Genomic DNA, 57,671 nt, shown 5'->3' with positions numbered 1-57,671 from the left:
TTGCCGCGTGCATTCAGATCCGAGCAGGCCTTGGCCCATGCCATTTCCTCGGCAATCCAAATATCGGGATCGCGGGTATCTGACAGCACAAAGAAATGAAACGCATCAAGTTCGCCGGTCGCCGCAAGACTTTCATAACTTGCGCGCAATCCGGCAAAGACGCGGTTGGGGTCTTCATTATAAACCGGGATCACTACCACATTCTTGGATCGCAGACGACCTTTGCGCACAATCGGCTTCAGGCGTTTGAGCGTGATGGCATCAAGTTTCAGACCACGCAAAACCAACCCCACAATGCCGGTAAAGAAGGACAACGAAATCCAGGCAAAGTTGATGGTAAAGAACGCCACAACCACCATTTCCATGATGGTCAACTGATCTGCGCCCAGAACATCGGTCATCAGCCAGGCGGCATAGGCGGTCGCCGCAATTGATGCCCCAAACAGGAAAATCCGCCGCGACCCGACGCCGGGCCCACGCAGTTTGACCGTCGGATCACAAAGACTGTCATCGAGGCCGTCTGCGGGGATAACGGGTGTATTTGCGGATTCTGTCATGTGGCTCTTCTGGGGTTATCTGTTTCTGGCAATTCAAGACTTACGACCCAAACGGGGTCAGAAGGCCCACGGCATTGTCCAGGTTTCGCTCAGGACCTTATCCTGATAGAGGATGAAGGCACGCAGGTTGCTTGACGTGGCATCGACGGTATCGATCAGATCGAAGGTCACGCGCACGCCACCATTTTCCAGATCAGGCAGGATGCGGACATTGCGGACTTCACCCTCGGACGAACTGATATCCGCGCGCAGGTTATTGGCATCCTTGGTGAAATAATCCAGATCACCACCAGCAAAGTTCAGCACAAAACGCGTGCCAGAACGATCTTCATCGCCCTCGGCTGCCAGACGCTGGATACGGGTGTCTGTTGCTTGCGCCATACCATGCAGTCCGGTGCCATCACGAGTCGCGGTGACACTATATTCAACCTGCATTTCGCCACCTGCGGTCGGTTTGGTTTCCGGCACCCAATAGGCAACAATGTTGTCGTTGGTTTCCGACGGGCTTGGAATTTCGACCAGTTCGATATGGCCCTTGCCCCATTTTCCCTTCGGCGTCACCCAATAACCCGGCTGCTGATCAAAGCGTTTTTCCAGATCCTGATAATGATCGAAATTGCGATCCCGCTGCAAAAGGCCAAACCCGATCGGATTTTCATCGAGGAATGAGCTCATCTGCAGGTGCTGCGGGTTATCAAGCGGACGCCACAGCCATTCACCCCGCCCGTTATTGATCAAAAGCCCGTCACTTGAATGGACTTCGCCACGATAATCATCAAAGTATCGGCGGCGCTGTTCACCAAACAGGAACATGCCATTCAGCGGTGCAATGCCGATCTTTTCCACCCCGTCGCGGAAAAACAGATGCGCCTTGATGTCCGCCTGGCTGCGCGTACCGGGGGTAATATCGAACTGATAGGCACCCGTGACCCGCGCGCTATCAAGCAGGGCATAGACCGTAATGGTGTTGGACCCATCCTTGGGCTCAACAATCCAGAATTCACGAAAGACCGGGATTTCCTCGCCGGTTGGTCCGGCAAGATCAACGGCAAGTCCGCGCGCCATCTGACCGATGGATTGACCCTGTCCCTGCAGGCGGAAATAGGACGCGCCAAGGAAACGGGTCAGCTCATCATTGCTGGTCACATCTGAAAGCGGATATTTCAGACCGAAACCGGCATAGTTCAGAGTGGAAAAATCGTTGCCTGACAAGCCGGTTTTTCCGAAATCAAACAATCCTGCAGAAAACGGAATGACCTGAATTTCACCGTTCCGCACCAGATTGATGGTGATCGGCACATCATACATGCTGCCAGGGTGATACAGCTCCAGACTGAAATCCGTCTCGGCCGGGTTAAAGAAGGCGCGCTGCGATTTAAAGCGGATCTCGGCGTAATCTTCTGCGCTCAATGCCGAAAGGGCTTCGGGCAGTTCGCGGTGCGGGTTTTCAAACGGCTGTTTTGCCAGATTGCGCGCAAGATCGGTCACCATCGCCGGATCGAACATAACCGGCTTGGAAACGTTTGGCTGTTTTTGCGCATCAGACACGGCGTTTTCGACCGAATCTTCCGACACTGCTGAAGTATCAGCTGTCTGTTCGGTCGGCGCTGTTTGCGCAGATGCATTATCTGGCGCAGGCGCACTTTCATCGGCCATCTGTGGAACAGGTGCCGGGTCATTTTCCTGTGCATGGATACGCGCGGTTCCGCCGATCATGATCAGTGCGGACGCGGCGGCACCCAAAAGAACACGTCTGAGGGGCAGCTTGCTGTGCTGCTGAAAATGTTGCGTCATGCTCTTATATGCTACCAACCGTTGGATTTTTCCGAATTTATTGGTTGCTGTTGTGCACAGAAAACAGGGCAGGAATGTGTCGTCATCAGGGTAAGAATCCGCAAAGACGCACCTGTATGCGTGCCCGAAAGGATTGCTTTAATCCCGGACATGTCATTGGAAAAGCGTCATTTTTGCATGGGCAGCAACGGAAAAACGCGGTAAAGAACCGCTTGACGGAAACTTAAATCCGTTTGTCAAACTGCAGATTGAAACGCGCAGTTTTCCGCGCTGGAATCGGCGTGCAATTCACGCGGTGAAACCTTGTGGCGCTGTTGAATGGCACGCGCCAGCGCCGTTGTACTGCGATAACCAACCCGGCCTGCCACCACTTGCAGTCTTTTGCCTTCGCGCAGCAAGCCAAACGCAAGGTCAAGGCGAATGCATTGCAAGAAATCACCGGGCGATGTGCCCATCAAATCACGAAAGCGGGCGGCAAAACTCGCACGTGACATGCCTGCTATTTCGGCCTGTCGTTCAACCGACCAATTTTCGCCTGGCTTCTGGTGCAGTTCGCCCACCACGCGCGCAATCCGTGGGTCACGCATCGCGGCCAGAATTCCCGGTCGGACAAGGTTCTTGGCCTGACAATGGCGCATCACCATCAGCAACAGCAAATCAACCAGAAGATTGATCGCGGTCCGCTGCCCGGGCTGGATGTTACGAGATTCGAGGAACAGCTGGCCGGTAATTGCCTCAAGCCCGGGGATCTCGTCAAACGGAAGCACAAGATAGTCCGGCAAGCCCAGTTTTTCCGGGCTCAGGCCAGTATCGGGAAAATCCAGATTGGCACAGATCACTTCCGAACCACCTTCTGGCGTATCGATATCGTGCGGCAAAGGACTTCCGAAAAGGACAATACCCGGCCGATCAAGAATGATCTGTTCGCGCCCGTCAAATAGAACGCGCATCGTGCCCTTTTGCAGAACATGCAGCATTCCCTGGCTTTGCGATGGCAGATCATCTCTTCCCTGATGGTGGGTGCTGCCGCAATGGGTGCCCGCAAAAAATACATCGCCGCGCGGATGATTCCCGGCAAACAGGTCGGACAGGACATCCTTCTCAGACGAATTGCGTGCTTCCTCAGACAACAAGTCACTTCTCCGACGATAGGCTGTTTTCAGATTTCAAGACGCCTCTTGATGAACCAGTTTCGTGATCGCCTGCCAGTAAAGACGTGGTGATCACCCCGTGAAGGAGAAGAAAAAATGACCATACGTTCCAATTTCTTGCGTTCTGCTGCCCTTGCAGCTGTTCTGGGTATGTCTGCTGTTGGCAGCCTTGTTGCCATCACCACGCCGGCAACCGCGGCACAGGAAGTCAACATTGTCGATGGCTATGCCCTGCAGGGTTTTGACCCGGTTGCCTATTTCACCGTCGGCGCGCCGACCCCGGGCAACTCCGCCTTCAAGGCCGAACATGGCGGTGCGACCTATCGCTTTGCCAGCGCTGAAAACCGTGACCTGTTTAATGCCAATCCGGAAAAATATGCGCCGCAATATGGCGGGTTCTGCGCCTTTGGTACGGCAATGGGCCGCAAATTTGGCGCCGACCCGCAGGCATGGCGCATCGTTGACGACAAGCTTTATCTGAACCTGAACAAGGAAATCCAGCAGCGCTGGGTTGCCGATATCCCGGGCTTCATCCGCGGTGCAGACCATAACTGGGACATCATTGAGTCGGTCGAGGACGCCAAACTGGCTGACGAAAAAATGGCCCCCAAAGGCCTAACCATCGGTGCGCAATAATATCGGGTTCTGAATGACCTGATCCGGGTTCCTCCCTGGCTCCCTGTTGCCCGGTATGAAAATGGCCGGCCCAAATTATCGGGTCGGCCATTTATCTTTTGGTCTGCAAAACGCGCGATCAGTATCCGACGGCACAGCCATCTTTGCGCGGGTCCGACCCGGCAACATAGCCGACATCGGTTTTGGCAATCAGCTGTGCGCCGCCAAATCCGAAATTGGTGCTGTCGGGTGTTTCGACCTTGATCACATGCCCCTTGGCCTTAAGCGCGTCGATGACATCTGCCCCGACCGAGGTTTCCACCGCAACAGTAAGCCCCGAAAGGGCCTGCCAACGCGGTGCATCCGCCGCCGTTTGCGGATCCTGCCCCCAAAGCTGGGTACGAAGCGTCATCTGCAGATGACCCTGCGCCTGCATTGGGCCGCCCATGACGCCAAAACTCATTACCGGGTTGCCATCCAGTCCCATAAGGAAGGCCGGAATGATCGTCTGGAACGGGCGCTTACCACCCTTGACCAGATTGGGGTGACCGTCTTTCAGGCTAAAGCCGTGACCACGGTTCTGCAGGCTGATCGAGGTGCCCGGCACCACAACGCCAGAACCAAAGCCCATATAGTTCGACTGAATAAACGACACCATCATGCCGTTTTCATCGGCCGTACTGACATAGACCGTGCCGCCATGCTTGGGTGCACCCGCCTTGAAATCCTGTGCCTTGTTGGCATCAATCAAGGCCGCACGTGATTTCAGATAATCGTCTGACAACAGATGTTCGACCGTGACATCGGTCATGTAATCCAGATCAGCAACATAATCGCGCATGTCGGCAAAGGCCAGTTTCATCGCCTCGATCTCAAGATGAAGCGCCTCGACCGAATCCGGTTCGTAATCTGTGATGTTGGTATGACGGAGAATACCCAGCGCGATCAGGGCCGAGATTCCCTGCCCGTTTGGCGGAATTTCATGCAGCTTCACATTGCCAAAGCCTTGCGAAATCGTGCCGACCCAATCGGCCTTGTGATTGCCAAGGTCTTCCTCAGACAGGGCTGCACCATGTTCCTTGGCAAAGGCGGCGATTTTGCTGGCCAATTTGCCACGATAGAAACTCTCGCCCTTGGTTTCGGCAATATCGATCAGGCTTTCGGCTGCGGCTTTATTGGTAAACAGCTCGCCCGCCTTGGGGGCCTTGCCGCCGGGCAGGAATGCCTCGGCAAAACCTGGCTGTTTGCCCAGCAAATCACCGCCCTTTTCCCAAAGAGTGGCAATGATCGGGGAAACCGCAAAGCCACGCGTGGCGTATTCAATGGCCGGCTCGAACAGTTTTTCAAAGGGCAGTTTGCCAAACTTGTCGGAAATTTCCCGCCATGCAGATACGGCACCCGGCGTGGTCACCGCCTCCCAACCACGCTGCGGCATGGTGGCGGCACCGGCAAAGCGTTCCGGGTTCCATGCAGCAGGTGCGCGGCCCGATGCATTGAGACCATGCAATTCCTTGCCGTCCCAGATAATCGCATAGGCATCCGAACCAAGTCCGTTGCCGGTTGGTTCAACCACGGTCAGCGCAATCGCGGATGCCAGTGCCGCGTCGGCGGCATTGCCACCGGCCAGCAACATCCGCAAACCGGCCTGGGCTGCAAGCGGCTGGGATGTCGAAACCATATTGCGCGCCAGGACCGGGGACCGGCGTGAGGCATAAAGCGCGTCGTGACGAAGTTTCATCGGAGTCTCCTCGGGCTTACGGCTTAATCGCCGTCTTGTTCATCGGTGGCAGGGCGGTCTTTTTTGCGCATTTTCAGGACAGAACGCACACTGAAGATGACCGAAAGCAGGGCAGCCGCCAGCAGTACGGCCGAAATCGGACGGGTAAAGAACACCGTCCAGTCCGCATCACTCATCAGTGCCCGACGCAGGTTGGTTTCGGCAATCGGTCCCAGAATAACGCCCAGCACCAGCGGTGCCAGCGGATAATCAAGAGATTTCAGGCCATAGCCGACCAGCCCGATCGCACCAAGAAGGTAAAGATCGGTTACCCGGTTATTCAGCGCAAAGGCCCCAATTACGCAGCAAATCATCACGGTCGGCACAATGAACTGTTTGGGAATGTCGGTCACGCGCAGGAACAAACGCATCGACAGCACACACACCACCAGCATCATCAACGACGCAACAACCATGGCAACGAACATGCCATAGGCCAGATCGGCATTGTCCATGATCAGACGCGGACCAACCGAAATGCCATGCACCATAAGGGCAGCCATCAGGATGGCATCAACAGCCGACCCCGGGATACCAAGTGCAATCATCGGAATAAGACCACCACCAGCCGTGGCAGAGTTGCCTGCCTCGGATGCAATCACGCCATCGGGCGTGCCTTTGCCAAATTCCTCAGGCTTTTTGGAGCTGCGCTTGGCCTGATCATAGGCCAGAAGGTTGGCAATCGATCCACCGGCCCCCGGAAGCGCACCGATAAAGACGCCGATCAAGGAAGACCGCACCAAATTAACCGGATGCATCAGAACTTCGCGCATCACAGCCCAGGTTTTGAATTCGATCACATCGGGGATCAAGGCGCCCTTGCTGTCACTTTTGCCGTGGTCCTCGACCTCGCCCATCAATTGGCTGATGGCAAAAATACCAATCAAAACAATCAGGAACGGCAGGCCAGGCATCAGGATGTCAGATTCAAAGGTCAAACGCGGACGGCCCATCATGGGGTCCGGACCAATGGTCGCAAGTCCAAGCCCGATCACACCGGCAATCAGGCCGCGCATCAACGAATTCCCGACAAGGCTTGCAACAATCGTCAGGGCAAACACGATCAACGAGAAATATTCCCAAGGACCAAGTTTGACCGCGATCAGCGCCAAGGGTGGGGCCGCGACAATCAGGATGATGGTTGAAATGATCGTGCCAAAAAATGATGACCAAACACCAAGCGAAAGCGCACGCCCTGGTTCCCCGCCACGCGCCATCGGAAAGGCATCAAAGGTGGTGGCAACCGAACTTGGCGTTCCCGGAATCCCCAAAAGGGCGGCACTGATCAGGCCACCGGTATAGCCACCGACATAAACCGACAACATCACTGAAACCCCCTGAAGCGGACCCATCGTAAAGGTCAGCGGCAAGGTCAGAATGATCGCCATGGTAACGGTAAAGCCGGGAATGGCCGCTGCGACGATCCCGGCAACGGAACCGATCAGCATGTATATCAGGGTATCGAATGCGAAAACCTGATGGGCACCGGCAAGAAATGCATCCAACATGATCGTAAACTTTTGTTAGCCCGCAAACAGCATGCCGCGCGGGAGAAACACGTTAAAGACTTCGGCAAACAGCAGATTTAAACCAACCGAGAAAATCAGGGCGGCGATCACAGACTGAATGACGGTCTTTTTCGAAATGCCTGCGATCATCAACTGGGTGATCAGCAAAAACACAAAGGTCGCCAGCGAAAAACCGGCAATCGGCAAGACGCCAAGATAAACAACCAGCAAACCAAACAGCGCAAAGGAGAACCGGCGCATCTTGAGCCAGCCGCAAAGGCCTTCAAGCAGACCATCAAGCCGACCGGCCTTGCGGATATCGATGATGGCGCGAACAGCCGTTATCAGGCACAGAACCGCCAGAACAGCAAAGACCAGTTGCGGGAAGGATCCGGCACCAAGTGGTTCCCAGCGCGATGTCGGCAGTTCGCCAGCACGCAGCGACAGATAAACCGATCCCAAACCGAACACGATATATGAAATCAGCCGTGCGAACTCGGTTCTTGCACGAGAAGCAGCGGGTGCCGGTGCACCCGCTGCTGCTGATTTCTCAGTCCCGTTTGTCATCCTGCGAGCTTGCCAACCAGACGGTCAACGGTTTCAGACAGTTTGCTGAGATAGGCTTTGTATTTTTCCTGGCCAAGGAACATCGCCTCGGAACCAACATTCTTGATCTTGGTGCGGACGTCTTCTTTTTGCATGACCTTTGCAAGGTCTGCTTCAAGGGCATCGGCGATTTCCTGCGGGGTTCCTTTAGGCAGAACGACACCGCGGGTCACAGCCAGATCAAGATCGTGACCAAGTTCACCAAATGTCGGAACATCCGGCGCATCGGCGGTACGTTCGGGCATACCAACAGCCGCAAAGATCAGATCGCCGTTTTCAACAAACTGACCGGCCGAAGACACATCACCGATTGCCACGTCAATGTTACCACCCACCAGCGCACGAATACGCTGACCGGTTCCTTCATAACCGACATAGGAGAACTGAATGCCAAACGCGTCTTCGATCATTGCCATGTGAAGATGCGGCACACCAGCAAGGGTCACACCAGCGCGCACGGCACCCGGGTGTTCCTTGGCAAAGGCAACCATTTCCTCAAAGTTCGAAAAATTGTCGTTCTTCGAAAGCGTCAGATACTGCGGCGACGAGGTCACCAGCGCGATCGGCATGAAGCTGTCCCAGTTCAGTTCGGTGATGCCGGTACCGTTGGCAATCAGAAGACCTTCATGGATCTGCGAAATGGTGTAGCCATCTGCCGGACGCTTGGCAAATTCGGCCAGACCAACATTGCCACCAACGCCAGGCATATTGATGACCGGAACCGCTTCGCCAGTTTCTTCCGCCAGGCCCTGCGCGACAATGCGCATCAGGGTATCACTGCCGCCACCCGGCCCCCAGGGCACGATGAATTCGATCGGTTTTTCGGGATAATCCTGCGCCTGAGCCGGACCTGCGACGGCTGCTGCCAGCAAACCGGCAGCAACTGCAATCTTGCGGAACATATATATTGCCTCCTGATGTCACGCCATTAACCTCTGAACCAATAAACTTTTGGTTCGGTCACATTCTCGACATATTGTTGGCAGCAACAAACCAATTCTGCAAGCGCAAAATAATATCCTTCCACTTATAAGGATTTTATTGAACATTCCTGCTAAAAGAGGATAGTACCAATTATCAGATTTTAACATAATTGGTACGGATTGGTTCGAATGTTTGAAATGGATGGCGCAATGAGCCTTTATCTCGTCTGGGGCGTGGCCATGCTGTTTGCTGGCGTCGTTGGCGGGATCATGGCCGGTCTGCTTGGTGTTGGCGGCGGGATCGTGATTGTCCCGGTGCTGTATCATTTTCTGACCACCATGGGGGTCGACGAATCCTTGCGCATGCAGGTCGCCGTTGCCACGTCGCTGACCACAATCATTGCCACAGCAATTTCATCAACCCGCAGCCACTATAAAAAAGGCTCTGTTGATACTGCCCTTCTCAAACATTGGGGTCCGGCCATAATCGTCGGTGTCATCCTCGGCACAACCATCGGCGGCCTGGCCGATGGCCAGGTTCTGACCATCGTGTTTGCTGTGGTGGCGCTGATCGTTGCTGGCAACATGATCCTCGTAAAGGACCGTGAAACCAACGAGACCAAAAACCCGCCGAAATCCGTTTGGGCTGTGCTTGGCGTTATTGCCGGCAGCCTGTCGGCGATGATGGGGATTGGTGGTGGTACCATCTGTGTGCCAGTGCTGAATTTCCTTGGCTATGACATCCGCCGCGCAGTTGGCACATCAGCCGCCATCGGCCTTATCATCGCCCTTCCCGGTACCATCGGCTATGCGATGTCGGGCATTGGCGTCGATGGTCGCCCGCCATTTTCAATTGGCTATGTCAATGTTCTGGCGGCGGCCCTGCTTATACCGATGACGGTACTGTGCGCCCCGATCGGGGCACGCATAGCCCACACCATTCCGCGCCGGGCATTGCGCATGTGCTTTGGCCTGTTTCTGGCGATCACGTCTGCGCGGATGTTCTATGACCTTCTGAGCTAGACGTCCTTGCAAACATCTGGGAACAAACAGGAATTGTATATGCTTGTTCTTAGATAAACCAATGGCTTACAATGATAGGTGCGCATTGGTTCGCCAATAGAAACGCATTTGGAAACGTCGATAGAAACGCCATAAAAAATGACCAAAAACCATGACTGAATTCGCGACCCAGGCGCTGGCAGAAAAGCTCAAGACCGGCTTTGCACAGGGGGACTTTGTGAAGGACGGGCGTGTGATCGCCGAACGCACCCTTGCCGAACAGCTTGATGTCGGTCGCCGCGCCCTTCGCAAGGCGCTCGATCAACTTGAAACCGAAGGCCTGATCTGGCGTCGTCAGGGTCAGGGTACCTTTGTTGGCACCCCGCCGACCCCGCGCCTGCGCAAGCTTGAAGGACTGGCCACCAAAACCAGCCCGTTTGAAATCATGGAAGTCCGTCAGGAAATCGAACCATCGATGGCCCGGTTCGCTGCCCTTCGCGCCTCACAAGGCGATATCGACGCCATGCGCAGCATGGTCGAAAAGGCCGCCCGTGCGACCACACAGGCCGAATACGAAAAATGGGATGCCGCCTTTCATCAGCGCCTGGCCGAATCGGTCAAGAATACGCTGTTTCTGGCGGTGTTTGAGGCCGTCAATGCGGTCCGCCGCGAAGCGGCATGGGCACGCCTGCGTGAAAGCAGCCATTCAGACACATTAATCGAAGAACTCAGCGCCCAGCATCGCGATATCATCAACGCGATCGAACAGCGCGACCCCAAACGCGCCGAAGACGCCATGCGCCGCCACCTGTCCGAGGTGGAACACGCACTCAAACAAACCTGATCTGATAACGGTCTTCTGCCGGTCAGCCCTGCGGCGCAAAGTCCGCAAACATGCCGTGGTACGCCTTAAGCGGCGGCTTGGCATAGGCACCGACCTTGCTGGTACGAAGCCCCAGAAACGCCATGGCCTCGATCATCTTAACCGCGGCACTGACCCCGTCAATCACCGGCACGCCAAGCTCCTCGGTCAGGCGATCAGCGATATCGGTCATTCCCGCACAGCCCAGAACAATCGCCTCGGCATAATCATCAGCAAGGCAAATCTCCGCCTGCTTTTTAAGCGCAGTATATGCCGCCTTGGCATTGGCCCCTTCGAAATCCAGCGTCCGCACACCGGCAGCCCGGACGACACATTGCGATGATGCCCCGTATTTCGACACCAGATGTTCAAGCGGCCGGACCGAAACCGGCATCGGGGTGACAATCGCAAAGCGCGATGACACGGCGGCCGCCATATGCAATGCCGCCTCGCATAGCCCCAGCACCGGCGCACCGGTCAGGCAGCGCGCGGCATCCACCCCGGTATCATCAAAGCACGCAACCACATAGCCGCCGATTGGATCAGATTCCTGTTCGGGTGCAGCCTCAAGTTCGCGAATAACCGAAAGCAACCCGACACTGGCAAAGGCCTCATCGTAATAGCCCTCAATACTATCCGGCCCGAAAGTCGGGTTGAGCGCTAAAACCTGTGTTGTCGGCCCAACAATCCTTCGCGCCTGTTCACCCACCTTTTTGGTAAAGCCGGTCGACAAGTTGGGGTTAATGACGGCAATGCGGCTCATGCTTTTTGTCCTTTGCGACGGCGCATGATGGCAACAGTGCCCAATGCCAGTGCAATCACCAGGAACGAGAACCCGGTGGTCACCGTGCCCAGTGCATAAAGCACCGGCGTGGTGACGTTGGTTGTCATGCCATAGATCTCAAGCGGCAGGGTATTGAGCGCGCCAGCCGTCATCAAGGTGCGGGCAAATTCGTCGTAGGACAGGGTGAACGAGAACATCGCAACCCCGATCAGGCTTGGCCCCACCATTGGCAAAACAACATATTGAATGGTTTGCCAGTTGCTTGCGCCCAGATCGCGCGCGGCTTCCTCATAAGACGGATCAAACCGGTTAAACACCGCAAACATGATCAGAAGACCGAACGGGAACGTCCATGTCAGATGCGCACCAAGGGCCGAGGTAAACCATTGCGGCTGCCATTCAACGATATTGAACAGCAAACCGATGCCCAGCGAAATCAGGATCGACGGCACAATCAGGCTGGCAATCGCCAGATAAAAAATCACGCTGTCGCCCCGGAACCGCTTGCGGAATGCAAGACCGGCCATGAAGGACACGACAACCGTGACCACCATGACAATCAGGCCAAGTTTAAGCGATCTGCTGAACGATCCACCAAAATCACCCACGGCCTGTTGTTCAAACAGATTGCCAAACCAGTGGAACGAGAACCCGTTCATCGGGAAGGTCAAACCGCCATTCTCCCCCTGGAAGGACAGAATGAAGATCGTCAGCATCGGGCCATAAAGAAACAGCACGAACAGCGCAAAAAATGCCGCAAGGAAATAAAAGCTGGTTGGACGGCGTTCACGGGTTTTGGTGAGTAATGCCATGATCACAGCTCCTTGCGGATATCAACAAGACGCAACAACGCGGTCACGATCAGCAAAACCGTGATCAGCAACACCACCGCACTGGCGGCTGCCGCCGGATACTGCAGAAGTCCGATTTCATTGGAAATCTGCAAACCGACCGAGGCACTCTGTCCGCCACTCATCAAACGGACCGTGATGAAATCGCCCATCACCACCGTGATGACAAAGATCGACCCGATGGCTATGCCCGGTTTGGACAGCGGAACGATGACGGATTTCAACGTCTCGAACCCGCTGGCCCCGGCATCACGCGCCGCCTCGATCAAGGACCGGTCGATGCGCATCATGGAATTGAAGATCGGCACCACCATGAACAGGGTGTAAAGGTGGACATCTGCCAACACGACTGCGAAATCGGAAAACAGAAGGAATTCAAGCGGCTGATCGACAATCCCGAGATTGATCAGGGCAGAGTTCAAAAGCCCGTTACGCCCAAGGAAAGGGATCCACGAAATCATGCGAATGATGTTCGACGTCCAGAACGGAATGGTGCACAGCATGAACAAAACGATCTGCCAGGTCAGACTGCGCACATGAAACGCCAGGAAATAGGCCACCGTAAACCCGATCAGCAGGGTAAAGACCCAGGTCAGAACGGCGTATTTCAGGGTGTTGAGATAGATGCTCCAGGTGACCGCGGAGCCGAGCAGGTACTTGTAGTTCTCTAAAATGAAGTCCGGCAGGATGCGATATTCGTCATAATCCCAGAAACTGACCACAACAATGGTCAGAAGCGGGATGACAAGAAACACCGCAAAGATCAGCGCCATCGGCGAGATCAGGAAATAGGACGATCTTTTTGACGTATCAGAAGCCATGCTCTGTCCTTGAAACCCTGCCAGAAAACCAAAAAGTAAAAACGAATAAATGGGCCCGACATGCTGTCGGAAAATTGAAAACGTAAAATCAGAAAGTCGGGGTGACGGGCGCGGACAAAGCCGCGCCCACCCAAAGTCCGTCGCAGATTATGCTGCGATGAATTCGTTCCACTTGCGGACCATGTGCTTGTTCTCGTCCATGACGGAGTTCCAGCACGCGACCGAGCCCATACGCTCTTCGTAGGAACCGCCATCGCGAACCGCACCAGCTTTTTCCATGACCTTGCCTTCCGGGGAAAGGATGTCGCCCTCGGCGGCTTTGCCTTCCATCCAGAAGCCCCACTCGTCTTCGGACATGAACTTCTTCGCGGTTTCCGGTGCTGCGCTGTAGTAACCCTGACGGTTAAGATACGCACCAACCCAGCCCGACAGGTACCAGTCGATATATTCGTACGCTGCTTCAAGCTCGAGACCCGAAAGGTGCTTGGCAAGACCGATGCCGCCGCCCCATGCACGATACCCTTCCTTAAGCGGCTGGTATTTGCAGGCGATGCCTTTGGAACGGACCGCGGCAACGGCCGGCGACCACATGGACTGAATAACAACTTCGCCAGATGCCATCAGGTTGACCGACTCATCGAAGCTCTTCCAGAAGGCGCGGAACTGACCGGCTTTCTTGGCATCGATCATGACCGCGATGGTCTTGTCGATTTCTTCCTGGGTCATGTTGCCCTTATCGCCATAGGTGACTTCGCCCATGGCTTCGCACACCATCGCCGCATCCATGATACCAATCGACGGAATGTTCAGGATCGATGCCTTGCCCTTGAATGCCGGATCAAGCAGATCGGCCCAGCTGGTGATTTCGCGATCAATCAGGTCGGGGCGAATACCAAGGGTATCTGCGTTATAAATGGTCGGGATCAGGGTCATCCACTGGGTCGGTGCAGATGCAAACTCGACACTGTCGGCACCTTCAACGAAGCCAACCGTATGCGGCGCTGTACCTTGCGCGATTTCTGAATCCGGGGTCAGTTTGCCATCAATGAACAGCTTGGAGATGTACTGATAGTTTTTCAGCTTGGTGGTATCCATCGGCTGCATGGTGCCGGCCGGGAAGACCTTCTTACAGATCCAGTATTCGATATCGGCAATATCAAACGAGTTCGGCTGGGTCACGGCGCGTTGGGCAACCGCATCCGAATCAAGGGCAGTCATCTGCAGGGTAAAGCCAAGATCTTCTTTGACCTTGTCCGCAACGGCGTTGATGTTCGAAACACCAGTACCGAACTGACGCAGGGTAACGTCCTTGATATTCTGCGCCCAGATGGTCGGGAAGCCGGTGAAGGCACCCGAACCGATAGCCGCACCGGTTACAACCGCTGCACCCTTAACGAAGCCACGGCGTGAAACGCCGGTTTCCGTCTCGATTGTTTTCTTCGAAATTTTCTTTTCGATCGTCATGTGAAGCACTCCTGATAGCTTGTTGGTTTATTTCATTCAGGCCAGAACATGGGCATGTTCCGGCTTCCAATAGGCGATGAATTTGTCCAGTCGCCTGACCGGTGCCTGCCGAAATTCGCTTTCGGTCTTCATTAGGGTTATTTCCTTGCCGTCGGCTGTCGTTGCGACAATCCGGACCCACAGGCCGAGATATTCGACCGTGGTAATTTCGACAGGGATCTGACCGTTCTTGCTGTCTTCTGGTGGCGTTTCGTCCAGACCGATCAGGTCGGTACGAATGGTGAATTCGATGTCCTCGCCCGCCTTGCCATCGGCAAATCCGGGCAGGAAGAAACTGTCCGGACCGCGCGCAAGCAACGTGCCTGCCGGACCGGATTCCGAAACGGTGCCTTTGAAGATGTTCTGACCGCCCATGAAGTTTGCGATGAAGCGCGATTTGGGCTGGTTGAAGATTTCGTGCGGGGTGCCTTTCTGGCGAATAATCCCGTCTTCCATCACGACCACCATATCCGAAAGGGCCAATGCCTCATCCTGGGCGTGGGTGACGTGAACGAATGTAATGCCCAGTTCCTGCTGAAGGCGGCGCAATTCATCACGCATGCGCGCCCGCAGGAACGGATCAAGGGCCGAAAGCGGCTCATCAAGCAACAGCACGGATGGCTCGGTAATCAGCGAACGCGCCAATGCAATACGCTGCTGCTGCCCGCCAGAGAGCTGGTCGGGCTTGCGATCTGCAAATTGCTCCATATGGACCCGGGCCAACATCTCTTTGGCCCGATCTTTACGATCCGATGGGGAGACACCTTGCATCTTGAGGCCAAAGGCAACGTTCTCCGCACAGGTCATGTGCGGGAAAAGTGCGTAATTCTGAAACATCATTGCCGTGCCGCGTTTGACCGGCGGCAGTTCGGTCACATTGCGATCCCCGATCAGAAGATCACCCTCGCTGATCACTTCATGACCGGCAATCATGCGCAGCGTGGTTGACTTGCCGCACCCCGACGGACCAATCAAACAGCAATACGCCCCTGCCGGAATTTGCAGATCAATCGATTTCACTGCCTGTGTGCTGCCGTAGAATTTACTGACAGCAATCAATTCAATGGCCCCGTTGCCCGTCATCCGCTCACCCGTCGCTGCATGCAAAATTGTTAACAATCATGTCAGCGATCTAAGGCAAGATGCGTGCCACTTGATTTCATTGGCAGTTTTTCAACGAGTCCCACCAAACTGTCAAAACTGGCGCGTTTGTTATGCTCCTCATTTTGCCCGTTTTATGTCCACTTTATGCATATTTATTAATCACCGTGCTTTATGTGCGAAAATTATAATCATCTTCATCCCTGCACGGGAAATAAAGAACCATTTTATGTTGTTCAAATCGTCAACAATTTTGTAGAAATAAAGAACCACCAAATGAACATGAACGATGGAAAGTATCGTCACGATGGCCAAGGCCGAACAGACCGGCAGCTATAGCAGCTATAAAGGCAGCGAAAAGCTGCGCCCGGAGGAAATGATCTATCATGAGATGCTCGACGCGATCCTGGATCGCCGTCTGGAGCCGGGCATGAAGCTCATCGAGGAAGATCTTGCCAAAACCTTCGGGGTCAGCCGTGCGCGCATCCGTGCAACTTTCCTGCAGCTCGCCCATGACAAGCTGATCAATCTGGTGCCCAATCGCGGCGCCTTTGTCGCTGAACCGACCATTGACGAAGCCATCGAAGTCTTTTCCGCGCGCCGCATGATCGAAGATGGCGTTGCGCGCAAGGTCGCCACCAGCATGACCCCGGAACGCGCCGAACAGATCAAGGCGCATCTGGATCGCGAACATGACGCCCATCATCGCGGGGATCATCGGGCTGCCATCATTTTATCGGGTGAATTCCACCTGTTGCTGGCACGGCTTAGCGGCAATCTGGTGATCGAGGAATTCCTTGAACGCCTGATCCTGCGCACGTCGCTGATTATTGCCATGTATGAAAGCCCGCAACCGGTCGATTGCTCCCACACGGAACATGACCAGCTGCTCAATGCCCTGCTTAGTGGCGATCCCGATGTCGCGGCGGCTGAAATGTCACGCCACCTTGATGCCATCCGCGATCGCCTGCAATTGCAGCGCCCCAAACCGGGCAAAACCGATTTTGCCAGCATCTTTGGCCGCATCCCGACCTCGGAAGCCAGCTAATCCTCCTGACGAGTTCCGGTAACGACCGCCATGCGCTTAGCGCGCATATTCCGTTCAAGCATCACGCGGAACCCCGCTCGGATCCTCGCTACCGCGGTGATATTTGAACGTGCCCGTTGATGTGCCAATCACATTGCCATCCGCGTCAAAGGCAGTTGCCTCGGTAAACACCACCTTGCGTCCGCCGCCCTGCTTGCGGGCAACAACCCGGACCAAACCATCCCTCGCCATCCCAAGGAAATTGGTGGTCAATGACAGGGTCAGGGATTTGCGCACATTACCCGGCACAGGACAGAAACATACAGCATAGCCAGACGCTGTATCCATCAGGGTTGTCAGCACGCCACCATGCAGAATCCCAGCGCGGTTGCAGTGATGGTTTTGCACATCAAGTTGGACCACCGCGTGATCTTCGGCCCATTCGACAAGGCGATAGCCAAGATGATCCTGCAATCCGCTGCCATGGGCCTGTTCATAGGCCAGATTATCGTGCGTGCCGGTCATGTATAAACCATCCCTGTCGTAAAACTCCCCAAGCTATAGCAGAAATCGCTGAGCGCCGAAAACCGCGATGAGTCGCATGCCTTGGCCGGCCCCGAGACAGCTCCCAACACAGCGTAAAACCGGCTGAAAACCGCACCCCTTAATCAATGTTAGGCGATGCAACATGAAATAATGTTTTTATTTCAATGCGATAACCACACCGTTCTCCAACCAAGAACGGGATAGCGGTGAAACGAGAATAGTCGTCCGAACCGGCTGTCGATATATCTGTAGTCACCCCAGACACAAACGGTTCTACAAGGATCAAAGCCATGACGACGATTGCTTACAAAGACACCACCAGCATAGAACGCGAAGTCCGTATCGGTTGGTTCACCAGCTTTGTTCGTGCCCTTCAGGTTGCCGTGATCATGAAAGCATCCCAGGCCAAAAACCACGCAGAACTGACTGCGGATTGGAACAAGGCATGGCGTCAGGTTGAAGGTTAAGGCACCCGCCTTTCCGTATCGTTTGAGGATGGTGCGACGGTCCTTACATCATCGCACCCTCAAACTGCTTGACGCTTCGGGTTGAACCACCGACAACGGTTCCATGCAAAAGTTTGATATCGTGACCATCCGGCTTTTTGTCGCCATCGTGCGCGCCGGAAGCATCAATGAAGCCGCCCGGCGCGAACATATCGCGACTTCGGCAGTTTCGCGCCGCATTGGCGAACTTGAAGCCATGTTGGGCGTCAAGCTTTTGCGCCGTCTGCCACGCGGGGTCGAACCGACCGAAGAAGGCACGATCTTTGCCCGCTATGGCGAAAAGCTTCTGGGCGATCTGAACCATCTTTCCAACGAACTGCGCGATTTCAACGCCGGTGAAAAGGGCAAGATTTATCTTGCTGCGGTCACTTCGGCGATTTTGACCGGCCTGCCATCGTTCTTGGCCGATTTTGAACGCGATTTCCCCCACATCACAGTCGATGTCCGTGAACTGACGTCGCGCGAAAGTGCCGAGGCCGTCCGTGAAGGCCGCGCTGATCTGGCAATTCTGGCCGATAACAGCCCGCTTGGCGATCTGTCCCATGATGTGTTCTGTGATGATCCGATCTGGGTTGTAACCCCCAAGGGGCATCCGTTGATCCCCAATGCCGATAATCCAAAACCGGTGAAATTTTCCGAAGCGGCCAAATACGACATTATCTCACTGCATGAAGGCGGTGTGATTGATGATCTGATTTCCGAGGCCGCATCCAAAATCAAACTCGACATGCATCCGCATATCAAGGTCGTACGATTTGGCTCATTGCGACAAATGATTGCGGCGGGCCTTGGGATTGGGTTCCTGCGCAAAAGCTCGGTCGCGGGCTATATCGGGCATATGAACATCGCTGGCGCGCCGATTGCCGATGACTGGGCCAAACGCCAATTGCTGATTGCCCACGAAGGCAACGCCAATCTGACCAGTGCCGCGCGATTATTCCGCGATTATCTTCTGCGCAAATCGGCGGAAACACAGTTCAAACCGGTTTTGGGCTGATCCCGCTAGTCAGGCAGAACGCTGTGCGCGTTCCGCCCAAAGGTCCTGTCCACTCGGCCCCAAGGGCACTGCCATGCCGCCAAAACGCGCTACATGACGTTCGGCTTCTGCCAGAACAAGACCGGGCAGTTCAGGCCACTGACCGATCGGTGCCAGCACCTCGACACGTTCATCTGATTTAACATCAAGTAGTTCAGGCAGATCTTCGCGCGCATGCGTTCCGCCGCCGGCAAGCATAGGCACAATAATCGCCTGTCTGTGGGCGGCGATGTCGCGCCAATCGCCAAGCGATGGCGATCCTTCGATATTGCCAATGCAGATTTCCGCACCAACGCAAATCCGCCCCAGACGATCCGCAAGCCGGACTGTTTCGGGAAGCGGATCGGTCAGGGTTTTCAAGCCGTGCGGAACAAGAAAGACAGATGTTTCAGAAAGGCTCCAGCCACGATTTCGTACTGATGCATGAACATGCGCAGCGATCATTTCACAAAAACCCGGAAGGTTGATGGCCGGTGGCAGGATGACAGCATCGCCGAGCCCCGCCTCATGCAATTTGGCTGGCAGCTCTTCAAACACCAGATAGCCTTCACTGAAGAATAGCGGGAAAACAATCAGACGATTGGCATCAGCCGTTTGCTTTAGAATTTCTAGCTGGTCGCTGACAGAAGGTCGGCTTCGCATGTAACCGTGGCTGACACGGCCATTCCAGTCAGGTGCAATTGTCCGCGCAAGGTCCCCTGCCGGATCACCGCCATTACCGCTGTTGCCATGGGACACCATCATGAGTGTCGGCATTTCGAAATGTGGCATGCATCTCACCATAGTCTGCATTGTCTAAAGCGTAGTTTGCTATACGCATCATGCAACCATCTGGATCGCCAGACAGGTAAAAACCCCTGTTTTGGCGCGAAAATTTCATTGCACCAGATCCCATCGCGGCTGATCGCCAAAGCGGTCCTGGATGAATTCAACCAGCAACCTGACACGCACAGCAAGCTGACGGCTGGGCGGATACAAAAGATACAAGGACAAAGGACCCGGCGCATAATCGCAAAGGACACTGACCAATCGCCCGGTCTGCAATTCCGGCCCGGCAATAAATGTCGGTAATTCGGCAATACCCAGCCCGGCAAGGGCCGCATCACGCAACACTTCCGCGTTGTTGCAGCAAAACACGCCATTGACCTGTACCGCCACTGGCCCGTCCGGACCGGTCATTTTCCAGCGTGCTCCGGACGGCAGATTGCCGTAATGCAGACAAGGCAACCGCGCCAGATCACGAATGTCGTCCGGTTCCCCATGCGTTCGAGTAAACTCGGGCGACGCACACAGCACGCGACGCATCGGCACGATTTTATGATCGATCAGGGCAAGGGTTTCGGTCGGGCGGCTGATACGCACCGTCATGTCAAACCCGTCTGCCACCGGATCAATAAAGTGATCATCAAGCGACAGTTCGACCCGGATATCGGGATAGGTCCGGGCAAAATCGACCAATGCCGGCCCGAGATGCAATGTGCCAAAAGACATTGGCGCATTGATCCGAATATCCCCGGAAGGATGATCGCGATGTTCGCGGATGGAGTCTTCTGCGTCCCCCAGATCGGACAGAATGGCTTTCGCCCGCTGATAAAAGGCCTGTCCGCTTGGCGTGACCGACACTTTGCGCGTTGTCCGGTTCAGCAACTGAACGCCAAGATCGTCTTCAAGTGCCGCCACCGCGCGGTTGACCTGCGAACGTGATTGTCCGATCGCACGCGCGGCAGAGGCAAAGCTTCCTTCTTCCACCACGCGCACGAAACTCTTGAGGCTGGCCAGCTTGTCCATGGTGCGTCTTCCTGTTTATCGCCCCGGTCGGTTCAGATTGTCGCATAATATGCAACACAATGGCGATAATTACACGAATTGTCTCCTCAGTTGGAAAGGGTATTCTGTCTTCAACAACAGACAACCTCATGGAGGTAGAAGATGCTTATTAAAGTTGATGCAGATACCCGCGGCCGTGCCCAGTTTGGCTGGCTTGATTCCAATCACACATTCTCGTTCGGGCACTACTATGATCCGAACCGCATGGGTTGGGGGCCGCTTCGCGTAATCAACGAAGACCGGGTTATTCCCGGTGCCGGTTTTGACACCCACGGTCACAAGGATATGGAAATCATTTCCTATGTTCTTGATGGTGCCCTTGAACACAAGGACAGCATCGGCACCGGATCAGTTATCCGTCCGGGCCGCCTGCAACGCATGACCGCCGGGACCGGTATCCGCCATTCGGAATACAACCATTCCAAAACCGATCCGGTGCATTTCCTGCAAATCTGGATTATCCCCGAAGCGGCCGGTCTGGAACCAGGTTACGAGGAAAAGGAAATCGCACGCCGCAATACCGGTTCCGGCCTGACCCTGATCGGCAGCCGCGATGGCCGCGAAGACTCGATCACCATTCATCAGAATGTCGATCTTTATGTCGCCCATCTCAGTGATGGCGAAAGTGCCCAGCACAAGATCGACAAAGGCCGCATTGCCTGGGTACAGGTCGCGCGCGGCAGCCTGACGGTAAACGGTAAAACCCTTAATGCCGGTGATGGCGCTGCGATCAAGGATGAAGACGAACTTGTCTTCTCGGACGCGGACAACGCCGAAGCCCTTGTTTTTGACATGGCGGCCTGAAGCGCGAAACCCGCGTGCCCCATGGTTAGGAGAACGACCATGACTTCGTATAACGCAAACACCCGTTCGATCATCCCTGCCCTTGGCAATGTATGGTCATCCCTGCAACCGCCTTCGCCTGTCATCGTCCGTGTGACCACCGGCCTTCTGTTGGTCCCGCACGGTGCCCAGAAACTGTTTGATGCCTTTGGTGGTTATGGCCTCGAAGGAACCGCAGGCTGGCTGGAAAGCATCGGCTTTGTTCCGGGCTTCCTGTTTGCCCTCGCCATCGGCCTTCTGGAATTTGTCGGCGGCCTGTTGCTGACGATTGGCCTTTTGACCCGTCCGGTGGCAGCAGCAGTTCTTGTCTTCATGGCGATCGCTGTTTCAACCCATCTTCCAGCTGGTTATTTCTGGAACGAAGGTGGTTTTGAAATGCCGCTGATGTGGGGACTTCTTGCGCTGTCCGTGCTTATTCAGGGCGGGGGAAAATTCTCTGTCGATCACAAGATCGGCCGTGAATTCTGATCATACCGCCAAATTCGTGCGTATTTTCAACGGGCTGCCATAAGTGCAGCCCGTTTTTCGTTTGCTCCCCAAATGGGGATATTGCGCGCACCGGAAAATGACGAAAATGGCGATCAAGCTACAGATCCAACCATTGCAAAGTGATCCGGAACGAAGCCATGAACATCGCGTCGCCCAGAAACAGTCAGAATGATATCGAAATCGCCGACGGACTGCGCCGGTGCAAAGGGGATAATGCATACCGCAAGCCGAATGCCGAAAAGCGTTTCTTGCTGGTCGATGACAGTATCGAAGTACGCTTCTCCGTTCGCCGTGTCCTGCGCAGTGCCGGTGCTACGCACATAGACGTCGCTGAAAACGGCGAAATCGCGTTGCAGATGTTGGCCCAGGCGGGCCGCAAACAAACGCCTTATGACGTGGTAATTCTTGATTATATGATGCCCGGAATGTCAGGCATCGAATTGCTCTATGAGATCGAGCGCCGTGAGATCAAGAATGCCGAAGGTACACGCAAAATCATGTTGACCGGTTTCTATGACGCCAAGGTCAATGAAGAAGCCAAATCTGTCGGCGCGACCTTCGTTCTGAGCAAACCCTGTGATGCCGCCAGCCTGTCTGCAGCAATCGCTTAGAGAGCCATACAAGCAATGCCGCATAATGCCTCGATCATATTTGTTGATGATGACCTCAACGTTCTCAGAGGTTTACGGCGGCGTATGCTATCAATGCGTCCGAACTGGAAGATGCGCTTTTACGAAGGTGCGGAACAGGCGTTGATCGGACTGGAAGAACAGCCTGCAGACGTCGTCATTTCCGACATGCGCATGCCGTCCATGGACGGGGCGGAGTTCCTTCGAATCGTTGCAACACGCTGGCCGCAGACATCGCGCATTCTGTTGTCCGGCTATGCCGATGAAATCGCCATTCAGAATGGTGCTGCCGCCACCCATCATTTTTTGGCCAAACCCTGCACCGATAGCGACATCATCCACGTTGCCGAGCGCGGCCTGATCATGAACAAATATCTGCGCGACCCGTATCTGGTTGAATTGCTTTCCATCGTTCCGGGCGATCTGATGTGGCCAATAACCTTTCGTCGCCTGCATTCCATACTGCAATTCAGCGGTCCCAGTAGTCATGCCGAACTTACTGATTTCGCGAACGATCACCCGGCGTTAACAAACCTTGTCCATGAGCTTGCCCTGCGTGAGCAACTCATACCCGCGGACAGTCATCCTGACTTCATCAAGCTTCTTAAAATCTTGGGTATTGAGACCATCAAAGCATTGTGCGTGCTGTGGTGCGAACTGGGACAACCCAGCCAGTTTGATGGCGAGCGGATCAGTGTCGACCTTCATCGTCCCCTCGTCCTGGGTCAGATGGCGGCCGAGATCGCACGACTTCGCAACCTTGAACCGGAATCTGTCGATCAGATCCGTGCCGCTGCTCTTCTGTGTCACATCGGCGATATTTTCACTGCTCGCGTTGTACCTGAAAAACATGCAGCCAGCCGCCATCGTGCAGATGTGGATAATTGCGACATCATATCAGCTGAAATCAGTGAAATGGGCTTTGCTCATCCGGCTGTATCAGCGTGCCTGTGTGCCTGCTGGGGTTTTTCCCATCAGATCATTGAAAACATCGCGTTTCATCATCGTCCGGAATCCGCACCAACCGACAGGTCGGAAAGCTTGCTGATTGTCTATGCGGCACAACATTTTGCGCGCAAGGCAGGTGTTGATGGTGTGACACGCGCAGAAAAATATGACCTCGCGCGTGGATTTATCACCCGATGCGGTGCTGCGGCTGATTGGCAGGTTTGGGAACGCGCCTGCATTGGCAAGCACGTCCCGCTCGAATCAACCAAGCCTCAAAATTTCTGAAACACGGCCTTCTGATCAAAAACCTGCCTGATTATCGAAGCAAACTATTAAGGTCACTTGGCCCTTCAAGGAGATCCGCATTGGTGTCAGTGGCGGCGTTTTGATCGGGTTTCGGCAACCGGATCACAAATTCCGCCCCGTCGGTATAATCCGCGGACAAGGTCAGATTCCCGTTGAAATCATCCTGAATAAGTTTGCGACAGATCGGCAATCCCTGACCAGTTCCAACACCCCGTTCCTTGGTGGTGAAGAAGTAATCAAAGATGCGTTCCCGGATATTTTCGGGAACACCCGCGCCATTATCACGCAACCGGATATAGACATTGTCATCATCAGACGTCACCAAAAGATCGATGCGCCCGCGGCGCTGACCTGTTTCACGGATGGCTTGTGACGCATTGACGATCAGGTTGATCAGTGCTTGCGACAAGTGGTTTCTGCGCCCGCTGACTTCGGTGACATCCGACTGCATGACAACTTCCAGGTCGGCGATATGTTTGACCTGGTTGCGCGTCAGGGTAACGGCGGTATCGATTTCCTCGGCAATCGAAATCGGCTCCACGGCATCGGTCGTCGGATGGGCAAATTTGCGAATACCACGGACAATCTCGGCAATCCGGTTCAGGCCCTGAATGCTCTCGTCAATCGCCATCGGGACTTCTTCGATGATGAAGTCGATCTTGTCTTTATCAAGATTAAGCCGTGCCGGTTCATCGGGATTCTTGCGGTCAATCGCGCCAACCAGATCGGCGAAGCTATCGGACAAGAATTCAAGATTGTTCTGGATATATTGTGCCGGCGTGTTGATTTCGTGCGCAACCCCGCCGGCCAAGGTGCCAAGCGCATGCATCTTGGCGTAATCGGCGGCTTCCTCGATCACTTCCTGTTCCTGGCGCGCTTTTTGGGCGGCCATATCGGCGGCAAAGATTTTCTGGCGCTGGCGGATCATGAAAGTACCCAGCACTGCCATGACAACCACACCGACGAAAAACAGATAGGACAGTATCTGAATATCGGTTTTCACGACCGAGATATTGTTGGCGTTGTAAACCGAAACAAAGTTTGTTGTTCGTACCACCGCCTGTTGCAAAGAGTCGTTCATCGGCTCAAGCAAGCGATACAACGCGCTCAGCTTTTCCTCAGGATCGGTGATGGTCGCCAACGCCGCGTCGATCTTGTCGATCTGAAGTTCAAGCTGTTTGATTGTTTCGGCGACTTCCGGCACCGTAAACAGCACCTCGAACCCATCGCCATCACGCAGCAGGTAGACACGGCTGACCAGAATTTCATATTCCAGCAGGACGCGATCGACCACATCCTCAGACAAACCAATCCGGCCGATTGCAGCCTCGATGTCACGCTGCACGACAAGAAACTGACGTTGCACCTGAAACACCGCCCAAACGAAATTTTCGCGGTACTTGAACCGCTCGTCGTCAAGCTGGCGGACAATCTCAGTCGACAGAAATCCGTAAAGCACGACAAACAGGACCAATGCGATAAACATGGCCCTGCCTGACTGCTTGAACAGGAATGACTTAATTTGCTGCATCAACAGACTTTACCTGCCAGACGGAATAAGACCAATAGGTATCAGACTGAAACCGCTCGTCGGCGTCATAGGGGAAGATGACCCAGAATGGTCCCTTTTCGCGCACCGACATTTCGGCATCATTGAGGTGATAGGCCAGAATGGCACCATCATTGCGCAGAACATCCGCAGGCACCATTACGTTATAGTCGTTGAGTGCTGAAACACGCACGGTTTCCGCTGTCAGACCATAGGTGTCAAACAAGGTATCGAAGGCAACACCACGGAACTTCTGTACTCCGTCAGTCCACTGGGTCGAGGTATTGATCTCGGTGGCCTGCAGCTCCATCAGTTCCTCAAGCGAAACATGGACAGTTTCGCCATCAACCCTGGTCATCGACAATGTGCCACCCGCCAAAGACGGGGCGACATGAAATCCAATCAGTGCGATCACCATCGCAAACAGTTTAAGGGCGCTTTTCATCATTCTTTTCATGCTCCATCACACGATTATAAACAGTGGTTGCCAGCAATTGTTTTTCAATGCCTGTACCGGGAATTTTGACGCGATATCAATCAGCCAGATGCCTGAAGGGGTGTGATTGCGGTTTCTTCCCACTCTTCGAGTGACACCGGTACACCAAGGTGGAAACCTTGCAGTTCTGTAATCCCGTATACCCGCAGCCTTTCGACCACACCGGGGTTTTCGATACCCTTGGCGGAAATCGAAAGACCCATTTTCGAGCAGACCTGTGCAATCCATTCAACAAAGGCATCATCGAGAAAATCTGTCATGGTGCCACGCACCAGATCGCGATCAAGCTTGATGCCGGCAAAGACTTCCTGACGCAACAGATCAAGCGAATTGTTCCCCGATCCGAAATCATCAATCAGAAGCGCGATACCGCGTTCGCGCAAACGCGTGGCATTTGCCAGCATCTCAAGATCGTTGGACAGCAATTGGCGTTCGGGAATTTCATAGGACACGGTCACCCCGCGCATCCGCATCTTTTCATAGAAGCGAATGAGCAGCTCAAAGAATTGCGGTGTCTTCAGAGAAAACAATGACAGATTGACCGCAAGGTTGGCCTGATCGCCCATAAGCGCACGATAGCGCGGTGCCTGATCAATCATGATGGCCATCAACTGACTGCCAAGACGGTTGATCACCGGATTGTCCTGAGAGGCTTCGATGATCTCGTCGATGCCAAATTCCTTTTCAAGAGATGGCATGCGACACAGGACCTCTGCCCCGCACAAGCCAAGGTCGCTTGCACGAAAACGCGGCTGCAGGACGGTGTGGAAATCTGCCCGATCAATGGCGTTGTTGACCATCAGGGCCGTTGGGCCCGAAGAAACCTTTTTAACCACCACGCCGGTATTGAGAATACGGTCAATCGCTTCCTTAAGGACGGCGACCGATACCGGCTTGGCCAGAACGCGTGTCACCATGGCCTGATTGATCGCCTCACGCAGCGACAGGCTGGAGACGTTACCAGACAACAACATCCGGTTGATGCCGGGTGCCATGCGCGCTGACTGTTTGAGAAAGGAAATGCCGTCAATGTTCGGCATCACCAGATCGGCAATGATCAGGTCGGTCCGGTCGCGGTTTTGCGCCAGCCAATCCAGTGCAGCCTGCCCGTCTGTATGGGTGACGAATTCAAAGCAGCCCGACAGGGTACGACGTACCGCAGCCAGCAACTTTTCATCATCATCGACCATCAGAATGACGGGCCGTTGTTTATCAACCTGATCCATAAATGGACATCTCCGGAACGCGATCACCGCGGTAATCTTCTCAAGACAGCCCCGCCTGAATGCGTGCTATACAAATAGCGGAGCTTTGAACGTTCGCAGATTAGTGTCAGACTACCTTTCTCCAATATCCCCATTTGTGGAGGGCGCTTTTGATGACGGCCAAAAAGACGGTCCGGATTGCCTTTGTCGATGATGACGAAAATCTTCTGTCGTCTCATCGCCGCAATTTTGCCCGCCTGCGCCCGGACTGGGAGGGGGTCTTTGTCAATGACCCGATTGCCGCGCGTGATGCCATCATCGCCGATCCGGATGTTTCGGCAGTCATCCTTGATATCCACATGCCGGGCATGACCGGCCTTGAACTTGCCGCCGAACTGCGCAAAGCCCGCAAGGAATTGATCATTGTGATGCTGACGGGATATGCCGATCTGCAATCAGCACTGCTGGCGGTCAATGAAATCGGCGTCTTTCGCTTTTATCCCAAACCAACCATGCTTGAAACGATGCTTGATGACATCGAAACCGAGATCAAAAGCCGTCTTGGCCAAATTGAAGATACCCTGCCGACCGAGTTTCTCGATCTGTTTGAGCTGGGCGTGATTGCGGTTGACGAGACCCTGACCATCTTGCATCTCAATTCACAGGGTGCCGAGGTTCTCAGGCGGTCTTCACTGGTGCGGTCCGGCCCGCAGGGACGCCTGATCATTGACCCAAGCCCGGAAGGTCTGACGAAATTTCTTGTGCCGCCGGGCAAAACCGTTCCACGCAGCCATCAGAGCTTCTCGCTTGAACGTGACGGTGAAAAGCTGTCGCTTCTTATTCGCCGGGTCCCCAAAAAAGCCGATGGCAAACAAAGCTTCATGATCATTCTGGTCGACCCGGCCCAGCAGCGCCCGCCAGCGGTTGACGATCTGATGGATCTGTTTGGCCTGACCCGATCCGAAGCCAAACTGACCCAAAAACTGGCCGAGGGGCTGGCCCTTGATCAGGCCGCAGAACTGGTCGGAATCTCGCATTCTTCGGCACGGACGTATCTTAAGACCATCTTCTCGAAAACCGGTGTGAACCGACAGCCGCAACTGATGAAAACGGTGCTTTCAAGTATTCCGTCCTTGCGCTAACGCACTGTAAATTAGTGCTTAAACAACGTCATCCGACCAAAGACCCACACCATAAAAACTTGAAAACGCCGCCAATACATCTACCCTGAGTTAATAAGCACAGGGTCTTGAATGCTGGGGTGGGGCACAGGAGTTGACTGGACATAGCGACACATCAGAACCGTCGTCAAAACCGTCCTGGGCCTGTCATCGGTCGATGTCCGACCATAACCGATCTGTCAAACGGACATGCGATATTCTGTTTGCCGGGATCGGGTTGCTGGTGCTTTTCCCTGTTCTGATGATCATTGCGGTCTTGCTGTTCGGATCTGGCTTTCACAATCCGCTGTTTTTGCAAAAACGGGTAGGCCTTGAGGGTCGGATCTTTGTCATTTTCAAGTTCCGGACTTTACGCGATCGCACCTGCCGCCCACTTTCTGCATGCGGCTTGCGATTTGCAGAAACGCTCAGTTCCATTTTGCGTATCACCGGACTTGATGAATTGCCGCAATTCATCAATGTGCTGCGTGGCGATATGTCGCTGGTCGGGCCGCGGCCGCACAGTCTTGCCGATCACCATCGATTTGCCCAACGCATTCCCGATTATGCCGCCCGGCTTGCGATAAAGCCGGGCATGACCGGTTGGGCGCAAATTCAGGGCTGGCGCGGCCCGGTCTTCAGCGATGATCACTTGCAGGCGCGCATTGCCTGCGATCTTGAATATATCCGCCGCCAAACCCCTTTGTTTGATTGCGCCATTCTGATCCGCACGATTGCCCTGCCCTTCAGAACGCAGGCGCGATATCGGGCGCAACGCCAGCCCCACCGCGCGCTCAAACCCTGTCTTGATCGTGACCGGCGGCTGGTGTAATGCGTAAATTCGTGATGTCCGCCGCACTGCTCTGTGCAAATGTCGTGGCCCCCGCCGCCGCAATGGAAAACCCCGATGACGCTGGTGGCATTCGTCTTGGCCGAATTTTGGCAACCCCGTCGGTTGAATTCGGCACGCGATATGACAGCAACATATTTCAAAGCGATGCCAATCCGACCGCAGATGTCATCACAACCTTGACCCCGCGCCTGACCCTGCAGGGCGATTGGCGGGTTTTTCGCCTGCATCTCGCCGCCGGTGGCGAGCTTGGCTTTTTTGCCAACTCATCTAGTGATGACTATCAGGACATTGAGCTCAGCACTGCGGGCAGCCTCGATCTCGGTGCGACATCCGTTGAAGGCGGGGTTCAGCTTAAACGCGCCCATGACCCACGCGGCAGTAACGATGTCCCGACCAGTGCCACAGAGCCCGTGATTTACCGTGATGTCAGCGCCCAGATTGGCGGTCGCCATATGACCAACGGCCTTCATTACGAATCACAGTTTGCACTTCGCCGTCTTGATTTTGACGACAGCACCGCGCGCAACGGATCACTCATCCGCAATGATGATCGTGATCGCCTTGAACTGCGCGAGACGCTCCGCATTCTGTGGCCGCTTGATCTTGGGCGTGAGGCGTACGGCGAAGTCACGTTTAACCAGCGACAATATGACCGCACCCCCGATGATGGTGGTCGCATCCGCGATTCAGCCGGCTATCAAGTGCTGGGCGGCATTCGCCTTGATCTGACCGATCTGATTACGGCCGATCTGGCGGCAGGCTGGATGAACCAAACCTATGCCGACCCGGCCTTTGGCGATATCGGGGATTATACCTTGCGCGGCGATTTCGACTGGTCGGTCACCCGCCTGACCAATATCGCGTTCAATGCCGCGCGCACTGTGCGCGAAACGACGCAGACCGGCGCCAGTGGCATTCTGGCCTTTGAGGCAGGAGCAGGTATTTCCCATGAACTGCGCCGGCGACTGACCGTTTCACTCAGTGCTGACTATAGCGCAGAAACCTTCCAACAGACCACGCGGCGTGACAACACCAGTCGGTTTGGAGTTGGCATTCGCTATGAACTTAATCGCCTTGCCCGGATCGAGGGTGGCCTCGCCTACGACCAGCGAAACTCAAACAGCGCGGGTGAAGATTATGAACGCCTGCAAAGCCACATCCGCCTCAAGCTGGAGATGTAAATGACCACACCAAAGCCACGCTTGTTCAATGGCTTGCGCACCGTACTGATCACTATGCTCGCCTTGATCGCAATGATGGTAACGGCAAAGGCACAGACCATCTATGTCATGGACAGCGGCGATACGGTGCGGGTCACGGTGTTTGGCGAACCGGACCTGTCGGGCGAATTCAAGGTTGATGCCATGGGCCGGCTCAACCTAGCACTGATCGGGCCGGTAAGCGTGCGCAACCTCACCACAGATCAGGCGCGCCAGAAAATCCATGACGCCTATCTGGATGGCTATTTGCGTCATCCCGATATTGCTGTCGAAATCATCGCCTTTCGCCCGTTTTTCATCATGGGGGAAGTCAATCAACCGGGATCCTATGATTATGTGCCCGGCATGAATGTGCTCAATGCCATCGCGGTCGGTGGCGGGCTGACCTATCGCGGGGATGAGGATGACATCGAAATCCTGCGTGGTCATGACGCGTCGCGCGTCGTTATCCCGGCAACGCTCGCCACCATCGTCATGCCCGGCGACATCGTGCGCGTGGCCGAAAGGTACTTCTAAATCACTGCAAAATAGCGGCTTTCCAGCACAATCCACTGTGCATTTTCGTTCAGAACGCAGGGGTTTTAGAACTGCTCCATATATCGTCGGATTTTCCGCTATTTTCTGGATCAACCATCTTTACCTGCGCCTGTTTTCCATGATGAAATCGCGCTCACGCCATCAAGAGATGGCAAACAGATAAAAACTAAAACGATTTTGCCCCACGCAACGGAGTTCACGAAACATGTCCGGGAAAACAGAAACGCGCCATGGCGGACGCATTCTGGTCGATCAACTGGCCCTGCACGGGGCCGAACGCGTCTTTCTTGTTCCGGGCGAAAGTTACCTCGCAGTGCTCGATGGGCTTGTCGATCATCCCGACATCGATCCGATCATCTGCCGTCAGGAAGGCGGGGCCGCCATCATGGCAGAGGCCTATGGCAAGCTGACCAATAAACCCGGCATTTGCATGGTCACCCGTGGCCCCGGTGCAACCAACGCATCAGCCGGCGTGCATGTCGCCCATCAGGACAGCACGCCGATGATCCTGCTGGTCGGGCAGATTGGGCGTGACATGGTTGATCGCGAAGCGTTTCAGGAAGTCGATTACCGCAAAATGTTTGAACCGCTTGCCAAGTGGGTCGGACAGATCGATGACATCAACCGCATCCCGGAATATATCAGCCACGCCTATCACATCGCGACATCCGGTCGCCCCGGCCCGGTGGTGTTGGCGCTTCCTGAAGACATGCTGTCTTCAAGCGCCGAAGTACCTGATGCCAAGCCCTACGTCCCGATTGAAGCCAAAACAGCACCTGAAGATGTCTCTCGTTTCCGTGACGCTCTTGCGAAATCCGAAAAGCCGGTCATGATCGTTGGTGGTGGTGGCTGGACCCGTGAAGCGACTGAAAACCTTAAATCGTTTGCAGTTCGTAACAATGTACCGGTGGCGACCAGTTTCCGCTGTCAGGACTATATCCCCAACACCCATAGCCACTTCATTGGTGATGTCGGCATTGGCATCAACCCGAAGCTGGCCGAGCTCATCAAGGACAGTGATCTTGTGATCCTCGTCGGATCGCGCATGGGGGAAATGACCAGCAGCGGCTATAGCCTGCTGGAAATCCCCTGCCCGAAACAGAAACTGGTCCATGTTTATAGCGGCCCGGATGAACTGGGCCGGGTCTATCGCCCGGATGTCGCGATCAATGCATCGCAGCGATCCTTCCTGCGCGCCATCGCCATGATGGAGCCGGTGGATGGTAGCGCCCGCGACGAGATGATCGAAACAGCACACGCCAACTACATCGCCTTTTCCACCCCGGTCGAAACACCGGGCGATGTCAAAATGGCGCATGTGGTGGCGGAACTGCGTGAAAAACTTCCCGATAATGCGATTGTCACCAATGGGGCGGGCAACTACGCCGCCTTTTTGCATCGTTTCTTCCGCTATCGCGAATATCGCACCGAACTGGCGCCAACATCAGGGTCGATGGGTTATGGGCTTCCGGCTTCGGTCTCAGCCAAGCTCGCCCATCCGGATCGCCCGGTGGTCTGTCTTGCCGGTGATGGGTGTTTCTTGATGCACGGGCAGGAATTTGCCACCGCCGTGCAATATGGCGCCAATATCATCACGCTGGTGGTCAATAATGGCATGTTTGGCACCATCCGCATGCATCAGGAACGCAACTATCCCGGCCGCGTTTCAGGCACCGAACTGCACAACCCGGATTTTGCCGCCTACGCCAAGACGTTTGGCGGATACGGTGAAACCGTCACAAAGACCGAGGATTTCGGCCCCGCCTTCGACCGCGCAGTCGCCTCAGGAAAACCGGCCATCCTTGAAATCCAGGTTGATCCACAGGCGCTTACCCCGATCAAAACCCTTGATCAGATCCGCACGGGCACCTAAGACCGCATAATTGTTTGGAAAATGCAATAAGCGAGATCAGCGTCCGGGAATGCCGATCTCGCCGCTTTCCAGTCCTGCTTTCAGGGCATCGACCGCAACGGCCAATTTCTGGTCAATCACATGCAGATAGGCCGTCCAGTCCGAGAGCTTGGAAAGCTCTTCCTTGCCATCGGAAATCCCGCGCAAACCAATCAGCGGCACATCAAACTTGTGGCACGCCCGCAGGATGGCAAAACTCTCCATATCGACCATGTCGGCATCAATCACGTCATAGGCCGCACCCGACACCACATTGGCCCCGGTCGACAACCGCGCTTCGGGGATACCGGGAATGCGTAACGCCATCTCGATCTCGGCGGGCAAATCGACAAACGGCGTGCAGCCCTTCTCAAAACCCAGAACCGATGCATCCATATCGCGATACGATACCGAAACGGCCTGATAAACCTCGGCCTGTTCAAGCGTGCGCGATCCGGCTGATCCCAATGTCACCACAAGATCGGGCAAATCATCCGACAGCTTCAATTCGGTCAGTGCCGCGGTCAGATTGATCGCAGCCTCCACCGGCCCAACCCCGATCATCAAGGGCGTAAACCGCTCCTTGAGGTGATCGCCATATTCCGCCGGTGCCGCCATACAAAACAGCACGTTATGACCAGAAAGATTGTGAAGGTAGCCGCGCATTACTCAGAACCATTTAGATAAATTTATTACGTTAGCTATATAAGATATTTCTCTTTGCATAAGCCAATATCGAATTTTACGATCCACCAAATACGGCGGCATGCATTTTTTCGATAAGAGAAGTATTTAGCTCGATACCCTCTTTTGAACCCTGTTTAGTTAACCAGACGCCATCTCCTCTTTTCGCCTCATCACTAATGCAATACGGAGCGATGAATGATCTACCCAATTCATCAACAACATTAAAAAAGACACAAATATACTTTGAATGAAATTTTGGTTTCTTTGGTTTCGGGATTTCTGGGACCTCCCAGACAGGCGGTATAATTGTCGGCTCCAACCCAGACATCGAGAAGGAAAGGTTTGCATTTTGTTTATCCGACCACCGCACAGCACTGAATTCCGCAAACTGACCAAATGACTTGTAAATCAACACAGGTTGAGCGAAATTAAGCCTTCCACTTTTTGACTTTGTATCAAATGAAAAATCAATATTTAACTGAGTATAGCTTGGAATGTTTTTAAAACGATATTTATCCCAAACGACGATATCGTAACAAAAACCGAAGCCCTGCTGCAAAGGAATTCCATGCCTTGCTTCTATGGTTAACAACTTCGATATAGTGGCAAGTGAAGAGACATATGCCTCTTCAACTTGGGAAAATCCATCACCACTTGCTGTCGTCCCTCTATTATTTAAAAAACCTAAAAAACCCTCGGCGCCACTCCCCTCAGTTTCTTCCTCATCAAAGAAAACCTCTTTCCCGTAACTAGACCACCAAAAAGGCCGTGGGCTTTCTTCTACAATCCATCCCAAGACACGAAGTTCTTTACCCACATTCTCCCGAAACACGTAGTTTTTAAAAAAATCAATCAGGTTCTGGTTTTTGACCCCTTTTCTCCTAATAAATCTTTTTAAATCAGGTAGTAATTGTTCAGCACGAAATTTGCTGCCAGCCCAAGCCACAACTAACTTGTTATCCAATATATGAACTTTCCGGCAAAAGCCCGAAATAGCCTGCTTTAATGGCGGCAGTTTTTCTGCCGTGGGCACTGGTTTTGAAACCACACCTGGCTCAGAGGTAGTGATAAGGCTGTCACCGACTATTACCGGAACTCCGCCCACGTTGAACGCTGATATAACTGTCACGACCGTTGTCCTCGAAGATACCTACACAACCTTCAAACTATCGTGACCGCTATGATCGGTGAGGATCAACTCTTAATGAGCTAAAGTAAAGGTGGGGTCGTCCATTGAAAATTGGCGCACCCGACAGGATTCGAACCTGTGGCCTTCGCCTTCGGAGGGCGACGCTCTATCCAGCTGAGCTACGGGTGCGCAATATGTGGGGCCATGACTGAAATATGTGGCCCGAGTGCGATGGGTGATACAGGTTTTGGCCTGAACGGGCAAGGGTTTTCGAACCCGTTTGTGGCCTCAATCATCACCGACACCGGTTAAGGTAACCTTGGCGCGGCATAGCCGCAATCAGCTTTCGACATCGCGGCGTTCATACGGGTCACGCACCACCCAGGTGCCATCCCATTCGCGGTCCTGTTCGCGCCGCTCAAGGCGCTCCATCCGGTTCATCATCAGCTGTGCGGCAAAGTCGCTGTCATCAAACGCGATGACTTCTTCATAAAGCGGCCGGGCCGCATCGAAATTGCCGTCACGGTAATGCGCCATGGCGGTTTCGTACTTGCTGCGCCATTCACGCCGTTCTTCGGAAAGCTGCCCGCCCTGCGCCAGTACTTCGTACAGGAAAACGACTTTTTCGGTACCGAGTAGCACCACATGATCAAGGTCGCGCATCTCGACCTCACCCGACGCCATGCTGGCCGTTTCGTGCGAAGCCAGAATTTGCGTGCCATAGACCCGGTTGGCCTTTTCAAGGCGGTTGGCATAGTTCACGCAATCGCCGACCACGGTATAGGCACGTGATTTGTCTGTGCCGATGGACCCCACCACGACCTCGCCGGTTGCAATGCCAACACGGATTTCAAGGCCGTGATCGCCGATCAGTTCGGCATATTTGGTCTTAAGCGCGTTAAAGCGTGCGACCTGTTCAAGGGCGGCCTGACAGGCATGTTTGGCATGGGCCCCTTCGCCGCAGAAGGGCGGACCCCAGAAGCCGATCACGCGGTCGCCGACAAAGTTGTCGATAATCCCACTTTGATTGGCAATCGGTTCGGTCATCGCCGTCAGATAGTCATTGAGGAAATCAACAAGCTTTTCCGGCGGCGTATGTTCGGCCAGCCAGTCAAACCCCGTCAGATTGACAACACTGACCGTCATCACGCGCTTTTCGGAATTCTCGAGTGCTGTTTCCTGATTGATCAGGTTGTTGATGACCTTGGGGTCGACATATTTGCCAAAGCGTTCGCGCATCCTGAACCGCACGCGGAGTTCGCGCGTCATGCGGTTAAAGGCATCAGCCAACCGGCCAAAATCACCCTTGGAGCTGAATTCAAGCTTGGTATCAAGCTTGCCCGACTGAATGGAATTCAACGCACTCGTGGTTTTGCGCACGGCAACCACCACCGCATGCGCCATGTAATAGGCCAACGAAATCCCGATAATGACGGCCGCCAGCATCATGATGAATTCGGCCTGGATCAGGAAGTCTTCGCGCTTGGAAACGTTCTCAACCGTTTGCGCGGCGTAGTCTTCGAGAAGCCGGATTTCATTGCGCAGGTTGAGCACAATAATCCGATGCAGGCCGCGCACGGTGTTTTCCTGTGACCGGGCATCGGCAAGATTACCTGCCCGCACCTGATCAAGCAGGCGTTCAACGCCCAACGAAAACTGTGCCGATACATCGGCGAATTCCCGCATGCGCACATCAAGATCAAACAGCACACCCTCGTCAAAGTGACCGGATGCCTGCGCCCGACCAAGGGCAGCAAAGGTAAAGGATTTGCGGAAGGCCTGTTCGATCTGGGTTTGTTTGGCTTCGATTTCGATCTCGATGCCATTCAAAAGCGATGTCTGCGGTCCGTCACTTTCGACCACCCGCATGTAACGATCAATCAGCGAAATCTGTTCAAGCTGGCGCGCACGCACATCGGAAAGGGAATCCTTGACCGGCGTGACGTAACGCGACACCGCCTCAAGATCGCCATTGATGCCAAGGGACTGGATCACGGAGAAACCGGTGGCCACAACGAGCCACACGACAAAAAAGGCCGCGACACCCAGGAACTTCGCCCGAATGGTCCTTAGCATGCCGGTCCTGATCCTCCGGTTAAGTGATGGTGCATCATCAATTGCTGCTTGGCATATCGGAACGAAACAGCGGTTCGACAACCTGCATAATGCCTTGCAACTCTTTAAAAAAGGCTACCTGATCATTGATTGAGGGTCAAAAAGCAATCAGTTGCTGGTGCAGGAATAATTTTTCCGATCCTCGCTATCGACAACCCAGCGCCGAATATCCTCGATCACCACCGGCCCGTTCAGATCCCGCAACAACATGTGATACCCTGTCGAATAAAGGCAGCGATGATAGACAGGCAGACCAAGGCTGGACAGTTCATCATCAAGCGCCGCAACGGCCTCAGGCGGGATCACTTGATCCTGCATGCCCGACAGCAAAAGCGTCGGCAAAGATATATCCCCGGCCCGAACGCGCGCCAGATCCATGATATCGGCAACACCGGCAAGCAGATCGACCCGGACTGAAGACATCATGTGCGGGTCACGCGACAGCCGACGCAACATTTCGATATTGTCCGACGGCCAGATATCAAGCCCCCGCCCGGTCAGCGGCAACCATGGCAGGCTGTGCGACAGGATCGAAAGTGGCGCGGTCTGATACCATGGCATCATGTCGCGGTTCCAAACTGCCGGTGCCACCAAAACCAGGCCATCCATCAGATGCCCGCGGGTTGCGGCGGTAATGATCGCCACCGCGCCGCCCATCGAATTCCCCAGAAGGTAAATCGGTGTGTCAGGATATCGGGCGCGTAACAGCGTCAATGCATCGCTGGCATCATTGACCAGGCTCGCCGTGCCCGCCCAGAACGGACGGGCAGACGTACGACCAAAGCCCCGCTGATCATAAGCAAAGATCGCGATGCCCTTCGGGCCGACCTGTTCACCCAGCTCCATAAAGGCATTGGCATAATCTCCCATCCCGTGCAGCGCCAGGATCACCGCATCGGGATCTTCAAGATTGCCCCAGCTTTGCAACGGCAACTCCATCCCATCAGCCGCAACAAAAACGTCTGGCCCAAGCACGGTCTGGGCAATCGGTGGTCCCGCCGGGCGAACGGTTGGCGCACAGGCACTTACCATCCCGGCAAACAACAACATCGCACAGAGGCGGACAACGGGGCGCAAAAAACACGGTGACAAAGTGGTGACCAACCCTACGCAGGAAACACAGACACTCAATGAAGATTATAATGCGTTCGCCCGCAAGGTATTGTCACACATTACAGATTCCAATCAGGCACACGGGTTATTGAGGAAATTCTGGTTTAAGGTTTAACCAATCGGCCCAATCTAGTAGAACTACAGCAGGTTCAGCGGGTTTTTTAATCCAATGACAGACGCAGACATTGGGTATTTTGCCTTGTTGCCATATCGATCGTTCCACACGTTTTCCAACGAAAGGATACGACCATGAGCATGAAAGAAGCTTACGAGAAAAAACTGGAAGCCCAACTCAATGAGTGGAGTGCCCAGATTGACAAGCTTAAGGCGCAGGCTGATGCGGCAGAAGCTGATGCACAACTGCAATATCATAAACAAGTCAAAGAGCTCCGCGCCATGCAAGACGAGGCCGAGCAGAAGCTGCGAGAATTGCAAAAATCAAGCGATACCGCCTGGCAGGACCTGAAAGCTGGCATGGATAACGCTTGGGACTCGATTGAAGCCGCGATGAAGATGGCCTCTAGCAGGTTCAAGTAGTCGAGCGGGTCAAGATCAAGCCCGTAATCAAAGAAAACCCCGCAAGTATTTCTGCGGGGTTTTGCATAATATCACTGGTACGCGCTTTTTCAGGCAGCTTTGCCTGCGCGTTGCTTGTTATTGTCACGCGTCAGCATCAGGAAGATGTCTTCAAGATCGCCTTCCTCGGTCGACAGATCCTTGATCGCAAGGCCACAGCCATGGATCGCCTCGAGGATTTCCGCCATCTGGGTGTTGCTTGGGCGGTAATGAAGCGCGATCTGGTTTTCCGATTTAAGCTCTGCCCCCCAAGGCGACAGGGCGTCTGGTACAGCGTTCAGTTCGTTGTTCACGGTCAGAACCAGCGTCTTGTGATCAATCCGGCGCAGCAGGCTGCGCTTGTCTTCATGGGCAATGACATTGCCCTGATTGATGATCGCAATCTCGTCACAGAGTTCTTCGGCTTCTTCAAGGTAATGCGTGGTCAGAACAATCGTGACGCCCGCTTTGTTCAACTCCTTGACGTAAGCCCAAAGCTGCTGACGCAGTTCGATATCCACACCGGCCGTCGGTTCATCAAGAACCAGAACGGGCGGCGTATGGACCATCGCCTTGCCGACCAGAAGACGGCGACGCATCCCGCCCGAAAGCGACCTTGCGTACGAGTCTGCCTTGTCGGCGAGTCCGATGGCGGCAAGAATCTCGTCCGTGCGGCGTTCGGATTTCGGCACGCCATAGAGGCCGGCCTGCAATTCCATCACCTGACGCGGGGTGAAAAATGCATCCAGATTAAGTTCCTGCGGCACGATCCCGATGGAGCAACGGGCAGCGCGCATCTGGGTCTCGATATCATTGCCCCAGATTTTCGCCGTACCACTGGTCTTGGTGACAAGACCGGCCAAAATGTTGATAAATGTAGACTTTCCGGCACCGTTAGGGCCCAGCAGGGCAAAAAACGAGCCGCGCGGGATCTTGAGCGAAACGTTATCAAGGGCGAGTTTTTCGCCGTTTGACCCCTTATAGACCTTTGTCAGCCCCTCGACTTCGATGGCATAGTCGGGCATTGCAGTCATATGTCTGTGATCTCCACTCTTTTCCGCGTCGCCTGTTTGCGCTAAGACCATGAGGCGCCATGCGCACGCGGAAGTATTGATTGAATATGCCCAATCGGTATCATTCCCGGGAAACCGGGGTCAATGCTGTCCACGCTGCGCGGCCAATCCCGATGGTCATACAAGCCAGAAACTGGCAAACTTGGAACTGGATATATGAAGATCACCGAAGAAATCAAAGTCGGCACGCTAAATATTGCCTGTGACGGCGGAAAAGGTCACCTTGGGCACCCGACCGTTTACCTTAATCTTGAGGAAAAAGGCGAGGTGGTCTGCCCGTATTGCTCGAAAAAATATATCTTCGACAAATCCTTGGCCGAGCACGCAGCCCACTAATCCAATACGCACATTTTTAGGTACAGTATGGGCCAGACCCTGCCGGTCCTTGCGAGCAGGTGGTCTGGCAGACCATATAGTGGCACCTAATTTGTACCTGCCTATGCTGTCGTGAACGCCATCACGGCCAATCCACGGGGAACTTCCATGACGTCTTCTGCACCTAACAGCTTTCGCGCTCTGCCCGATCCGGACGGGCATTTCGGCAATTTTGGTGGACGCTTTGTCGCCGAAACCCTGATGCCGCTGATCCTTGAGCTGGAACAGGCCTACAAGGACGCCAAAGCAGACCCCGCGTTTAAAAAAGAGATGGATTACTATCTCCGTCACTATGTTGGCCGTGAAAACCCGCTTTATTTCGCCGAACGCCTGACCGAGGAACTCGGCGGTGCAAAGATCTATTTCAAGCGCGAGGACCTTAACCATACCGGCGCGCACAAGATCAATAACTGCATCGGCCAGATCCTGTTGGCCAAGCGCATGGGCAAAACCCGTATCATCGCCGAAACCGGTGCCGGTCAGCATGGCGTTGCGACCGCGACTGTCTGTGCACGCTTTGGCCTGCCCTGCACGGTCTATATGGGTTCGAAGGATATCGAACGTCAGTCGCCCAACGTTTTCCGCATGCGCCTTCTGGGCGCTGAGGTCAAACCGGTCGTTTCCGGTTCGAACTCGCTCAAGGATGCGATGAACGAGGCGCTGCGTGACTGGGTCACCAATGTCGAAGATACCTTCTACATCATCGGGACGGCTGCTGGCCCGCACCCGTATCCGGAAATGGTTCGTGATTTCCAGTCGGTGATTGGCAATGAATCGCGCAAACAGATCATGGAAGCCGAAGGCCGCCTGCCTGATCAGGTGATTGCATCGGTTGGCGGCGGTTCGAACGCCATTGGCCTGTTCCACCCGTTCCTTGATGACAAGGGTGTCGAGGTTGTCGGCGTCGAGGCGGCTGGCCACGGTGTTCATACCGGCAAACATGCCGCAAGCCTTTCGGCTGGCAAGCCGGGCGTTCTGCATGGCAACCGCACCTATTTGCTGATGGATGATGATGGTCAGATCAAGGAAGCCGATTCGATTTCGGCCGGTCTCGATTATCCCGGCATCGGGCCGGAGCATAGCTGGCTCAAGGATATCGGTCGTGCGCGTTACGAGCCGATCACGGACAAGGAGGCGCTTGAAGCCTTCAAACTCTGTTCGGAACTCGAAGGCATCATTCCGGCCCTGGAATGCAGCCACGCGATCGCGCAGATCATGAAAGAAGCCCCGAAAATGGGCAAAGACAAGATCATCCTCATGTGTCTGAGCGGCCGGGGTGACAAGGACATCTTTACCGTGGCCGAAGCACTGGGAGTAGAATTGTGAGCGACGCTATCATCGGCGGCAAAGACCGCATCGAAAAACGTTTTGCCAAGCTCAAGGAAGAAGGCCGTGCCGGTCTGGTAACCTTTATCACCGCAGGCGATCCAGATCCTGAAACCTCGTTTGAAATCCTCAAACAGCTGCCGGAAGCCGGTGCAGATATCATCGAACTGGGCATGCCGTTTACCGATCCGATGGCCGATGGCCCAGCGATTCAGGAAGCATCACTGCGCGCGCTTGCCGCAGGCATGCATATGCGCAAGACCCTGTCGATTGTGCGTGGCTTCCGCGATCAGGATCACGAAACGCCGATCATTCTGATGGGCTATTACAACCCGATCTATATCTATGGCGTTGCCGAATTCCTTGAAGATGCGCGCAATGCCGGGGTTGATGGCCTGATTGTTGTTGACCTGCCGCCTGAAGAAGATGCAGAGCTTTGCATTCCAACCGTGGAAAAGGGCCTGTCCTTTATCCGCCTGACAACGCCGACCTCTGATGACAAGCGTCTTCCGAAACTTGTTCAGAATACCTCGGGCTTTGTTTACTATGTCTCGGTTGCCGGTGTGACCGGTGCCGGATCGGCCAGCAATGACCAGATTGTGGAGGCCATGGGCCGCCTGCGTCGTCATACCGATCTTCCGATTGCGGTCGGGTTTGGTATCAAGACCGCAGCCCAGGCAGCCGACGTGGCAAAACAGGCCGATGCCGCAGTCGTCGGTTCGGCAATCGTATCAAAAATTGCCGAAAGTCTTGACGAAAACGGCAAGGCCACCGATAAGACCGCCTCTATGGTTACCGGCCTTGTAAGTGAACTTGCAAACGGGGTCCGAAACGCGCGCAAATAGATGGCGCTGCGTTTGAAAGAACCGATATAGACAGAACCAAGGATCAGTATCCGATATGTCGTGGCTGACTGAATTCGTCCGTCCAAAGATTCAGAAACTTGTTCGCCGCACTGATGTGCCCGAAAATCTCTGGCACAAATGCAAATCCTGCGAACAGATGATCTTCCATCGCGATCTGGCAAAGAACAATCATGTTTGCCAGCATTGCGGTCATCACATGCGGATTTCCGCCAAGGAACGGCTCGAAACCCTGTTTGATGGTGGCAAGTACCAGACCATCGAACTGCCCAATGTTCCGGTCGATCCGCTGAAATTCCGCGATCAGAAAAAATATACCGAACGCCTCAAGGCCGCCCAGGCCAAAGCAACCTTCAAGGATGCGCTGGCTGTGGCCCATGGCGAAGTCGGTGGTCATCCGACCGTGATTGCCGTTTTCGATTTCTCCTTTATGGGTGGATCGATGGGCATCGCCGTTGGCGAAGGCATCGTTGCAGCGGCTGAACTTGCCTGTGTGCAGGATGCGGCCCTGATCGTTGTTCCGGCATCGGGTGGCGCGCGTATGCAGGAAGGCATTCTCAGCCTGATGCAGATGGCACGCACCACGGCTGCGATTGAAAAGGTCAAGGAAAAGGGTCTGCCCTATTTCGTGCTCCTGACCGATCCGACCACCGGCGGTGTTTCGGCATCCTTTGCCATGCTGGGTGATATCCAGATCGCAGAACCGGGCGCACAGATCGGCTTTGCCGGGCGCCGCGTGATCGAAAGCACCATCCGCGAAAAGCTGCCCGATGACTTCCAGACGGCCGAATACCTTCTGGAACATGGCATGGTAGATATGGTGGTACCGCGTTCGGAACTGAACGCGACCTTTGGCCGCCTGATCGATATGATCCGTCGCACCAAACCGGGTGCGGCTGTGGTGCCGATCAAGGACGCCAAGTCCAAATCGACCAAATCCAAAACTCCGAGTGCGGATAAATAACTTGGCGGGCAGCGACGCAATCCTTGCTCGCCTTGGCAAGCTGCACCCGAAAGTCATCGATCTTTCGTTAGGGCGGATTACCCGGCTGCTTGAAAAGCTGGGCAATCCGCACCTTTCACTCCCCCCCGTCATTCATATCGCCGGCACGAATGGCAAGGGATCGACCCTTGCCTATTTGCGGGCAATCTATGAGGCGGCGGGACTTCGGGTGCATTGCTCCACATCCCCGCATCTGGTGCGTTTTCATGAACGCATCACCCTTGCCGGCCAGATGATTTCCGAAGAAGCCCTTTGTGATCTTCTGGAAGAAGTTGAGGCGGTCAATGCCGGGGAATCGATTACTTTCTTTGAAATTACCCAGGCCGCGGCGTTCCTGGCGTTTTCGCGGGTTCCGGCCGATGTCCTGTTGCTTGAAACCGGGCTGGGTGGCCGTGTTGATGCATCCAACGTCATCGATAAACCCGCCGCGACCGTGATCACGCCAATCTCGCTTGATCATCAGGGCTTCCTTGGTGACACGATTGCCAAAATCGCGTTCGAGAAGGCCGGGATCATGAAAACCGGCGTCCCCTGCATCACAGCCCCACAAAGCCTTGAGGCGTTTAATACGCTGGCCTGTCACGCCAACCGCATTTCGGCCCCGATCTTCAATGATTTCGAGGTCACCCAGGAACGCGAAGACGGCTTTACCATCCGCATCCGGACCGAGCAGATCGATCTGCCGCACCCTGCCCTGCCAGGACGCCATCAATATACCAATGCCGCCACCGCGATCGCCACCGTGCGCAAGGCCGGAATTCGTGGCTGTGACGGCAAGGATACCAATATCCTTGCCCGTGGTCTTGAAACCGCAAGCTGGCCCGCACGGCTACAGAAACTTACCAAAGGCCCGCTGTGTGACGCATTGCCCGATGGCTGCGATCTGATTTTGGATGGTGGCCACAACATTGCCGCGGCCGAGGCGATTGCCGACTGGCTATCGCGCCAGCCCGCTGGCGATACCGTTGTCATCATGGGCATGCTTGATAACCGCGATGCGGAAGCCTTCCTGAAGCCGCTTGCAACGCATATCACCGCCTTGGCCGGCGTCCCGATCCCTGGCGAACATCAGGCACATCTGCCAGAAACCCTGCGCGATGCGGCAATTGCCAGTGGCATTTCCCCGGCATTTTCCTGTGACGGGTTCGAAGCAGCCATTACCCCGCTTCTTGATGCCTGCCGCACCACGAAACGGGTGCTGATTTTGGGCTCGCTCTATCTTGCGGGCCTGGTTCTGGAAAAACACGCCTGATCAAGCGTATATGCGAACTTTCTCAATCAGTGCTATAATATCGCCGTCTGACAAGGCATGCCCGGCATCATTCAACGCTATCTGATCTGCCTGCGGGAAGTGCTGTAAATAGGTTTCGCAATGCGCAAACCCGACAATCTTGTCGTCTTTGCTGTGACAGAAATGCATTGGTCTACACCCGGCGAGCACAGCTTGCTCATCCTCCGTCAGCGAAAAATCCGTTACTTCCCAGTCTTCCAGTCCCCAAAACGGGGCAGCGATGCTAAAGACCGCCGCAAAGCGATTGCTATCGCGCCAGATTTCCGGATTTCGCGCCAGATATTGCAAGATGGACGACCCGCCAAGTGAATGGCCCATCAATACGGCCCCTGATCGTGCCTGTGAAACCGTCTTTGCGATCTCGGCCAACCACCCATCTATGTCCGGGCGTTCCGGGTCGGGCATCAAAGGGGCGATGATGTGAAACTTGTCGCCAAGTGCTTCTTCCAGCCGCGAAATCAGTCCGGTGCTGCCGTTGTTGCCGCCTTGCGGACCGGCACTGTGGATAAAAACCAGATCACGTAACACAGCCATGATGCCCTCCGTCGTTTAGAAATCGGTCATCAGAACACATGCAATCAGACGTCGGGCAATCAAACGTCAGGCAGTTCAATCTTGCGCCGTGCTGAGCCCCTTGCCGGACCATCACCGCCATCTGTACGACGCAAACGCAGATTGCCCGCCGTATTCTGTCGGCGACGATCGCCCTGGACAAGTGGTGGCAAACCTCTGTCACCCGCAGCATCGCCATCATTTGCAACTTGGGCCGGATCACCGTGTTTGGCAGCTTCGCGTTTGACCTTGCGCCCGGTAATCCAGGTGTAGCCCAGAATATAAAGCAAAAATCCACCCACCCCGACGGTCAGGGTCAGGAACTGCAACACCGGCAGGAAACTGCCAAAAATCATCCCGCCGCCATAGATCATGAAGATACAAAGGGCAGCCACCGGCGCCAAAGCCAGAAAGAAGATGCCACGCACCTTGTGGCGGATCGGGCCGTAATGCATCAGCATCGCATAGAATAGATACATCAACGCGACAAACACCACGAGTTTGATCAACAAGACGAAGTGATCAAAGTTGGCAAGGCGTTGATTGCGTTCATAAATGCCAAAGACAACGAACAGGCCATGGACGATCAGGCCAAAAGTGCCAAAGGTCAGGATAAAGCGCAGCCATGCAGTGACGCTAAAAAAGCTGCGCCATCCACCACCGTTCGCATTGCGACGGTCTTTCTGCTTTTTGCCTTTCCGGGTGGCGAGCTTCATGTCATCTGAAAGCTCACGCGCCGGACCTGCAGTTTCGACGCCGATGCCTTTTGGCAAAAATTCCGGCTTGCTCGTTTTCCGGGCCACGAACCCGCTCTCCCATGTCCCTTGGGATGAAGTAATCCGCTACCATAGCAATCCCGGGGCAAGCTGATAAGCACAAAGAAGAATGATGCCAAAAAACCCGGAAAATGAGGGTTTTAGCAATATTGTTATGGTTTCGAAATGATATCTGGGCCGCGCAAGCTTACCCTTGGCATTCGCAAGCGCAAAACTGTCAGCAGCCTTGGTTGTTTTTGCCTGTTTACGGCAGGCGGCACTCGACTTACAGGCCGGGATCGGGCATTCTTCCGGCCAATCTTTTAACGAGTATAAGAGCACGAGACGCATGACAGATTCCGCCCCGTCCAGCACCGGTTCGTCCGCCGACAAATCCCCGCGTCGCGTCGTTCTGGTTGACGGTTCCGGCTTTATTTTCCGCGCCTTCCACGCCCTGCCACCGATGACGAGCCCCGATGGCACGCCGGTGAATGCGGTCTATGGCTTCTGCACCATGTTGATGAAGCTGCGCGAAGATACCAAACCAGACCATATGGCGGTGATCTTTGACACCAAGGGCAAGTCGTTCCGCAACGACTTCTATCCCGACTACAAGGCCCATCGTCCGCCGCCCCCCGAAGAACTGGTACCGCAGTTTGGCCTGATCCGTGATGCGACCCGTGCATTTAATCTGCCCTCCATCGAGCTTGAAGGTTTTGAGGCCGACGATCTGATCGCGACCTATGCCCGCCAGGCCGAGGCAGAAGGTTCTGACGTGATTATCGTGTCTTCGGACAAGGACCTCATGCAGTTGGTCACCGATCGGGTGCAAATGTTTGATGCGATGAAGAATCGCACCATCGGCGCTGCCGAAGTTCTGGAAAAATTCGGCGTTTCCCCGGACAAGGTCATTGACATTCAAGCACTTGCAGGCGATTCCGTCGATAACGTCCCAGGTGTGCCCGGTATTGGCATTAAAACCGCCGCCCAACTTATTGATGAATATGGTGATCTTGATTCTCTACTGGAACGCGCAGGCGAAATCAAACAGCCCAAGCGCCGCGAGAAACTCATCGAAAATGCCGAGCTTGCCCGTATTTCGCGCAATCTGGTGACGCTGAAAACCGATGTCCCGGTAGTCGAACCACTCGGTGACTTCGAATTGCGTGAACCCGATCCGGAAGTTCTTTTAAGCTTCATCGCAAGTCACGGCTTTAAATCATTGATTTCTAAAGTAAAGTCGAAATTCGGCGGCGATGTTGAATTTGACAGCCCGACGGCGGCCGGTGTTGGCGTCAATGATATCAAGGTCGAAAAGGCTGAATATGAACTGGTGCAGGATGAAGACCGCCTAAAGCACTGGATTTCCGAGGCCGAATATCTGGGTACCGTCGCGGTCGATACCGAAACCACGTCACTTGATGCCCATACGGCCAAACTGGTCGGTGTTTCACTTTCGACCGAGCCGGGCAATGGCTGCTATATCCCGCTTGGTCATGTCAGTGGCGAAGCACAGGGCGGCTTTGATTTTGGCGACAATCCCGCCGACAGCCCAAGCAACAGCAAGGACGCGCCGAAGCAAATCAAGCTTGAGCGCGCGATTGAGCTGCTCAAACCGCTGCTTGAAGACCCCGGTGTGCTGAAGGTCGGTCAGAACCTGAAATACGATATGATCGTTCTGGCCCGCCATGGCATCAAGGTCGCGCCCATGGACGATACCATGGTGCTTTCCTATGTGCTTGATGGCACCAGCCACGGGCACGGCATGGATGAACTGGCTGAGCTGCATCTGGATTACAAACCGATTTCCTTCAAGGATGTCTGCGGCAGTGGCAAGACCCAGATCACCTTCGATCAGGTCCCGCTCGACAAGGCGCTTGATTACGCGGCCGAGGATGCCGATATCACGCTGCGCCTGCATCGGTTGCTCAAACCCCGCATCGCGCAGGAACATATGGCCAGCGTCTATGAGACGCTTGATCGTCCGCTGGTGCCGGTTCTGGCCGAAATGGAAGGCCTCGGTGTTAAAGTCGATGCCGAGATCCTTAAAAACCTGTCCGAAGACTTCGCCAAACGCATGGCCGCCCTTGAGGAAACCATTCACGAAATGGCGGGCGAGCCGTTTAACCTTGGCAGCCCCAAGCAGCTTGGCGAAATCCTGTTTGACAAGATGAGCCTGCCCGGCGGCAAAAAGACCAAAACCGGCGCATGGCAAACCGGGGCAGATGTGCTTGAAGCCCTTGCCGCCCAAGGCCATGACCTGCCAGCCAAGCTTCTGGAATGGCGTCAGCTTTCCAAGCTCAAAAGCACTTATACCGACGCGCTGGCGCACCATATCAACCCCAATACGGGCCGCGTGCACACCAGTTACGGGCAAACCAACGTCAATACCGGGCGTTTGTCATCGAATGACCCGAACCTGCAAAACATCCCGATCCGAAGCGAGGAAGGCCGGAAGATCCGCACAGCCTTTATCGCCGAGCCCGGTCACAAACTGATTTCTGCCGACTATTCGCAGATTGAATTGCGCCTTCTGGCCCACGTGGCCGAGATCGACGCCCTGCGCGAGGCGTTTAAAAACGGCGAGGACATCCACGCCGCAACCGCATCGAAGGTGTTTGGCGTCCCGATCAAGGGCATGGACCCGATGGTCCGTCGCAAGGCCAAGGCGATCAACTTCGGCATCATTTACGGCATCTCGGCCTTTGGTCTAGCCAACCAGCTCGGCATCGCCCAGAAGGAAGCCAAGGAATTCATCGAAGCCTATTTCGAGATTTATCCCGGCATCCGCGATTACATGGACGAGGCCAAGGAATTCGCCAAAAAGCACGGCTTTGTCCGCACCCTGTTTGGTCGCCATATCCATATCAACGGCATCAACGACAAAAACGGCATGCGCCGAAGCTTTGGCGAACGTGCCGCGATCAACGCGCCGATTCAGGGCGGGGCGGCTGACATCATCAAACGCGCGATGATTGCAGTCCCGAACGCGTTGCTGGATGCCGGGCTTAAAACCCGCATGCTGCTTCAGGTCCACGATGAATTGATCTTTGAGGCCCCGGAAGACGAAGCCGAAAAAGCGATCAAGACCATCCGCGAAGTCATGGAAAACGCCGCCCACCTGTCGGTGCCGCTGATTGCCGATGCCGGCATCGGGGATAGCTGGGCCGACGCGCACTAGTACTTAGGCGTATATCAAACGCAAAAGCCCCCGCTGCAACACTCTGCAGCGGGGGCTTTTTTTTAACGGATCAGCTTTGACGTTCTGGGCGCTTAAAGTCCCAAAACTTCACGCATGGAATAAAGCCCCGGCGCCTTGCCTTCGGCCCATTTAGCGGCGCGAACCGCGCCCTTGGCAAAGACTTCGCGTGACGATGCCTTATGGGTGATCTCGATCCGCTCGCCCTCGCAGGCAAAAATAACCGTGTGATCACCAACCACGTCACCGCCGCGTAGTGTTGCAAAGCCGATGGTGCCGTCTTCACGCGCACCTGTGTGGCCATCGCGGGAACGGACCGCAACATCATCCAGATTAACCCCACGCCCCTTGGCTGCGGCTTCACCCAAGCCAAGCGCGGTACCCGACGGCGCATCGACCTTGTGTTTGTGGTGCATCTCAACGATTTCGATGTCGGCGACATCCTTATCAAGGATACTTGCCACCTTCTCGACCAATGCGAAGGCAAGGTTCACACCGACACTCATATTGGGCGCAAAGATGATCGGGGCCTTCTTGCCAGCAACTTTCAACTCGTCCTTCTGATCGTTCGAAAGCCCGGTGGTGCCGATCACAAGGATGGTGCCGGTTTCTGCCGCCAGTTTCGCGTGTTTCATGGTCGCTGCCGGGGCGGTGAAATCGATCACCGCATCGACCGCTTCAAACAGTGCTTTGGGATCATCGCCGACGACAACGCCGCTTTCTTCCAGACCGGCGATCAGGGTGACGTCCTTGCCGATGAACGGGCTCCCGGGCAGGTCGGTACCACCCCCGACTTCACAGCCCTTGGTCTTGGCCGTTTCATTGACCAACATCCGCCCCATACGGCCAGCACATCCAACAATCCCGATCTTCATTTCCGGTCTCCTCCGGGCAAGCAAATTCAAACTCGTAATTGCTTTAACACACGGCTCCGACAGCGCAAAACAAAACCCCCGGCAAAGCGGCCGGGGGTTTGAGATATTGATCTTTTAAGCGCAAGCCGATCAGTCGGTCAGGTCTTTCCAGATTTCCTTCATCTTGGAAAAGAACCCTTCGCTTTCCGGGCTCGACCCCTGTTCGCGCGAAATCTCGTCGAATTCCTCAAGCAGTTCTTTCTGACGGTCTGTCAGATTGACCGGAGTTTCGACGCTGACTTCGACAAACATGTCCCCGCGCGCCTGCGAGCGCAGGATGCTCATGCCCTTGCCACGCAGACGAAGCTGCTGACCGGACTGGGTACCTGCCGGGATGTTGATCCGGGTGCGGGTGCCTTCGATGGTCGGCACCTCGATGGTGCCACCAAGGGCGGCTTTGCCCATCGGGATCGGAATCCGGCAATACAGGTTGGCCCCTTCGCGCTGGAAGAAGCGGTGATGCCCGATATCGAGGAAGATATACAAATCCCCCGGAGGCGCACCATTGGTGCCTGCCTCGCCCTCGCCCGCCAGGCGAATGCGCGTGCCGTCCTCGACACCGGCCGGAATGGTGACCTGAAGGGTCTTTTCCTTTTCGACGCGACCAACACCGTGGCAGGATTTGCACGGGTTCTTGATTATCTTGCCTTTGCCATGGCAGCTTGGGCAGGTGCGTTCAATGGTAAAGAAGCCCTGCTGCGCGCGGACCTTGCCGTGACCATTACAGGTCGGACAATTGACCGGCTGCGAACCGGCTTCGGCACCGGTACCGTCACAGCTGTCGCACGATACGGACCCCGGAATGGTAATCTCGGCCTTTTTGCCTTCGAACGCTTCTTCAAGCGTGATCGCCATGTTGTAGCGCAGATCCGCCCCACGGGACGATCCGCCACCACCGCGGCGTCCGCCGCCCATGGCACCAAAGATCTCGTCAAAGACGTCGGCAAAACCGCCGCCGCCAAATCCACCGCCGAAGCCACCACCAAAGCCGCCGCCACCGGGGCCGCCCTGTTCAAAGGCAGCATGGCCAAAACGGTCATAGGCCGCGCGCTTGTCCTGATCCTTCAGGACCTCGTAAGCTTCGCTGACCTGTTTGAATTTGACTTCAGCTTCGGTATCGCCCGGATTTTTGTCCGGGTGGTATTTCATCGCTTGCTTGCGATAGGCGCTTTTCAGCTCGGCTGCACTGGCATCCTTACTGACACCCAACAGCTCGTAATAATCTTCTTTCGCCATCTGTAACTCCGAAATACGGTCGGGCCGTTCCAGCAAATTCTTGCGTCCGGAACGGCCCGATTTTTCTTTACAGGGCGTCGTTCAAGACGACCTCTGCGGTCGCCTTACTTGTCTTTTTTGTTGTCATCGACTTCTTCGAAGTCGGCGTCAACAACACCGTCGTCGGCCTGTGCAGAGGCATCAGCGTCCGCCGCGTCACCTGCGCCAGCTTCTTCCTGCTGGGCCTGATACATGGCTTCGCCAAGTTTCATCGAGGCCTGCTGCAGTTCGTTCAGCTTGGTGGTGATGGCTTCGGCATCTTCACCATCCTTGGCTTCTTTCAAAGCCGACAGGGCGTTTTCGATTTCCGACTTGGTCGCATCGTCAACCTTGTCACCATGTTCCGAAAGGTTCTTTTCGGTGGCATGGATGATGGCTTCTGCCTGGTTGCGGGCTTCGACAAGGGCCTTGCGCTTTTTATCAGCTTCGGCGTTGCTTTCCGCATCCTTGACCATGTTTTCGATCTCGTCATCGGAAAGACCACCAGATGCCTGAATACGGATCTGCTGTTCCTTGTTGGTCGCCTTGTCTTTGGCAGACACGTTGACGATACCGTTGGCGTCGATGTCAAAGGTCACTTCAATCTGCGGAACACCGCGCGGTGCCGGCGGAATACCAACCAGATCGAACTGGCCAAGCATCTTGTTGTCAGCCGCCATTTCACGTTCACCCTGGAAGACGCGGATGGTCACGGCCGTCTGATTGTCTTCAGCGGTCGAGAAGGTCTGCGACTTGCGGGTCGGGATCGTGGTGTTACGGTCGATCAAGCGGGTGAAGACACCACCAAGCGTCTCGATACCAAGCGACAGCGGGGTCACGTCAAGCAGAAGAACGTCTTTGACGTCACCCTGCAGAACACCACCCTGAATCGCCGCACCAAGGGCAACAACCTCATCCGGGTTCACACCTTTGTGCGGGTCACGGCCAAAGAACTCTTTAACGCGTTCCTGAACCTTCGGCATACGGGTCATGCCGCCGACCAGAATGACGTCGTCGATTTCACCTGCGGTGATACCGGCGTCTTTCAGGGCCGCTTTACACGGGGTCATGGTGCGTTCGATCAGATCGCCAACCAGACCTTCAAGCTTCGCACGCGACAGCTTGATGTTGAGGTGTTTCGGGCCGGATGCGTCTGCGGTGATGAATGGCAGGTTGACATCGGTCTGCATCGACGAGGAAAGCTCGATTTTGGCTTTCTCAGCAGCTTCTTTCAAACGCTGCAGGGCCAGACGGTCCTTGCGCAGGTCGATCTGCTGTTCTTTTTTGAACTCGTCAGCAAGGTAGTCGATGATCTGTTTGTCGAAGTCTTCACCACCAAGGAAGGTATCACCGTTGGTCGATTTAACTTCGAAAACGCCATCGCCGATTTCCAGAACCGACACGTCAAAGGTACCACCACCAAGGTCATAAACGACCACGGTGCCACCGTCTTTCTTGTCCAGACCATAAGCAAGTGCTGCTGCGGTCGGCTCGTTGATGATACGTTTGACTTCAAGACCCGCAATCTTGCCGGCGTCTTTGGTTGCCTGGCGCTGGGAGTCGTTGAAGTATGCCGGAACGGTAATCACGGCTTCGGTTACCGGCTCACCCAGATGGGCTTCTGCGGTTTCCTTCATTTTCTGAAGCACCATGGCTGCGATCTGGCTCGGCGCCATTTTCTCGCCATTGACTTCAACCCATGCATCGCCGTTTTCGCCCGATACGATTTTGTACGGAACGAGATCCTTGTCCTTTTCGACTTCCGGATCGCCGTAACGACGACCGATCAGACGTTTAATGGCAAACAGGGTGTTTTCCGGGTTGGTGACTGCCTGGCGTTTCGCCGGCTGACCGACAAGGCGTTCACCATCATCGGTGAAAGCGACCATTGACGGAGTGGTACGAGCACCTTCGCTGTTTTCAATCACACGGCCTTCTTTGCCGTCCATGACTGCTACGCAGGAGTTGGTGGTGCCAAGGTCGATACCAATAATCTTACCCATAGTAAGTTCCTCTTTTAGCGGCCGGTCCGTCCCGCAGCCTCCGAAATGAAGCGCCGCGCAGGACCTCCTGGGACCAATGGTTGTAATACACGTAATTTTTCTGGGGGTTCTTCGTTACCCCGCGAACCTATATATGAAAGTCGCCACAAAGTCGCAAGCGGTCAAAGTGGGGAATCTTGGCTGTTTTTTGCCTTCAAACCGCATTTTTGATCCGATCAACCGCATTTCAGGCCCGATAAACCGGCGCAATGGGCAAGAAAAGCCGGTTTTTGAGGCACAAAACCCTGCTTTCCAATTGCGTCATAACCGGGTTGCAAAACACTCAGATCACGGGCGTCAGATCGGAATATCGGCAGGATTACAGCGGGTTTGGCGCAAGACGGCCTCAAGCTTGTTTGCCAGATTTTCCTTTTCATCTGCGCCCAGAAAACGCGCAATTTCCAGACTTTTGCCGTGCGTGCGCAAAAACAGCGCGGCTTGTTCATCCTCACCACGTTCCAACACCACGCGCAGCCAATAAGGCTGAAAATCAAATTCCTCCCGTTCGCCACGTACCGAAATCCGTGTCACCCGAAGGTTGCCGTGCGCAAGTTCTATCCGTTCTTCCTGACGGGCGGAACGAAAACTGAAATAGAACGCCAGGGACAGCAAGATAACATCAAGCCCCAAAAACCCGATCACCGGCCACGCACCGACCGACCAGAAGATAAACCCGATGGTCGTGGTGAGCGCAGCCAGAAACAGCACAATATTGCGGGCAGCGCGGCGCGACAGCGATCGCGGCGGAAACAGATCCACCCGAAAGATCGGTTTTGCGGAACGCGGCACGTTTGGCATTTGAATTACCTGTTGCTTGATATCCGATTGTGCGCCGGGGCACAGGACAGCTGCAATCAAAATTCGATTTTTCACCCCTCACAGTTTATATAGTTTGCAACGCGTAAATCGGATCAGGGGATGTGCATCAACGCCACCCCTCGCCCCAAACATCGATACATAAAAAGAGATCGCAGCCCATGGCCCGCCCGATGAACAAAGCCGCCATCGAAGAGTTTTTCCAGCGTCTGTCCGATGCAGATCCGGAACCGAAAGGGGAACTGGATTACACCAACCCCTATACCCTTCTGGTCGCGGTTGCCCTGTCGGCACAGGCGACAGATGTCGGGGTGAACAAGGCGACCAAAAAACTGTTTCAGATCGTCTCAACCCCGCAAGACATGCTTGATCTTGGCGAAGAAGCATTGATCGAGCACATCAAGACCATCGGGCTTTATCGTGGCAAGGCCAAGAACGTGATGGCAGCGGCCAAAATCCTTGTCGAAAAGCATGGCGGCATTGTCCCCAACGATCAGGAAGCGCTTGAAGAACTGCCCGGGGTCGGCCGCAAGACCGCCAATGTGGTACGCAACATCGCCTGGGGTGAACATACCATGGCGGTCGATACCCATATTTTCCGGCTCGGCAATCGCACCGGCATGGCAAATGGCAAGACGGTTCTGGCGGTTGAAAAGGCGCTGCTGAAAAAGGTCCCGGCCCGTTTCATGACCCATGCCCATCACTGGCTGATCCTACATGGGCGTTATATCTGCAAGGCGCGCAAGCCGCGCTGTGGCGACTGCATCGTCAATGATCTGTGCAATTACAAAGACAAAACGCCTGCCGGGGCTTGATCCGACAGGCGTTTAAAAGTTTCAGCAGTTAACAAGATCCAGATCAGAATACCTGATCGAAGCTTGCCGGGGCGGGTGCAATTACCTTTGCGCCATCGGGCTGGACTTGCATGATGGCATAGCCACGTTCGGACTGACCATCCGGCGTCAGACGGAAGATACCGTCCACACCGACAAATCCGCTTGGGTTGGTCAGGGTCTGCTGGCTCATATTGTTTTCATCACGCGCCATAAGGGCCGCCAAAGCCGTGCTGTCATAGGCAAGGCTTGAAATGCGGGGCGGCTGACTGCCAAAGGTGCGCTCAAAGCGGGCCGCAAACAGCTCCCAGTTTTCCGGGTTAGGGGCGGCAAAGATCCCGCCCTTAAGCGCCGGTTCGGCAAACAGGCCCGGATCGTTCCAGCCAAACGTCCCGATAAACTGCACCACCGATGGATCAACATCGAAATAGGCCAGAAGCGAGGAAACCTGACGCAATTCACCACCAGTGGCCGGCAGAATCAGGGCATCAAAATCAAGCTCGCCAAAGGTATCGACACCTTCAAGACGCCTTAGCGCGCGTTTGGACCCGGCACTGCCATCGGCTTCAAGCTGTGCCTTGTGTGTGCGCAGGTTCGCACGCCGCGCGTCATAATTGGCAAAGTCCCGAATGGTTTGCTGCAAATCTTCCGAACCGGGTTGATAGAACGCGACCCGGCCAAGGGTCCCGCCGACGCGCGAGACAACGGTATTCAATCCGCTTGCGATCTGGCGGCCATAGTCGTTTTGCGGCAGAAGGGCTGCGAAACGGTAACGCCCTTGCGTCGTGGCATAGCCAGCCGCCCGGGCGATCTGGTCTTCGGGGATCAGACCATTGACCCAAACCCCGCTTTCCGCCACCCGACGATTGTTGGAAAAGGCCACCACCGGCACATTCGCCGATTTGGCAACTTCGCTCGCCCCACTGACCGATTCGGCAAATAGCGGACCAAGGATCATCTTGGCACCGGCATCGACAGCCTCGCGCGCGGCATTCTGCCCGCCCTGATAGGTGCCAGCAGTATCGATCGGCATCAGGATGAAGTCATCACCTGCAATGTCAAACATGGCAAGTTCAGCCGCATGGCGCATCGCCCGGCCAAGCTCGCCGTGCTGACCAGACAGCGGCAACAACAACGCGACCCGCTTTTCATAGATAGCGGCATCGTCGTTATAAAGCATCGGCAGTTCGGCCCCCTCGCCCTCGGGCAGGGCGGCATCGCTTGGCCATGGGCTGGCATCGGGGATCAGGCCCTGATTGGGGGCACTGTTCGGATCAACGGTATTGCCGCCTGGCTGATTGGCACTTTCAACCGGCGCCCCATCACGTTGCATGCCGAAAAGGTCCGTGATACTCGTGGTCGCATTACAAGCGGTCAGCCCGAGAGAGAGGACAACCACAGATGCCGTCCGGCGCGCAATCCGGCCCCAAGCCGGAAATAGATCCGAAAACCGATCCCGATCTGACAACGCCTGACACGGCAGCGCCTCTTTCTGCATCCGATTCTGTGACGGATGACGTTTCGGACAACCCACTCTCACCTCCAGATAAGTCGTTTCGTCCGCAGGGTAATGCGGGCGAGGGTGCAAGTAAACATGATGAAAGCCATTTGCCGCTTTCAGCTGGTCTTTATCTTGTCGCTACTCCAATCGGAAATTTGGGCGATATTACGTTCAGGGCACTTGAAATCCTCAAACGTGCCGATGTCATCCTGTGTGAAGACACCAGAACGTCGGGGAAATTGCTTTCGCGATATGGCGTGAAAACCAAGCGAATCGCCTATCACGAACATAACGCAGCCAAAATGCGCCCCGAAATCATGGACCGTCTGGGCAAGGGGCAGGGCCTTGCCCTTATTTCCGATGCCGGAACACCTTTGATCAATGATCCCGGCTACAAACTTGTACGCGACTGCAAGGCAGAAGGGTTCACTGTCACCGCCGCCCCGGGTGCGGCGTCACCGATTGTTGCCCTGATCCTGTCTGGCCTGCCGAGCGATCATTTCTTTTATGCCGGCTTCCTGCCGCCCAAATCGATGGCGCGCAAAAAGGAACTGGCGCGCTTTGCCCCGATCCCGGGCAGCCTGATCTTTCTGGAAAGTCCCAAGCGACTGGCCGCAAGCCTGACCGATATGGCCGAAATGCTGGGCGGCACACGCGAAGTCGCCGTGACCCGCGAATTGACCAAAATGTTCGAAGAAGTCCGCAATGGTACACTTGCCGATCTGGCGGCGCATTATAATGAGGCCGGTGCGCCGAAAGGCGAGATCGTGGTGATTGTCGGTCCGGCCGATGCCAGCGAAAACGAACCAAGTGCCGAAGACATCGACGCGCGCTTGAGCGAGCTGATCAAAACCCACCGCACCAAGGATGCCGCCGATATCCTGGCCCGTGAAACCGGTCTTAAGAAGCGCGACCTTTATAACCGTGCCCTTGAACTGGCCAAGTCGGACCCGGATTGACCATGGCCAGATCCCACCCCTTGCCGGATGACACATCAAGCCGCAAGCGGGCGGAAAAGGCCGGACGCCGGGCGGAAAAACTTTGTGAATTCTGGTTACGCCTGAAGGGCTATCGCATTCTGGCCATCCGCCACAAAAGCCCGGTCGGTGAAATCGACATCATTGCCAGACGCGGAAATATCATGGTCGCGGTCGAGGTCAAAAACCGCACCGACCGCGCAACCGCCCTGCATGCCATTACCCCAAGGCAACAAAGCCGCATCGCCCGTGCCCTTGAAGCCTACGCGGGCAAGATCGGCCATACGGGTGATCTGCGCCTTGATCTGATGATTGTTCGAAATTGGGGCAGGATCGAGCATCTCAGGAATGCCTGGCAGGTTTCCTGACAGGCAT

The 57,671-nt window shown here is 54.9% G+C and carries 56 protein-coding genes and 1 tRNA gene (1 of these 57 only partly in view); 25 read left to right on the top strand and 32 right to left on the bottom strand.

The genetic code is table 11. The features are described from left to right. The 3 genes from mdoH to DY252_RS02190 all read right to left on the bottom strand — a co-directional run. Positions 1-557, bottom strand: partial view of a glucans biosynthesis glucosyltransferase MdoH gene (mdoH, locus tag DY252_RS02200; protein ID WP_064787831.1) — the beginning only. It extends 1,552 nt beyond the left edge of the window; only the first 557 of its 2,109 coding nucleotides appear in the window; the start codon lies at positions 555-557; its stop codon lies off the left edge, out of view. Between the two features lie 57 nt (positions 558-614). After that, the gene (locus tag DY252_RS02195; RefSeq protein ID WP_064787832.1) at positions 615-2,351 is read right to left on the bottom strand and encodes an OpgD/OpgG family glucan biosynthesis protein; all 1,737 of its coding nucleotides are present in this window, start codon (positions 2,349-2,351) and stop codon (positions 615-617) included. A gap of 236 nt (positions 2,352-2,587) precedes the next feature. Continuing rightward, positions 2,588-3,481, bottom strand: coding sequence for a cupin domain-containing protein (locus DY252_RS02190; RefSeq protein ID WP_064788279.1), 894 nt, complete (start codon positions 3,479-3,481; stop codon positions 2,588-2,590). 117 nt (positions 3,482-3,598) lie between these two features. On the opposite strand from DY252_RS02190, the gene DY252_RS02185 reads away from it, so the two are divergent. Further along, a complete protein-coding gene (locus DY252_RS02185; protein ID WP_064787833.1) occupies positions 3,599-4,138 on the top strand; it encodes a YHS domain-containing (seleno)protein in 540 nt (179 codons plus the stop codon). Positions 4,139-4,256: 118 nt separating this feature from the next. Here DY252_RS02185 and DY252_RS02180 read toward each other — a convergent pair whose 3' ends face one another. From DY252_RS02180 to DY252_RS02165, 4 genes are read right to left on the bottom strand one after another with little or no spacing between them, the layout of a single operon-like run. Further along, positions 4,257-5,855 carry a gamma-glutamyltransferase family protein gene (locus DY252_RS02180; protein WP_064787834.1) on the bottom strand — a complete coding sequence of 533 codons (1,599 nt, stop codon included), beginning with the start codon at positions 5,853-5,855 and terminating at the stop codon, positions 4,257-4,259. Positions 5,856-5,878: 23 nt separating this feature from the next. Continuing rightward, on the bottom strand, positions 5,879-7,402 hold the full coding sequence (locus DY252_RS02175; protein WP_064787835.1) for a tripartite tricarboxylate transporter permease: 1,524 nt from the start codon (positions 7,400-7,402) through the stop codon (positions 5,879-5,881). Positions 7,403-7,417: 15 nt separating this feature from the next. Then, complete coding sequence (locus tag DY252_RS02170) at positions 7,418-7,969, bottom strand: tripartite tricarboxylate transporter TctB family protein (RefSeq protein WP_064787836.1); 552 nt, start codon at positions 7,967-7,969, stop codon at positions 7,418-7,420. Next, the gene (locus DY252_RS02165; protein ID WP_064787837.1) at positions 7,966-8,910 is read right to left on the bottom strand and encodes a tripartite tricarboxylate transporter substrate binding protein; all 945 of its coding nucleotides are present in this window, start codon (positions 8,908-8,910) and stop codon (positions 7,966-7,968) included. The genes DY252_RS02170 and DY252_RS02165 overlap by 4 nt, the downstream gene beginning before the upstream one ends. Before the next feature lie 210 nt (positions 8,911-9,120). Between DY252_RS02165 and DY252_RS02160 the strand changes: the two genes are divergently transcribed. Both DY252_RS02160 and DY252_RS02155 read left to right on the top strand, forming a co-directional pair. Continuing rightward, positions 9,121-9,954 carry a sulfite exporter TauE/SafE family protein gene (locus tag DY252_RS02160; protein WP_064787838.1) on the top strand — a complete coding sequence of 278 codons (834 nt, stop codon included), beginning with the start codon at positions 9,121-9,123 and terminating at the stop codon, positions 9,952-9,954. Between the two features lie 151 nt (positions 9,955-10,105). Beyond that, complete coding sequence (locus tag DY252_RS02155) at positions 10,106-10,777, top strand: FadR/GntR family transcriptional regulator (protein ID WP_064787839.1); 672 nt, start codon at positions 10,106-10,108, stop codon at positions 10,775-10,777. Positions 10,778-10,799: 22 nt separating this feature from the next. On the opposite strand, the gene DY252_RS02150 is transcribed toward DY252_RS02155, so the two are convergent. The 5 genes from DY252_RS02150 to DY252_RS02130 form a co-directional block, all read right to left on the bottom strand. After that, a complete protein-coding gene (locus DY252_RS02150) occupies positions 10,800-11,558 on the bottom strand; it encodes an aspartate/glutamate racemase family protein (protein WP_064787840.1) in 759 nt (252 codons plus the stop codon). Next, complete coding sequence (locus tag DY252_RS02145) at positions 11,555-12,391, bottom strand: ABC transporter permease (protein ID WP_008888642.1); 837 nt, start codon at positions 12,389-12,391, stop codon at positions 11,555-11,557. Before DY252_RS02145 ends, DY252_RS02150 begins: the two co-directional genes overlap by 4 nt. A 2-nt stretch (positions 12,392-12,393) precedes the next feature. Further along, the gene (locus DY252_RS02140) at positions 12,394-13,251 is read right to left on the bottom strand and encodes an ABC transporter permease (RefSeq protein ID WP_064787841.1); all 858 of its coding nucleotides are present in this window, start codon (positions 13,249-13,251) and stop codon (positions 12,394-12,396) included. Between the two features lie 147 nt (positions 13,252-13,398). Further along, positions 13,399-14,715: an ABC transporter substrate-binding protein gene (locus tag DY252_RS02135; RefSeq protein ID WP_064787842.1), complete on the bottom strand. Its 1,317-nt coding sequence runs from the start codon at positions 14,713-14,715 to the stop codon at positions 13,399-13,401. 36 nt (positions 14,716-14,751) lie between these two features. Further along, a complete protein-coding gene (locus DY252_RS02130) occupies positions 14,752-15,837 on the bottom strand; it encodes an ABC transporter ATP-binding protein (RefSeq protein WP_008888645.1) in 1,086 nt (361 codons plus the stop codon). Between the two features lie 307 nt (positions 15,838-16,144). On the opposite strand from DY252_RS02130, the gene DY252_RS02125 reads away from it, so the two are divergent. Then, the gene (locus tag DY252_RS02125; protein ID WP_064787843.1) at positions 16,145-16,903 is read left to right on the top strand and encodes a GntR family transcriptional regulator; all 759 of its coding nucleotides are present in this window, start codon (positions 16,145-16,147) and stop codon (positions 16,901-16,903) included. A gap of 54 nt (positions 16,904-16,957) precedes the next feature. On the opposite strand, the gene DY252_RS02120 is transcribed toward DY252_RS02125, so the two are convergent. Next, positions 16,958-17,407, bottom strand: a complete 450-nt coding sequence (locus tag DY252_RS02120) for a PaaI family thioesterase (RefSeq protein ID WP_082923360.1) — start codon at positions 17,405-17,407, stop codon at positions 16,958-16,960. 311 nt (positions 17,408-17,718) lie between these two features. Between DY252_RS02120 and DY252_RS21975 the strand changes: the two genes are divergently transcribed. After that, complete coding sequence (locus DY252_RS21975) at positions 17,719-17,895, top strand: hypothetical protein (RefSeq protein ID WP_156518938.1); 177 nt, start codon at positions 17,719-17,721, stop codon at positions 17,893-17,895. Positions 17,896-17,998: 103 nt separating this feature from the next. Then, on the top strand, positions 17,999-18,931 hold the full coding sequence (locus DY252_RS02115; RefSeq protein ID WP_064780154.1) for a LysR family transcriptional regulator: 933 nt from the start codon (positions 17,999-18,001) through the stop codon (positions 18,929-18,931). A gap of 9 nt (positions 18,932-18,940) precedes the next feature. Here DY252_RS02115 and DY252_RS02110 read toward each other — a convergent pair whose 3' ends face one another. Further along, a complete protein-coding gene (locus tag DY252_RS02110) occupies positions 18,941-19,741 on the bottom strand; it encodes a CbiX/SirB N-terminal domain-containing protein (protein WP_064787844.1) in 801 nt (266 codons plus the stop codon). Between the two features lie 105 nt (positions 19,742-19,846). After that, the gene (locus DY252_RS02105; RefSeq protein ID WP_064787845.1) at positions 19,847-20,758 is read right to left on the bottom strand and encodes a LysR family transcriptional regulator; all 912 of its coding nucleotides are present in this window, start codon (positions 20,756-20,758) and stop codon (positions 19,847-19,849) included. Between the two features lie 141 nt (positions 20,759-20,899). Between DY252_RS02105 and DY252_RS02100 the strand changes: the two genes are divergently transcribed. From DY252_RS02100 to DY252_RS02085, 4 genes are all read left to right on the top strand, one after another. Next, positions 20,900-21,601, top strand: coding sequence for a pirin family protein (locus DY252_RS02100; RefSeq protein ID WP_064787846.1), 702 nt, complete (start codon positions 20,900-20,902; stop codon positions 21,599-21,601). A gap of 39 nt (positions 21,602-21,640) precedes the next feature. After that, positions 21,641-22,108 carry a DoxX family protein gene (locus DY252_RS02095; protein ID WP_064787847.1) on the top strand — a complete coding sequence of 156 codons (468 nt, stop codon included), beginning with the start codon at positions 21,641-21,643 and terminating at the stop codon, positions 22,106-22,108. 158 nt (positions 22,109-22,266) lie between these two features. Further along, positions 22,267-22,740: a response regulator gene (locus tag DY252_RS02090; RefSeq protein ID WP_008888653.1), complete on the top strand. Its 474-nt coding sequence runs from the start codon at positions 22,267-22,269 to the stop codon at positions 22,738-22,740. A 15-nt stretch (positions 22,741-22,755) separates the two neighbouring features. Continuing rightward, positions 22,756-23,991 carry a response regulator gene (locus DY252_RS02085; RefSeq protein ID WP_082923361.1) on the top strand — a complete coding sequence of 412 codons (1,236 nt, stop codon included), beginning with the start codon at positions 22,756-22,758 and terminating at the stop codon, positions 23,989-23,991. Between the two features lie 31 nt (positions 23,992-24,022). On the opposite strand, the gene DY252_RS02080 is transcribed toward DY252_RS02085, so the two are convergent. The 3 genes from DY252_RS02080 to DY252_RS02070 form a co-directional block, all read right to left on the bottom strand. Further along, positions 24,023-25,543 (bottom strand): sensor histidine kinase, encoded by a 1,521-nt coding sequence (locus tag DY252_RS02080; protein WP_231959641.1) that lies wholly within the window; start codon positions 25,541-25,543, stop codon positions 24,023-24,025. Next, entirely contained in the window at positions 25,530-26,009 is a 480-nt protein-coding gene (locus DY252_RS02075; RefSeq protein ID WP_231959642.1) for a putative pterin-binding protein, read from the bottom strand. Before DY252_RS02075 ends, DY252_RS02080 begins: the two co-directional genes overlap by 14 nt. A gap of 89 nt (positions 26,010-26,098) precedes the next feature. Continuing rightward, positions 26,099-27,283 carry an EAL domain-containing response regulator gene (locus DY252_RS02070; protein WP_064787850.1) on the bottom strand — a complete coding sequence of 395 codons (1,185 nt, stop codon included), beginning with the start codon at positions 27,281-27,283 and terminating at the stop codon, positions 26,099-26,101. A 152-nt stretch (positions 27,284-27,435) separates the two neighbouring features. On the opposite strand from DY252_RS02070, the gene DY252_RS02065 reads away from it, so the two are divergent. From DY252_RS02065 to DY252_RS02045, 5 genes are all read left to right on the top strand, one after another. Then, a complete protein-coding gene (locus DY252_RS02065; RefSeq protein ID WP_064787851.1) occupies positions 27,436-28,404 on the top strand; it encodes a DNA-binding response regulator in 969 nt (322 codons plus the stop codon). Between the two features lie 196 nt (positions 28,405-28,600). Continuing rightward, the gene (locus tag DY252_RS02060) at positions 28,601-29,254 is read left to right on the top strand and encodes a sugar transferase (RefSeq protein ID WP_064787852.1); all 654 of its coding nucleotides are present in this window, start codon (positions 28,601-28,603) and stop codon (positions 29,252-29,254) included. Further along, positions 29,254-30,456, top strand: a complete 1,203-nt coding sequence (locus DY252_RS02055) for an outer membrane beta-barrel protein (protein ID WP_064787853.1) — start codon at positions 29,254-29,256, stop codon at positions 30,454-30,456. Before DY252_RS02060 ends, DY252_RS02055 begins: the two co-directional genes overlap by 1 nt. After that, positions 30,457-31,011, top strand: coding sequence for a polysaccharide biosynthesis/export family protein (locus DY252_RS02050; protein WP_064787854.1), 555 nt, complete (start codon positions 30,457-30,459; stop codon positions 31,009-31,011). Positions 31,012-31,237: 226 nt separating this feature from the next. After that, the gene (locus DY252_RS02045; protein WP_064787855.1) at positions 31,238-32,905 is read left to right on the top strand and encodes a thiamine pyrophosphate-binding protein; all 1,668 of its coding nucleotides are present in this window, start codon (positions 31,238-31,240) and stop codon (positions 32,903-32,905) included. Positions 32,906-32,941: 36 nt separating this feature from the next. Here the strand turns inward: DY252_RS02045 and DY252_RS02040 are convergent, their stop codons facing one another. The 5 genes from DY252_RS02040 to DY252_RS02020 all read right to left on the bottom strand — a co-directional run bounded on the left by DY252_RS02040 (position 32,942) and on the right by DY252_RS02020 (position 37,904). Then, positions 32,942-33,589, bottom strand: a complete 648-nt coding sequence (locus tag DY252_RS02040) for a 5'-methylthioadenosine/S-adenosylhomocysteine nucleosidase (RefSeq protein ID WP_064787856.1) — start codon at positions 33,587-33,589, stop codon at positions 32,942-32,944. A 76-nt stretch (positions 33,590-33,665) separates the two neighbouring features. Beyond that, positions 33,666-34,739, bottom strand: a complete 1,074-nt coding sequence (locus tag DY252_RS02035; protein ID WP_129542663.1) for a hypothetical protein — start codon at positions 34,737-34,739, stop codon at positions 33,666-33,668. Between the two features lie 112 nt (positions 34,740-34,851). Next, a tRNA-Arg gene (locus DY252_RS02030) sits at positions 34,852-34,928 on the bottom strand. 150 nt (positions 34,929-35,078) lie between these two features. After that, positions 35,079-36,815, bottom strand: coding sequence for an adenylate/guanylate cyclase domain-containing protein (locus DY252_RS02025; protein ID WP_008888665.1), 1,737 nt, complete (start codon positions 36,813-36,815; stop codon positions 35,079-35,081). 147 nt (positions 36,816-36,962) lie between these two features. Further along, complete coding sequence (locus DY252_RS02020) at positions 36,963-37,904, bottom strand: alpha/beta hydrolase (RefSeq protein WP_064787858.1); 942 nt, start codon at positions 37,902-37,904, stop codon at positions 36,963-36,965. 312 nt (positions 37,905-38,216) lie between these two features. On the opposite strand from DY252_RS02020, the gene DY252_RS02015 reads away from it, so the two are divergent. Next, positions 38,217-38,504: a sll1863 family stress response protein gene (locus DY252_RS02015; protein WP_064787859.1), complete on the top strand. Its 288-nt coding sequence runs from the start codon at positions 38,217-38,219 to the stop codon at positions 38,502-38,504. 89 nt (positions 38,505-38,593) lie between these two features. Here DY252_RS02015 and DY252_RS02010 read toward each other — a convergent pair whose 3' ends face one another. Beyond that, positions 38,594-39,556, bottom strand: coding sequence for an ABC transporter ATP-binding protein (locus DY252_RS02010; RefSeq protein ID WP_064787860.1), 963 nt, complete (start codon positions 39,554-39,556; stop codon positions 38,594-38,596). Positions 39,557-39,751: 195 nt separating this feature from the next. Here DY252_RS02010 and DY252_RS02005 point away from each other — a divergent pair, with 195 nt between their 5' ends. The 5 genes from DY252_RS02005 (at position 39,752) to DY252_RS01985 (ending at position 44,414) form a co-directional block, all read left to right on the top strand. Next, on the top strand, positions 39,752-39,931 hold the full coding sequence (locus DY252_RS02005; RefSeq protein WP_064788282.1) for a zinc-finger domain-containing protein: 180 nt from the start codon (positions 39,752-39,754) through the stop codon (positions 39,929-39,931). A 147-nt stretch (positions 39,932-40,078) separates the two neighbouring features. Then, positions 40,079-41,296, top strand: a complete 1,218-nt coding sequence (trpB, locus tag DY252_RS02000) for a tryptophan synthase subunit beta (RefSeq protein WP_064787861.1) — start codon at positions 40,079-40,081, stop codon at positions 41,294-41,296. Next, positions 41,293-42,141, top strand: coding sequence for a tryptophan synthase subunit alpha (gene trpA, locus DY252_RS01995; RefSeq protein WP_064787862.1), 849 nt, complete (start codon positions 41,293-41,295; stop codon positions 42,139-42,141). Before trpB ends, trpA begins: the two co-directional genes overlap by 4 nt. Positions 42,142-42,196: 55 nt before the next feature. Further along, entirely contained in the window at positions 42,197-43,123 is a 927-nt protein-coding gene (accD, locus tag DY252_RS01990) for an acetyl-CoA carboxylase, carboxyltransferase subunit beta (protein WP_064787863.1), read from the top strand. Between the two features lies 1 nt (position 43,124). Further along, a complete protein-coding gene (locus DY252_RS01985) occupies positions 43,125-44,414 on the top strand; it encodes a bifunctional folylpolyglutamate synthase/dihydrofolate synthase (protein ID WP_082923362.1) in 1,290 nt (429 codons plus the stop codon). Here DY252_RS01985 and DY252_RS01980 read toward each other — a convergent pair whose 3' ends face one another. The 3 genes from DY252_RS01980 to DY252_RS01970 are packed head-to-tail and all read right to left on the bottom strand — an operon-like array spanning position 44,415 to position 46,111. Then, the gene (locus tag DY252_RS01980) at positions 44,415-44,987 is read right to left on the bottom strand and encodes an alpha/beta hydrolase (protein ID WP_064787865.1); all 573 of its coding nucleotides are present in this window, start codon (positions 44,985-44,987) and stop codon (positions 44,415-44,417) included. It lies immediately after the preceding gene. Positions 44,988-45,046: 59 nt separating this feature from the next. Continuing rightward, a complete protein-coding gene (locus tag DY252_RS01975) occupies positions 45,047-45,808 on the bottom strand; it encodes a hypothetical protein (protein WP_129542662.1) in 762 nt (253 codons plus the stop codon). A gap of 39 nt (positions 45,809-45,847) precedes the next feature. Then, complete coding sequence (locus DY252_RS01970) at positions 45,848-46,111, bottom strand: hypothetical protein (protein ID WP_129542661.1); 264 nt, start codon at positions 46,109-46,111, stop codon at positions 45,848-45,850. On the opposite strand from DY252_RS01970, the gene polA reads away from it, so the two are divergent. Next, positions 46,110-48,941, top strand: a complete 2,832-nt coding sequence (gene polA / locus DY252_RS01965) for a DNA polymerase I (RefSeq protein WP_064787867.1) — start codon at positions 46,110-46,112, stop codon at positions 48,939-48,941. The genes DY252_RS01970 and polA overlap by 2 nt on opposite strands. A 92-nt stretch (positions 48,942-49,033) precedes the next feature. On the opposite strand, the gene dapB is transcribed toward polA, so the two are convergent. From dapB to DY252_RS01945, 4 genes are all read right to left on the bottom strand, one after another. Continuing rightward, entirely contained in the window at positions 49,034-49,834 is an 801-nt protein-coding gene (gene dapB, locus DY252_RS01960) for a 4-hydroxy-tetrahydrodipicolinate reductase (protein WP_064787868.1), read from the bottom strand. A gap of 129 nt (positions 49,835-49,963) precedes the next feature. Further along, the gene (gene dnaJ / locus DY252_RS01955; protein WP_064787869.1) at positions 49,964-51,109 is read right to left on the bottom strand and encodes a molecular chaperone DnaJ; all 1,146 of its coding nucleotides are present in this window, start codon (positions 51,107-51,109) and stop codon (positions 49,964-49,966) included. A gap of 104 nt (positions 51,110-51,213) precedes the next feature. Next, positions 51,214-53,130, bottom strand: coding sequence for a molecular chaperone DnaK (gene dnaK, locus DY252_RS01950; RefSeq protein WP_008888681.1), 1,917 nt, complete (start codon positions 53,128-53,130; stop codon positions 51,214-51,216). Positions 53,131-53,466: 336 nt separating this feature from the next. After that, positions 53,467-53,967, bottom strand: coding sequence for a DUF2244 domain-containing protein (locus DY252_RS01945; protein ID WP_064788283.1), 501 nt, complete (start codon positions 53,965-53,967; stop codon positions 53,467-53,469). Positions 53,968-54,158: 191 nt separating this feature from the next. Here DY252_RS01945 and nth point away from each other — a divergent pair, with 191 nt between their 5' ends. Beyond that, the gene (gene nth, locus DY252_RS01940) at positions 54,159-54,800 is read left to right on the top strand and encodes an endonuclease III (protein ID WP_063086839.1); all 642 of its coding nucleotides are present in this window, start codon (positions 54,159-54,161) and stop codon (positions 54,798-54,800) included. A 43-nt stretch (positions 54,801-54,843) separates the two neighbouring features. On the opposite strand, the gene DY252_RS01935 is transcribed toward nth, so the two are convergent. Beyond that, complete coding sequence (locus tag DY252_RS01935; RefSeq protein ID WP_064787870.1) at positions 54,844-56,151, bottom strand: penicillin-binding protein activator; 1,308 nt, start codon at positions 56,149-56,151, stop codon at positions 54,844-54,846. Between the two features lie 68 nt (positions 56,152-56,219). Between DY252_RS01935 and rsmI the strand changes: the two genes are divergently transcribed. Continuing rightward, the gene (gene rsmI, locus DY252_RS01930) at positions 56,220-57,278 is read left to right on the top strand and encodes a 16S rRNA (cytidine(1402)-2'-O)-methyltransferase (RefSeq protein ID WP_082923363.1); all 1,059 of its coding nucleotides are present in this window, start codon (positions 56,220-56,222) and stop codon (positions 57,276-57,278) included. A gap of 2 nt (positions 57,279-57,280) precedes the next feature. Continuing rightward, positions 57,281-57,664 carry a YraN family protein gene (locus tag DY252_RS01925; protein WP_064787871.1) on the top strand — a complete coding sequence of 128 codons (384 nt, stop codon included), beginning with the start codon at positions 57,281-57,283 and terminating at the stop codon, positions 57,662-57,664. Positions 57,665-57,671 lie beyond the last annotated feature (7 nt).

Source organism: Thalassospira indica (genome assembly GCF_003403095.1).
Lineage (GTDB): Bacteria > Pseudomonadota > Alphaproteobacteria > Rhodospirillales > Thalassospiraceae > Thalassospira > Thalassospira indica.
Note: the sequence above shows the minus strand (reverse complement) of the source record. Positions and strands in the feature narration are given on the sequence as shown.

Bases quoted from the DNA above. Each gene is read 5' to 3' on its own strand.
- DY252_RS02195 (WP_064787832.1), bottom strand. From the start codon at position 2,351: ATGACGCAACATTTTCAGCAGCACAGCAAGCTGCCCCTCAGACGTGTT.
- DY252_RS02185 (WP_064787833.1), top strand. From the start codon at position 3,599: ATGACCATACGTTCCAATTTCTTGCGTTCTGCTGCCCTTGCAGCTGTT.
- DY252_RS02180 (WP_064787834.1), bottom strand. From the start codon at position 5,855: ATGAAACTTCGTCACGACGCGCTTTATGCCTCACGCCGGTCCCCGGTC.
- DY252_RS02175 (WP_064787835.1), bottom strand. From the start codon at position 7,402: ATGTTGGATGCATTTCTTGCCGGTGCCCATCAGGTTTTCGCATTCGAT.
- DY252_RS02170 (WP_064787836.1), bottom strand. From the start codon at position 7,969: ATGACAAACGGGACTGAGAAATCAGCAGCAGCGGGTGCACCGGCACCC.
- DY252_RS02165 (WP_064787837.1), bottom strand. From the start codon at position 8,910: ATGTTCCGCAAGATTGCAGTTGCTGCCGGTTTGCTGGCAGCAGCCGTC.
- DY252_RS02160 (WP_064787838.1), top strand. From the start codon at position 9,121: ATGTTTGAAATGGATGGCGCAATGAGCCTTTATCTCGTCTGGGGCGTG.
- DY252_RS02155 (WP_064787839.1), top strand. From the start codon at position 10,106: ATGACTGAATTCGCGACCCAGGCGCTGGCAGAAAAGCTCAAGACCGGC.
- DY252_RS02150 (WP_064787840.1), bottom strand. From the start codon at position 11,558: ATGAGCCGCATTGCCGTCATTAACCCCAACTTGTCGACCGGCTTTACC.
- DY252_RS02145 (WP_008888642.1), bottom strand. From the start codon at position 12,391: ATGGCATTACTCACCAAAACCCGTGAACGCCGTCCAACCAGCTTTTAT.
- DY252_RS02140 (WP_064787841.1), bottom strand. From the start codon at position 13,251: ATGGCTTCTGATACGTCAAAAAGATCGTCCTATTTCCTGATCTCGCCG.
- DY252_RS02135 (WP_064787842.1), bottom strand. From the start codon at position 14,715: ATGACGATCGAAAAGAAAATTTCGAAGAAAACAATCGAGACGGAAACC.
- DY252_RS02130 (WP_008888645.1), bottom strand. From the start codon at position 15,837: ATGACGGGCAACGGGGCCATTGAATTGATTGCTGTCAGTAAATTCTAC.
- DY252_RS02125 (WP_064787843.1), top strand. From the start codon at position 16,145: ATGGAAAGTATCGTCACGATGGCCAAGGCCGAACAGACCGGCAGCTAT.
- DY252_RS02120 (WP_082923360.1), bottom strand. From the start codon at position 17,407: ATGACCGGCACGCACGATAATCTGGCCTATGAACAGGCCCATGGCAGC.
- DY252_RS21975 (WP_156518938.1), top strand. From the start codon at position 17,719: ATGACGACGATTGCTTACAAAGACACCACCAGCATAGAACGCGAAGTC.
- DY252_RS02115 (WP_064780154.1), top strand. From the start codon at position 17,999: ATGCAAAAGTTTGATATCGTGACCATCCGGCTTTTTGTCGCCATCGTG.
- DY252_RS02110 (WP_064787844.1), bottom strand. From the start codon at position 19,741: ATGCCACATTTCGAAATGCCGACACTCATGATGGTGTCCCATGGCAAC.
- DY252_RS02105 (WP_064787845.1), bottom strand. From the start codon at position 20,758: ATGGACAAGCTGGCCAGCCTCAAGAGTTTCGTGCGCGTGGTGGAAGAA.
- DY252_RS02100 (WP_064787846.1), top strand. From the start codon at position 20,900: ATGCTTATTAAAGTTGATGCAGATACCCGCGGCCGTGCCCAGTTTGGC.
- DY252_RS02095 (WP_064787847.1), top strand. From the start codon at position 21,641: ATGACTTCGTATAACGCAAACACCCGTTCGATCATCCCTGCCCTTGGC.
- DY252_RS02090 (WP_008888653.1), top strand. From the start codon at position 22,267: ATGAACATCGCGTCGCCCAGAAACAGTCAGAATGATATCGAAATCGCC.
- DY252_RS02085 (WP_082923361.1), top strand. From the start codon at position 22,756: ATGCCGCATAATGCCTCGATCATATTTGTTGATGATGACCTCAACGTT.
- DY252_RS02080 (WP_231959641.1), bottom strand. From the start codon at position 25,543: ATGCAGCAAATTAAGTCATTCCTGTTCAAGCAGTCAGGCAGGGCCATG.
- DY252_RS02075 (WP_231959642.1), bottom strand. From the start codon at position 26,009: ATGATGAAAAGCGCCCTTAAACTGTTTGCGATGGTGATCGCACTGATT.
- DY252_RS02070 (WP_064787850.1), bottom strand. From the start codon at position 27,283: ATGGATCAGGTTGATAAACAACGGCCCGTCATTCTGATGGTCGATGAT.
- DY252_RS02065 (WP_064787851.1), top strand. From the start codon at position 27,436: ATGACGGCCAAAAAGACGGTCCGGATTGCCTTTGTCGATGATGACGAA.
- DY252_RS02060 (WP_064787852.1), top strand. From the start codon at position 28,601: ATGTCCGACCATAACCGATCTGTCAAACGGACATGCGATATTCTGTTT.
- DY252_RS02055 (WP_064787853.1), top strand. From the start codon at position 29,254: ATGCGTAAATTCGTGATGTCCGCCGCACTGCTCTGTGCAAATGTCGTG.
- DY252_RS02050 (WP_064787854.1), top strand. From the start codon at position 30,457: ATGACCACACCAAAGCCACGCTTGTTCAATGGCTTGCGCACCGTACTG.
- DY252_RS02045 (WP_064787855.1), top strand. From the start codon at position 31,238: ATGTCCGGGAAAACAGAAACGCGCCATGGCGGACGCATTCTGGTCGAT.
- DY252_RS02040 (WP_064787856.1), bottom strand. From the start codon at position 33,589: ATGCGCGGCTACCTTCACAATCTTTCTGGTCATAACGTGCTGTTTTGT.
- DY252_RS02025 (WP_008888665.1), bottom strand. From the start codon at position 36,815: ATGCTAAGGACCATTCGGGCGAAGTTCCTGGGTGTCGCGGCCTTTTTT.
- DY252_RS02020 (WP_064787858.1), bottom strand. From the start codon at position 37,904: ATGTTGTTGTTTGCCGGGATGGTAAGTGCCTGTGCGCCAACCGTTCGC.
- DY252_RS02015 (WP_064787859.1), top strand. From the start codon at position 38,217: ATGAGCATGAAAGAAGCTTACGAGAAAAAACTGGAAGCCCAACTCAAT.
- DY252_RS02010 (WP_064787860.1), bottom strand. From the start codon at position 39,556: ATGACTGCAATGCCCGACTATGCCATCGAAGTCGAGGGGCTGACAAAG.
- DY252_RS02005 (WP_064788282.1), top strand. From the start codon at position 39,752: ATGAAGATCACCGAAGAAATCAAAGTCGGCACGCTAAATATTGCCTGT.
- trpB (WP_064787861.1), top strand. From the start codon at position 40,079: ATGACGTCTTCTGCACCTAACAGCTTTCGCGCTCTGCCCGATCCGGAC.
- accD (WP_064787863.1), top strand. From the start codon at position 42,197: ATGTCGTGGCTGACTGAATTCGTCCGTCCAAAGATTCAGAAACTTGTT.
- DY252_RS01980 (WP_064787865.1), bottom strand. From the start codon at position 44,987: ATGGCTGTGTTACGTGATCTGGTTTTTATCCACAGTGCCGGTCCGCAA.
- polA (WP_064787867.1), top strand. From the start codon at position 46,110: ATGACAGATTCCGCCCCGTCCAGCACCGGTTCGTCCGCCGACAAATCC.
- DY252_RS01970 (WP_129542661.1), bottom strand. From the start codon at position 46,111: ATGCGTCTCGTGCTCTTATACTCGTTAAAAGATTGGCCGGAAGAATGC.
- dapB (WP_064787868.1), bottom strand. From the start codon at position 49,834: ATGAAGATCGGGATTGTTGGATGTGCTGGCCGTATGGGGCGGATGTTG.
- dnaJ (WP_064787869.1), bottom strand. From the start codon at position 51,109: ATGGCGAAAGAAGATTATTACGAGCTGTTGGGTGTCAGTAAGGATGCC.
- dnaK (WP_008888681.1), bottom strand. From the start codon at position 53,130: ATGGGTAAGATTATTGGTATCGACCTTGGCACCACCAACTCCTGCGTA.
- DY252_RS01945 (WP_064788283.1), bottom strand. From the start codon at position 53,967: ATGCCAAACGTGCCGCGTTCCGCAAAACCGATCTTTCGGGTGGATCTG.
- nth (WP_063086839.1), top strand. From the start codon at position 54,159: ATGAACAAAGCCGCCATCGAAGAGTTTTTCCAGCGTCTGTCCGATGCA.
- DY252_RS01935 (WP_064787870.1), bottom strand. From the start codon at position 56,151: ATGCAACGTGATGGGGCGCCGGTTGAAAGTGCCAATCAGCCAGGCGGC.
- rsmI (WP_082923363.1), top strand. From the start codon at position 56,220: ATGCCGTCCGGCGCGCAATCCGGCCCCAAGCCGGAAATAGATCCGAAA.
- DY252_RS01925 (WP_064787871.1), top strand. From the start codon at position 57,281: ATGGCCAGATCCCACCCCTTGCCGGATGACACATCAAGCCGCAAGCGG.